Source organism: Streptomyces sp. NPDC055400 (genome assembly GCF_053644375.1).
The window spans coordinates 114,905-171,780 of the sequence record NZ_JBSHLM010000012.1 but is presented as its reverse complement, the minus strand read 5'-3'; the positions used below and the strand labels follow the sequence as shown (position 1 = coordinate 171,780).

The window sequence follows — 56,876 nt, the reverse complement described above, 5'->3', positions numbered from 1 at the left end:
ACGGAATCGACCTGACATCCCTGGAAACCTGGGCGACAACGCTGGCCAAGAAGGTGGAAAACCAACCCCCCACCCTGGACGCAGCAACAAACGCCCCCCGCCTACACCCATAACTGCTCGCCCAGGCCCGCCACGAAGGGGCGCGGGGAACTGCGCACCCAGCCCCACAACCCGCAGCGAAAACCCCACCCCCGCGCCCCCGGACAGCGGGGCGCGGGGTGGCAGCCCCGCAAAACCCCGCCCAGCACAGTCGCACCGCCCGTCACCCATAAAGCTCCGCAGGAGCACGCGCAGAGGCGTGCGCAGTGTGAGGCTGGCCGGGTGAGACCACCACAACGGAGACCGTGCAGCCCCCGGCGCAGCCCCCCGTGCTGGACCGGCGGCGCCGCAACGTCGTCTTCGTGACGATCATGCTGGGCATACTGCTCGCCGCGCTCGACCAGACCATCGTCGGCACGGCGCTGCCCACGATCGTGTCGGATCCGGGCGGTGCCGCGCACATGTCGTGGGTCGTGACGGCTTACCTCCTCGCGGAGACCGTCGCCACCGTGCTGGTCGGCAAGTTCGGTGACCTGTTCGGGCGCAAGGTGGTCTTCCAGGTCTCGGCGATCGTCTTCATCACCGGCTCGTTCCTGTGCGGGCTCGCCACGAACATGACGCTGCTCATCGCGTGGCGCGCGGTTCAGGGCATCGGCGCGGGTGGCCTGATGGTGACGGCGATGGCGCTGATCGCCGATGTCATCCCGCTTCGGGAGCGGGGCAAGTACCTGCCGTCCCGCAGCCGGGACAAGGTCCTGTCCGCGTCGTGACGGCGGCTCAGCGCAGCAGGAGCTGCACCCCGCCGACCACCGTCGCCGCGATCACAAGCCGCTCGAACAGCCGCTGGTTGATGCGGTGCACGCAGGCCTTGCCGATGAACGCGCCGGGTACGACGAACAGGACCAGCGCCGCGTCGAGGAGCAGCGAGCGCCAGTTGATCAGGCCGAGGCCCACGCTGAAGGGCACCTTGGCCGAGTTGACGATGAGGAAGAACCACGCGGAGGTGCCCAGGAAGCCGAGCTTCCGGAAGCCCGCCGAGAGCAGGTACATCGACATGACGGGCCCGCCGGCGTTGGCGACCATGGTGGTGAAGCCGCCGAGCACGCCGTAGGAGCGGGCCTTCGCGCGGCCGGCACGGCTCGCGGTCTCCTCGACGGCCGGAGCGTCCTCCCGGCGCCTGCGCCACACCGTGACGGCGGCCATCAGAAGCAGGATCGCCCCGATCGACGTACGCACCATGGCGTCGTCGGCCCACACCATGAAGAGCGTGCCGAGGACCACTCCCCCGGCCACGGCCGGGAAGAGCCGCCACAGGGTGGGCCAGTGGGCGTGTCTTCGGTAGGTCAGTACGGCGAGGACGTCGCCGGCGATGAGGACGGGCAGCAGGATGCCGGTGGACTCACGGGCGGGCAGGACCGCCGCGAAGATGGCGAGGCTCACCGTGTTGGCGCCGCTGACGGCCGTTTTCGAGAATCCGACGAGCACGGCCGCGGCGGCCAGCGCGGCGAATTCCCAGAGGGTTATGGAGTACATACCGGGGACAGATGCTAAACCCATCTATCTGGTCGGCGTCAGGGGGCGCCGCATGCTGGGACGGCGCCCCCTGCGCGGCGGGGGTTGGCAACTGCACGCGCTGGGCTGCTTTCGAAGGTGTGTGAGTAACGCGGCGCCGATGGCCACGCCCGCCGCTGTGGGGCTGCCGCGATCGCCATCGAGGACCTGGACTTCACCGACGGCAAGTCCCGTGAGAAGCACGGCCGCAACAAGCGCTTCCGCCGTCTCATCGCCCGCTTTCCCACCGCGAAGCTGAAGGCCCGCCCAGTATCCATGGCCGCCGAGCTGGACATCGCCGTCGTCGCGGCGGATCCGGCCTGCACCTCCCGGTGGGGCGCCCAGCATTGGCAACAGCCGCTGACCGCACCCACCCGCAAGACCACGACCCCGCGATCCGACCGGCATCGGGCCTCGACGTCTTGAAGAACATGCCGTCGCGGGTGACGCCCGTGTTGGCCACGAGGAGGTGCAGTCCGCCGAGTTCGTCGTCGATGCATGCGAAGGTGGTCTCGACGATGGCCTCGGCACGCTCTGCCGTGAGGTCCACGACGGCCACGCGGCCGGTGAACCTGCTGCTCATCTTCTTCACGTTCCTTACGTTGTGCGGGGGTTCAGGAGCGCTCGACGAGGACGGCCGAGCCCTGGCCGACGCCGACGCACATGGTGGCGAGGCCACGCGAGCCGCCGGTGCGGCGCATGCGGTGGAGCAGGGTGGTGAGGATGCGGGCGCCGGAGCAGCCGAGCGGGTGGCCGAGCGCGATGGCGCCGCCGGTGGGGTTCACCAGCTCGGGGTCGATGCCGAGCGCATCGACGCAGGCGAGGGCCTGGGCGGCGAAGGCCTCGTTGAACTCGGCCTCTTGGATGTCTTCGACGGACCAGCCGACGCGGGCGAGCGCCTTCTGCGTGGCAGGCACGGGGCCGATGCCCATGACGTCGGGGTGCACTCCGGCGGAAGCACCGGCGACGTACCGGCCGAGGGATTCGAGGCCCAGGTCGTGCAGGGCTTCCTCGCTGACCAGGAGCAGGCCGGCGGCGCCGTCGTTCATGGGCGAGGCGTTGCCCGCGGTGACGGTGCCGCCCTTGCGGAAGACCGGCTTGAGCGTGCCCAGCTTCTCCAGGGACGTGTCGGGGCGGATGCACTCGTCCTGGTCGACGACGACTCCGTCCGGGCGCGTGACGGGGAGGATCTCGGCGTCGAAGAGGCCGTTCTTGCGGGCCTCGGCGGCGTTGTGGTGGCTGCGCAGCGCGAAGGCGTCCTGGCGCTCGCGCGAGACGTCGTAGCGGTCGGCGACCTCCTCGGCTGTCTCCCCCATGGCGAGGACGCCGTGCAGCTCCTTCATCTTCGGGTTGACCAGCCGCCAGCCCAGGCGTGTGTCGTACGTCTCCATCTTGTGCGGGAGCGCCTCGTCGGGGCGCTGGAGCACGAAGGGGGCGCGGCTCATGGACTCGGAGCCGCCCGCGAGGACGACGTCGGCCTCGCCGGAGGCGATGGTGCGGGCGGCGGTGGTGACGGCTTCGAGCCCGGAGGCGCACAGCCGGTTCACGGTCGCGCCGGGTACGGACTCGGGCAGGCCCGCGAGCAGGGCGGCCATGCGCGCGATGTTGCGGTTGTCCTCGCCGGCCTGGTTCGCGGCGCCCCAGTAGACGTCGTCGATCCGGGCCGGGTCGAGCTCCGGGACACCGGCGAGCAGCCCGCGGATGACACCGGCCGCGAGGTCGTCCGGGCGCACGGCGGACAGGGACCCGCGCAGCTTTCCGATCGGGGTGCGGCGGGCGGCGGCGAAGTGGACGGGACGCACGTGCGGCTCCTGGGGGAAGTTAATTAGCACTGCTAGTTTTGGACTATAGACCCGGGCCCCGCACCCTGTGAAGTGCGCACCGCTGGATAGGCTCCCCGCCGTGAGCACTGCGTTCGAGTACGAGAAGTCCGGGGCGGAGATCTACCGCCGGTCCTTCGCCACGATCCGCGCCGAAGCCGATCTCGGCGGGCTGCCCGCGGAGGTGGCCCAGGTCGCGGTCCGGATGATCCACGCGTGCGGGATGGTCGACCTGGCGGGCGACCTCGCGTACTCGCCGGACGTCGCGGTCCGCGCCCGTGAGGCGCTGCGCGGGGGCGCACCCGTCCTGTGCGACGTGTCCATGGTGGCCAGCGGCATCACCCGCAAGCGGCTGCCCGCGGACAACGACGTGGTGTGCACGCTGTCCGACCCGTCGGTTCCGGCGCTCGCCGAGCGGCTCGGCACGACGCGCTCCGCCGCGGCGCTGGAGCTGTGGCGGGAGCGGATGGGCGGGGCGGTGGTCGCTGTGGGCAATGCGCCCACGGCCCTCTTCCGGCTCCTGGAACTGGTGCGGGAGGGGGCGGCGCCGCCCGCCGCGGTGATCGGGGTTCCGGTCGGGTTCGTGGGGGCGGTCGAGTCGAAGGACGCGCTGGTGGAGCATGCGGGGGAACTGGGGCTGGAGTATTTGGTGGTGCGGGGGCGGCGGGGCGGCAGTGCGATGGCCGCGGCGGCGGTCAACGCGGTTGCTTGTGCGGTGGAATAGGTTCGGGCGCACGTCCCGGGGGCGGCGCCCCCGGACCCCCGCTGTCACCCTCCGGGCTCGTCCTCAAACGCCGGACGGGCCGGATCTGCCCGGGCCACCCGCCCATTCCACCGCCTCCGCCACCGATCCCACCACTGTCACTCCCGCCGGCACCTCCGGCCGTCGTACCACCAGGACCGGGATGCGCGCCTCTCGCGCCGCGACGAGCTTCGGGGCCGTCGCCTCTCCCCCGCTGTCCTTCGTCACCAGTACGTCGATGGCGTGAGCCAGGAGCAGCTCCCGTTCTCCTTCCGGCGTGAAAGGGCCCCGGTCCAGTAGGACCTCCGCGTGAGGGGGCAGAGGCGGATCGGGGTGGTCCACCGAGCGGATCAGGAAATGGACGTCGTCGATGGACGCGAAGGGCGGGACGCCCAGGCGGCCCACCGTCAGGAACGCCCGTGTGCCCAGGGACGGCAGTGCCGTCGCCGCCTCCTCCAGGGAGTTCACGTGGTGCCAGTCGTCGTCCGGTGCGGGGACCCAGCCGGGGCGGCGCAGTGCCAGCAGGGGAACATGGACGGTGGCCGCGGCCTGTGCCGCGTGAAAACTGATCGTCCCGGCGAAAGGATGGGTGGCGTCGATGAGCGCGTCCACCTGGAGCTCGCGCAGCGCGCGGGCCAGGCCATCGGCTCCCCCGAAACCACCGGTCCGCACCTCGCCCGCGGGCAGCAGGGGCCGGGCGACCCGGCCGGCCAGCGAGCTCGTCACGCGCCACCCGGGGTGGCCGGCGGTCAGGGCCTGCGCGAGGCGCCGGGCCTCGGTCGTGCCACCGAGGATCAGTACGTGCACGGGTACGGGGTCCCTTCATGAGTGACGCCGGCGGAGCCAAGGGCGGACGCGGCGCCCAACTCAAGCACACCGGGCTGCGGCCCGGCTGGACGACCGGTGCCTGTGCGACGGGTGCGGCCACGGCCGCGTACACCGCGCTTCTGACCGGCGACTTCCCGGACCCGGTGACGATCACGCTGCCGAAGGGGCAGACGCCCGCGTTCGCGCTGGCGGCCGAGGAGCTGACCGGCGAGCACGCCATGGCGGGCATCGTGAAGGACGCGGGCGACGACCCTGACGTCACGCACGGCGCGCTCGTGCGGGCGTCGGTGCGGCTGCTGCCCGCCGGGTCCGGCGTCGCGTTCCGGGCGGGCCCGGGCGTCGGCACCGTGACCCGCCCTGGGCTGCCCCTCGCCGTCGGGGAACCGGCGATCAACCCCGTGCCGCGGCAGATGATGCGGGACCACGTCGCGGCTGTCGCCGAGCGCCACGGCGGGAGCGGTGATGTCGAGATCACCGTGTCCGTCGACCACGGTGAGGAGATCGCCCGGTCGACCTGGAACCCGCGGCTCGGGATCCTCGGCGGGCTGTCCATACTGGGGACGACGGGCATCGTGGTGCCGTACTCCTGCTCCGCGTGGATCGACTCGATCCGGCGGGGTGTGGACGTGGCGCGGGCCGCCGGGCGCACGCATGTGGCGGGCTGCACCGGGTCGACGTCCGAGAAGACCGTCGTCGCCGAGTACGGGCTGCCCGAGGACGCGCTCCTCGACATGGGTGACTTCGCTGGGGCGGTCCTCAAGTACGTGCGGCGTCACCCCGTCGACCGGCTCACGGTCTGCGGCGGGTTCGCCAAGCTGTCGAAGCTCGCGGCCGGGCACCTGGATCTGCACTCGGCGCGCTCGCAGGTCGACAAGTCCTTCCTGGCCGGGCTCGCGGCCGAGGCGGGCGCGGGCGCGGAGGTCGCGGCGGCGGTGGCGGACGCCAACACCGGCCTCGCGGCACTGCAGTTGTGGCCGCCGCTCGGCGACCTGGTGGCCGCGACCGCCCGCGACGAGGCTCTGCGCGTGTTGCGGGGCGCACCCGTCCAAGTCGATGTACTCTGCATCGACCGTGCGGGTGCGGTGGTCGGGCGCTGCGCACCCCGCTGAACTCGCGCTTCGGCCCCCGTGACCGGTTCCGGTAGCAACTACTCCGGATCTCAGGGCTGGCCCTGATGTCCCGGGCCCCCGGGCTGCCTAGAGTTGAGTTCACCGGCACCGCTCCGCAGTCGACGTACGGGGGAGCCACGGGGGCAAATCGGGGGACGACGTCGCCTTCGGAGCGGTCAGCCGGGACCTCTTCACTCTGCTTCACTCCGCGCGAACGGGCGGGGTCAGGCACGCAGGTAGGTCAGCACCGCGCGCACGCGCCGGTGTTCGAGCAGATCCGGTTCGAGGCGCAGCTTGCCGAAGATGTTCCGTACGTGCGTCTCCACCGTTTTTCCGCCGATGACGAGACGCTGGGCTATCGCCTCGTTCGAGTGGCCCTCGGCCATCAGGGCCAGCACGTCCCGCTCTCTGCCGGTGAGGTCGTCGAGAGGGCTCGTGGGGCGGGGGGTGTTCATGAGCCTGGCCACGACGAGCGGGTCGAGGACCGTCTCGCCGGACGCCACGCGCTTGAGTGCTCCGCCGAGTTCGTCGATGTCGGCGACGCGCTCCTTGAGGAGATAGCCGAAGCCCTCGGGCTGCTCCGCCAGGGCCCTGACGGTGTCGGTCGTCTCGACGTACTGGGACAGCAGCAGCACGCCCGTGCCGGGGTGCGCCGCGCGGATCGCGGCCGCCGCGACCAGACCCTCGTCGGTGTGCGTCGGCGGCATGCGGATGTCGAGGAGCACGGCGTCAGGACGGTGCTCGGCGACGAGCGCGAGGAGCGGCACCGTGTCGGAGCACTCCGCGGACACCTCGAATCCCTCGTCCGACAGCAGTCGTACGATCCCCTGCCGCAGCAGCGCCGAGTCCTCGGCAACGATCACCCGCACGGAAGCTCCGCCCTGATTCTGGTCCCGCCACCGGCGGGACTGTGTACATGCAACACTCCGTCGACGGCGGCGAGCCGGTCCGCGAGGCCGCGCAGGCCACTGCCGCGCGCGCTGTCCGCTCCCCCGACTCCGTCGTCGACGGTCTCGATGACGAGCCGGCCGTCGTGGTGCGTCGCGGAGACGCTGACGGCTCGGGCACCGGCGTGCTTGGCCGCGTTGGACAGGGCCTCGCACACCGTGAAGTAGGCGGTCGACTCGACGACCGCGTCATAGCGCCGGGGTTCGGCCGCGACGACGACCGGCAGGGCCGCCTCCCTGGCCAGCGCGGTCAGCGCGGGGCCGAGGCCCTCGCGGGTGAGGACCGCCGGGTGCAGGCCGTGGGCGAGGCCGCGCAGTTCCTCGATGGCGAGCCTGAGGCTGGACGCCGCCTCGGTCACGGATGCGCGCAGCGCGGCGTCGGGATGGTCGGCGAGGCCGCGTTCGACACGTCGCAGCGCCATCAGCGCGAAGACCAGCCTGGCCTGCGCCCCGTCGTGCAGATCCCGCTCCAGGCGCTTGCGTTCGGAGTCGGCCGCCTCCACGATCCGCGTGCTCACGTCCCTGGCGCGGGAGCGCAGCCACACGTTCTCCAGGGCGAGGCGCAGCGCGGCGGCCACCGACGCGAGGAGTTCCGGGTCGTCCATGAGCGCGGGGTCGTGGTGCAGGAGCGCGAGTGGGCGGCCGTCCGCCGCGCCGACGGGGGTGCGGCCGGGGCCGTCCACCGTCACTTCACGGCCGGAGCCGTCGACGTAGGCGCCCCGCTCCTCCCGCCACAGGCCGAGCCTCAGCGTCGGGTCGCCCAGGACGCGGGCCAGCGCCTCGCGCAGCCGGGCCGGGTCGGGGTCGGTGCCGACCTCGATGACGAGGCCGCTGACCTCGGCGCGCTGGAGGTGCATGCGCAGCAGTCCGGCGAGGAACGCGAACGGCACGGCGACCTGCGCGAGGTCGGACAGCAGATAGACGGCCTGTTCAACGGTGTCGTCGGCGTCGCCGAACCACGGCACGACGTAGAAGAGCATGTCCCACATCAGGAACACGACGGCGACGCCGATGCCGATCCACGCCGGGAGCAGCGCCTGCCTGCGGGCGGCGGACGCGTGCCGCCAGCGCTGCACAATGGCGACCGCGGCGCCGGCGGAGATGACCCAGCCGAGCGCGTGGTACACGGTGTCGACGGGGCCGAAGAGGTCGTGGGTGCCGGGAATGAACAGGGCGTTCGGACCGCAGCCCAGGCAGTCGAGGTAGGTCGCGCCGGTGGCCTGTGCCGGGTCGAACAGGAGCGTGCGCAGCAGGCCGCCGACCGCGACGAGCCCGTACGCGAACTGGACCAGACGCCGGGTCAGGACCGTCGTGAGGCGGCCCTCGGGGAAGCACAGGATGAGGTGCAGGAGGATCGCCATGTTCAGCGCCTCCCACCAGGCGCCGAACGCGAACAGGGCGGGTACGGAGGTGCCTTGGAGGTTCCCGAGGAACCAGGTGACGCCCTCGGCGACCATCAGGGGGCCGGTCCGGTTGGCGGGCCTGCGCCGCCAGGCCACGATCCCCGCGGCCGCGTACGCCCAGCCCACGGAGAGGTCTCGCACCACGTCGCCCGCGGACCCACCGGCCCGCAGGTACGCCCACGAACCCGCCGCTCCCGATACGGCGGCGAGTGCCGCGGCCCCGGTCAGGCGCAGCCGAACCGCACGCTTCCCCTGACTGTCCACGGCCCACACGGTAAGCCATTTGGGGGAACGGCGCGCACTCGGTGTCGCACAGCTTACGCACCGTGCTCGATGGACCCCGGCCTCGTGTCCTGGCAGAGTGGCGGCCGTCCGCACATGATCCATGGGGGGTTCGGGTGGGTTCGCGCAGGCTGCTGTCGTTGTCGGACGCGTTGGTGCTGCTCGGCGCCGATCCGCCGCGCCTCGCGGCGCTCGACCGGTCGCTGGGCGGGGTGCTGGCCGTGGCGACGGGCGGCGTGAGCGACGGAATCCTCCGTATCGCGGACGCGCGGGGCCGGATCCTGGGGCTCGGCCGTGACGCGGTGCGCGGGGTGGGGGCGCGGCTCGGAGCGGCGGACGGGCGGGTCGAGCGGGGCGAGGTGCTGCGGGCCGCACACACGGTCGTCGTGGTCCTCGCCTGGTTCGAGGCGCTCGCGGAGCAGGACCTCCCGTTCTCCCTCGACGCGGTGCGCTTGACCCGTGGCGAGCAGTTGTCGCTGGTCGGGGCCGGGGAGGCGGACGCCGGTTTCGCGCGGGCCCTCGCCGCGGTGGACGCGCCGTTCCCTGCGCCGCACCTCGCGCCGGAGGACGTGGCGCGGGAGCTCCGCGACTGGTACGCGGCCCTGTCCGGACGCTTTGTGCGGTTCGTGGCGGGCCTCGCGGTGTGGGACACGCTCACGCCGGCGGGGCGGGACGCGGCGGAGCGGGCCCTGACGGGTGCGCTACCGGGTGCGGCGTGCGTCCACTACGACAGTCTGTACGCCCACCTCGCCCAGCAGGCACCCGAGTTCGGGTTCTGGGCCACGCTGACCGAACACCGGGCGACGCGGGCCGGTGTCCGGCGGGCCCTCGCGGGGATCGAGGCGCTGCTGGCCGGTACGGCGTCGCACGCGCGGCCACCCGTGGATGTCGCGGCCGCCCTGGCCCGTTCCCACGAGGCGGCGCTCTCGCGTCCGGTCCTGGACGCGGCGTCGGCGCCCGACGGCATCCGCGTACCGGCCCTGGAGGAGATGTATCTGGACCCGGACTTCCGGGTGCGGCCGGTGGCCGGGCAGCACGGGCCGGCGGACGAGGCGTGGTGGGAGCGGGCCCCGGTGCGCGAGGACCTGACCCGGTATCTCGCCGGGGCGCTGACCTCGGCGGGGCAGGAGCGGACTCCCCTGCTGGTGCTCGGGCAGCCCGGTGCGGGCAAGTCCGTCCTGACGCGGGTGCTCGCGGCGCGGCTCCCCGCGGCCGGTTTCCTGCCGGTGCGTGTGCCGCTGCGCGACGTACGCGCCGAGGACGATCTCCAGGAGCAGATCGAGCAGGCGGTGCGGGCCGCGACCGGCGAGCGCGTCACGTGGCCCGATCTGGTCCGCTCGGCCCAGGGCGCGGTCCCGGTGCTCCTGCTCGACGGGTTCGACGAGCTGCTGCAGACGACCGGGGTGCACCACAACGACTTCCTGGTCCGGGTGGCCCGCTTCCAGGAGCGCGAGTCGGAACAGGGCCGTCCCCTGCTGGCCCTGGTGACCAGCCGCACGTCCGTCGCCGACCGCGCGCGCTACCCCGACGGCATGGTCGCGCTGCGCCTCGAACCGTTCCGGGCCGCGCAGATCCAGCAGTGGCTCGCGGTATGGAACGACGCCAACGCGGCCGGGTTCGCGGCGAGGGGCCTGCGCCCGCTGTCGTGGGAGGTGGTGTCGCGGCACGCAGCACTCGCGGCGCAGCCGCTGCTCCTGACGATGCTGGCCCTGTACGACGTGGCGGGCAACGGCCTGCAGAGCGACGGCGGGGAACCGCTGGACGAGGCCGATCTGTACGAGGAGCTCCTGTTCTCCTTCGCGCGCCGTGAGGTCGGCAAGACGAGCGGGGACGCCGTGCCCGACGACCTCCTGCGCGAGCGCGCCGAGCTGGAGATGCAGCGCCTGTCCCTGGTCGCGTTCGCCCTGCTCAACCGGCGCCGTCAGTGGGTCTCGGCGGCCGAGCTCGAAGAGGATCTGGCCGCGCTCCTCGGCCGCTCGTCCCCCGGGGCCTCCGGGTTCCGCACGCCGCTCGGCGCGGCCGAGGTCGCGCTCGGCCGGTTCTACTTCGTGCAGCGCGCCCAGTCGGTGCGCGACGGCCACGTCCTCGCGACGTACGAGTTCCTGCACGCCACGTTCGGCGAGTATCTGGCGGTGCGGCTCGCGCTGCACGTGCTGAGCGCGCTCGTGCAGAACCGGCCCGCCCTAGCCCTCGGCGACCAGCGCGTGGACGACGACCTGGCGTACGCGCTGCTCTCGTACGCGCCCCTGTCCGGGCGTCAGATGCTGCGGTTCGCCTGCGCGATGGCGGCGCGGATGGATTCGGCGGAGCGGGACAGGCTCAGCCGGGTCCTGATCCGCGTACTCGACCAGCACGAGACCCGCGCCGGTGACCAGCACCCCGCCTACCGGCCCTCGACGCTCAGGGTCGCGTCGCGGCACGGCATCTACGGCGCCAATCTCGTCCTGGTCATCCTGCTGCTGACGGGCGGCACCACGGCCGCCGAGCTGTTCCCCGGCTCGGCGAACCCGGTCAGTGCCTGGCACCGGCACGCCCTGTTGTGGCGTTCGGCGCTCAACGAGGAGCAGTGGACGGACTTCGCCCTGTCGATGACCCTGCACCGGTCCTGGGACGCCGACGGCCGTCGCACGCTCGAGGTCGCGCCGCGGTACGGCGCGCCCGCGCCGCCGGACCCGGTCGACGCGAACTGGCTCTACCGCTACCCGCGGGGTCACGGCGGGCCCGGCTGGTCCCGGCCCTACTGGGACGAGATCTGGCACAAGATGGAGGTGTCCGGCGGGACGAACGACTCTCTCGTGCGGCACGTCATGGACCCGGTGTTCGCGTGGCTGGGCCCTTCCGTGACCACGTTCGTGGCCACGGAAGGAGAGCCGGCCACCTCGCTCGCGCACGACCTGCTGCATCTTCTGCTCAGCGGCGGCGTTGAACTGACCGACGCCGAGCTGGAGTTGACGTACCGCCGGGTGCTGCGCGGCATGGAGGCCCTGCCGGGCAGCCACGTCCGTCGCGTCACGGCGCTGCTCGCCACCGCCGCGGGGCGGGACGACGCGCGGCTGCCGGCGGACCTGCGGAGCGAGATCTACTCGTTCACGCGGTAGGTCAGCTGCGCGCCCTGCCGTACACCTCGACCTCCGCCATGTTCAGCTCGACGGGCTTCTCGCTGGCCAGCCACACCCGCACATAGCGGCCGTGTGCCGTCACCGGGATCGCCGTCGGGCCGCCGGCCTGCGCGCTCTCGTGGTGGGACCACACGCCGGGCTTGGTCAGCTGGTCGGCGAGGGTGCCGGTGAAGGGCTCGTCGGAGACCAGGACGTAGTAGTCCTTGGTGCGGTCCGCGCAGCAGTCGCTGCGGTTGTAGACGTCGACGCGCTCCAGGTCGGCGACGGAGCCGAGGTCGACCTGCCACCAGGGCTGCGCCTCCTTGCCGCTGGTGGTCGAGAAGTTGAAGCGGTCGCCGTCGGCCGCCTTGGCCGCGCCGAACGGGAACCCGCCGTCCCACGCGTAGTCCGAGCTCTGCTTCGTGTCCTTGTTCAGGGCGAGCTGCCGCAGCGGCTCGAGGCCCTTCGAGGCGTCGTGCAGGTCCTGGACCCGGCTGACGAAGTCGCCGAGGAACGGGTCGGCGATCTTCACGGGTCCTGGCTGGTGGTGCTCGGCCGGGTCGATGGTGATGTGCGAGGCGGCGTCCGCGGCCTTGTCCATCGCGGCGCGCTCGCCGGCCGCCTTGTCCGCGTCATGGGCGTCGATGGCCTTCAGCGCGGCGAGACCGTGCCCGAGGGCCTTGCCCCACAGCGCGGTGGAGTCGAGCCAGGGCCCGGCGTCGTGCAGGAACTGCTGGTCGGGCACGCCGGCGCGGAGGACGGCCGGGGTTCGCCCGATGTTCGCCGCGGTGGGCGTGAAGGAGCGGATCGCGGCCGCCGGGTCGCTCTCGTACGCCTTCCAGAACTTCTCGAGCTGCGCGCTGAGGATCGGCGACTGCGGCTGCCACGGCTTGGCGCCGAACGTCGGTGCCATGTGGTTGAGGTCGACGAAGGTCTGTACGGCGTCGGCGACGCGCGGGTCCCCGCCGGCGAGGTGCAGCGCGGACTGCCGGGCGGAGCGGGCGCGGTCGTAGCCGCGGTCGTTCCACGAGAAGTCGGACATGGTGAAGACGGCGAGCTTGCTGGCCGCCTCCTGGTTCATCGGGTTGGAGACGAGGCCGCTGAGATGCTCGGACAGTCCGGGCTCGCGCTTGTCGTAGGGGGCGAGCAGGAGGCGACCCGAGGTCCGGCCGAAGTCGTTGACCGGGTAGTTGTCCCAGACGAACACCTTGCGCCCGAACAGCTCGGACGCCTTCTGGGCCTGGTCGTTGGTGATCTCCGGCGGGACGACGTCCGTGCCGGTCCACATGACCTCGATGTCCTTGTCGAGGTTCCCGCGGATCTCCTGCTTGTACGCGGTGTCGGTGAGGTCGCCGTACTCGGTGGGCACCATCTGGAGCGGGTTGGCGCCGTCGTGGGTGGCGATGAAGTCCTGCTGGACGGTGTTGAGCAGACCGACCTGGGCCTTCGCGGCGGGGCCGCGCCCGGGGGCGCCGAACTTCTGCTGGTCGGCGTCGCAGTTCCACTTGGTGTAGCTGATGTCGTCGAGCGGCACGGAGAACGAGCGCACGCCCAGGTCGTAGAGCGCCTGGAGCTTCGCGGTGAGGGCCTTCACGTCGGCCGGGTCCGAGTAGCAGACCGAGCCGCCGGGCGACACGGCGAAAGTGAAGCGGACGTGGTTGGCGCGGGCCCGGTCGACGAGCGTGCCGAGCTGGGCGAGCTTGTCCGCCGGGTACGGCTCGCGCCACTTGTCGCGGTGGTACGGGTCGTCCTTGGGCGCGTACACATAGGTGTTGGACTTGACCTCACCGAGGAAGTCCATCTGGTCCAGGCGCTCCGCCTCCGTCCAGGGCGGTCCGTAGAAGCCCTCGATGGAGCCGCGCAGCCGCATGGACGGGAAGTCGGAGACGGACGCCCCCGCGATGTTCCCCTTGGTGACGAGCTGTCCGAACGTCTGGGCCGCGTAGAACTGGCCGGTCGCGTCGGTGCCGCCGAGCGCCACGGTCCGTCCCGCGACGCGTACCGCGTAGCCCTCGTCCTGGGTGGGGACGTCGGTGCCGCGCAGGGCTTTCGCCACGTCGGGGCGGGTGGCCGGGCCGAGGAGCACGGTCAGGGGCGCGTGCCCCGACGCCTTGGTGCGGACGTCGACGTGGCTGACTCCGTGGGCGCGCAGGGTGGCGGTGAGGAGGTCGCGGGCGGGCTGGTCGGTGGTGTCGTCCACGACGAGTTCGGCGCGCGAAGCGAGGGAGATGTCGGCTCCGGCGCGGGTCATGTGCTGCGGGGTCGGCGAGACGACGGGCAGGGGCCGGTCCGTCGTGTGCGCCGATACGGGCGGGACGGCCGCGGCGGACGCGGCGACGAACAGGGTGGCGACGGAACAGGCGTGCAGGGCTCTTCGGGCTGCCATGGGGCTCTGCCTCCGAGATCGGTGTCTGTGTCGGTCGGTCGAGGGGGGTGGAGTGCGGGTGCGTCAGTCGCGGGTGTGTTCGCGGTACAGGTCGAGTTCGCCGTCGAGTTCGAGGGCGACGACCGTGCACAGGGGGTCGAGCTGGTCGTCGGTGACGTACAGGTACTCCCAGCCGGGCACCTCGCCGAGCCCGCCGACACGCTCGTGGCGGACGTCCGTGCCGGACCCGAGGACCCGCGCCGAGCGAACGGCGTTGCGGACACCGCGCAGCACGACGTACTCGTTGGGCCGGTCGAAGAGGAACAGGTACAGGGTGCGGCGGTCGGCGGAGAGGGTGGAGGGGCCGTAGAAGTGGCCGTGGGGCAGGCCGCGCACGGCGCTGCGGACGGCGGGCCGGTGTTCGGCGATCCACTCGCCGAGCGCTTCGAGGCGCTCGGCCTGCTCGGGCGGGATCGTGCCGTCGGCCTTCGGGCCCACGGCGAGCAGAAGGTTGCCTCCCCCGCCGACGGTCTCGGCGAAGACGCGGACCAGCTGACGGGGCGACTTGTGGTGGTCGTCCTGCGGCTGGTACCCCCACGAGTCGTTGACGGTGAGGCAGAGCTCCCAGGGGCCCTTCGGCGGTTCGACGGGCACACCCTGTTCGGGAGTCGCGTAGTCACCGTGTCCGGTGAGGCGCCCGTTGACGACGGTGTGCGGGCTCAACTCCTTGATGAGTTCGGCGAGTTCGGCCATGCGCCACTGCTCTGGGCTGCGCTCCCATTCGCCGTCGAACCAGAGCAGGTCCGGCTGGAAGAGCCCGAGGAGCTCGCGGACCTGGGCGCGGTGGAAGGCGAGGAAGGCGTCCCAGCGCTCGGGTGACTCGTCACCGACGGCGGGCATCGAGTACGGGTTGCCGCGGTCGTCCGCTTCCTGCCTGTCCGGCCCGTCCGGCCGGACCGTGGCGTAGTCCGGGTGGGACCAGTCGAGGTGCGAGTAGTAGAGGCCGACCTTGAGGCCGCGGCGGCGCAGCGCGTCCACGTAGGGGGTGATGAGGTCGCGGGCGGCCGGGGTGCGCCTGACGACGGACAGGTCGTTCGCCCGGGTGTCCCACAGGGCGACTCCGTCGTGGTGCTTGGCGGTGAGGACCGCGTACGCGGCGCCCGCCTCGACGAACAGGTCGGCCCAGGCGTCCGGGTCCCACTTCTGCGCTTCGAACCCGTCGAGCTGCGCCATGTAGGTGTCGTACGGGACCTGCCCGTTGAAGAAGGACCAGGACTCGGCGACGCCGTCGACGCTGTAGATCCCCCAGTGCAGGAAGATGCCGAGCTTTCCGTCCGTGAACCAGGGCTGCATCATCGGTAGTTCTCCTCGTCGTAGCTCCAGCAGTGCACCCACTGTCCGTCGTCGAACCGTGTGCGCGGCGGGAACGCCGTGGCGCACACGGGTTTCGCGAGCGGGCAGCGCGGGTGGAAGCGGCAGCCCGTGGGCGGGTCGACGAGGCTCGGGGGTTCGCCGAGGGTCTCCTCGTCGTCGACGACCTCGGCCTCGTCGAGGAGCCCGCCGTCGCGGTCGGGGTCGGGTGCGGACTCCAGGAGGAGCCGGGTGTACGGGTGCCTGGGCTGTTCCACGACGCCGTCTGCGGGGCCCGACTCCACGAGCTGGCCCGCATACAGGACCTTGATCTCGTCGGCGAAGTAGCGGGCGCCCGCGATGTCGTGGGTGATGTAGAGGATCGCGAGGCCCTCGTCGTCGCGGAGCGTGCCGAGGAGGTTCAGGATGTCGAGGCGGATCGACACGTCGAGCATCGAGACGGGTTCGTCGCCGAGGAGGACCTTGGGGCGGGCGGCCAGGGCGCGGGCGATGGCGACGCGCTGGCGCTGGCCGCCGGAGAGCTCGTGCGGGAACTTGTCGATGAACTGGTCGGCGGGGGTGAGGTTGACCCGGTCGAGGAGGTCGAGGATCTGCCGTTCGAGATCCGCGCGCCCGGAGGCGTGGCCGTGCAGCTGGAGGGGCCGGCTGAGGATGTAGCGCAGGCGGTGCACGGGGCTGAGCGAGGAGAACGGGTCCTGGAAGACCATCTGGACCTGGCGGTAGTAGGCGCGTTTGCCTCGTGCCGTGCGGGCCTTCTTGACGGGGGCGCCGTCGAGACGGATCTCGCCCTCGGTGGGCGGGTAGGCGAGGGCGAGCATGCGGGCGAGCGTGGACTTGCCGCTGCCGCTCTCGCCGACGAGCGCGGTGATGCGGCCTGCGTGCAGGGCGAGGCTGGTCGGCTCGACCGCGTGCACCTCCTTGCCGTGTCGGCCCGGGCCGTGCAGCGGGAACCTCTTGACGACGTCGCGTGCTTCGAGGACGGGTTCAGCGGGTGCGGGCATGGTGGTCCTCCTCGCCGCGTACGGACTGGTGCAGATGGCAGGCGGCCTCGCCGGCGCCGAGGGCGAGGAGCGGCGGCGTCGTGTTGTCGCAGGGTGCGAAGCGGCGGGCGCAGCGCGGGTGGAAGGCGCATCCTGCGGGCAGGGTGCGCAGTCCGGGCGGGGAGCCGGGGATGCCGGTGATCTCGCGGCGCGGCCCGTGCAGCGGCGGGAAGGCGCCGCGCAGCGCCTCGGTGTACGGGTGCCGCGGGTCGGTGTAGAGCTGTCGTGCGGGTCCCGTCTCGACGACCTTGCCCGCGTACATGACGGCGATCCGGTCGGCGATCTCGATGAGCAGGGACAGGTCGTGCGTGATGAAGATGACCGAGAACCCCAGCTCCCGCTTGAGGCGGGCGACCTGGCGCAGGATCTGGCGCTGCATGACGACATCGACGGCGGTCGTCGGCTCGTCCATGACGACGAGGTCGGGCTCGCAGGCGAGGGCGAGGGCGATCGTGGCGCGCTGCCGCATGCCGCCGGACAGCTCATGGGCGTACGAGCGCAGCCGGTCGGCGGGGATGCCGACCATGCCGAGAAGTTCTCCTGCCCGCTCCCAGGCCTCGCGCTTGGACAGGCCGTGGTGGCGGCGCAGGACGTCGGCGAACTGGTTCCCGAGGCGCAGGACGGGGTTGAGGGCGTTCATCGCGCTCTGGAAGACGATCGCGATGTTCTCCCAGCGCAGATGTGCCAGTTGACGTTCGGTCAGGCGCAGGATGTCGGTGCTCTCGGTGCCGTCGTGGCCGTGGAAGACGACCGATCCTGCGGTCGTGACGGCCGGGGGCCGCTCGAGCCGGGTCATGGCGGTGACCAGGGTGGACTTGCCGCAGCCGCTCTCGCCGACGATGCCGAGGGTTTCGCCGCGGCGCAGAGTGAGGTCGACGCCGCGTACGGCGTGAACGGGGTCCTCCTTGTCGAAGTAGTCGACGTGGAGGCCTCGGACGGTGAGCAGGGGTGCGCGGTGCTCACTTCGGTGATCGGTGCTCTGCTCCGGGAGCGGTGACTGCGGCGTGGTGCTGCTGCTCATGACGCGGCCTCCTGAACGGGCGCGGGCTTACCGGCCGTGGGCCTGGCTCCGCCGGTCTCGTCGGACCCGCCGCCGGCGGCCGCGTGCAGCCGGGCGGCACCGGCACGGGCGCGTACCGCCTTGGAGGGCTTGCGGAGCCGGGGATTGGACACTTCGTCGATTCCGAAGTTGATCAGGCCCGCGGCGACCCCGATCAGGGCGATGCACGCACCCGGTGGCACGAACCACCACCAGGCGCCCCGGGTCAGGGCAGCACCGTTCTGCGCCCAGTAGAGCATCGAGCCCCAGCTCGTGATGTTGATGTTGCCGAGCCCCATGAAGGAGAGACCGGCGTCCGCGAACATCGAGCCGACGACCGCGCCCAGGAAGCTCACGGAGATGATCGGCGCGAGCGACGGGATCAGCTCGCGGGTGATGACGCCCCACCTGCTCTCCCCCGTCATCTCGGCCGCGGACACGAAGTCCCGGTGGCGGAGCGACAGTGTCTGCGCCCGCTTCTGCCGCGCACCCCACGGCCAGGCCGTGAGCCCGATGACCAGGGCCACGGTGAGCCAGCCGCCGCGCCCCTGCACATAGCTCGCCACGATGATCAGCAGCGGCATGCCGGGGATGACGAGGCAGACGTTGGTGGCGGCGGTCAGGAAGGAGTCGGCGCGCCCGCCCAGATAGCCGCCCGCGACCCCGACGAGGACGGAGAGCGTGGTGGTGATGACGCCCGCCACGAGCCCGACGAGCAACGAGATCCTGCTGCCGACGACGAGCTGGGCGAAGACGTCCTCTCCGGTGGCCGTGGTCCCCAACAGGTGCTTTGCGGAAGGGGGTTCCATGGCCTGCGAGGTGTCGACATCGCTGGGCGAGAGCCCCATCACGTGCTGTACGACGAACGGGCCGAGCAGGGCGAGGAGCGCGAAGAAGACGAAGATCGCGACGCCGATGCGGACCTTGGGGTTCGCGGGCAGCTTCAGGCGGCGCAGGCTGTGCTTTGTACGGACCGATGCGCTCATGAGCGGGCCTCCCTCGCACGCGGGTCGATGAGCCCGTACACGGAGTCCGCGATGAAGTTCGCGGCGAGCACGGAGAGCGACACGATCAGGAACAGGGCCTGCATCAGCGGGTAGTCGACGCTGGAGACGGCCTGGTAGAGGAGGTATCCGACGCCCGGATAGGCGAAGACGATCTCCACGAGGAGCTGCCCGCTGACGACGGTCCCGATGGTGAGCGCGAATCCGGCGACGCTCGGCAGGACGGCGTTGCGGGCGGCGTACTGGAACATCACGCGCGCCTTGGAAAGGCCCTTGGCGCGGGCGAGCAGCACATAGTCCTCGGAGACGGTCGTGACCATCATGTTCCGCATGCCGACCAGCCAGCCCCCCACCGACGCCGTCACCATCGTGAGCGCGGGAAGGATGCCGTGCTGCAGGACGCTCGTCAGGAACGGCCCGTTGAAGGCGGGCCGTATGTCGCCGTCGTACCCGCCGCCGGTCGGCAGCCAGCTGAGCTGCACCCCGAAGACGAGGACGAGGATGAGGGCGACCCAGAAGAACGGCAGCGACCCCATGAACATGGACGCGGGCGTCATGAACGAGTCGAAACGCGATCCCACGCGGGAGCCTGACACGACGCCGGCCGCGGTGCCGAGGACGAAGGACACGACCGAGGTGAGGCCCACCAGGCCGACCGTCCAGGGCAGCCCGGTGCGGATCACTTCCCACACGGGGGTGGGGTAATAGGCCACGGATATACCGAAGTTGAAGTGCAGGACCTGATTCAGATACGTGACGTACTGGTCCCAGAGCGGCTCCCCCGGCATCCCGAACAGCCGGTAGATGGCGTGCACCTGGTCACCGGAGAGCGTCTGCTTCTGCTGCATCTGCGCGATGAGCGCGGAGGCGGGGTCGCCCGGCATCAGGCGCGGGATGAGGAAGTTGAGGGTGATGGCGAGGGCTGCGGCCACGGCGTAGAAGGCCAGGCGCCGCAGGAAGTAGCGAGCGGCGCCGAACCTGGCGCTCCTGGGGCGGCGGACGGGCCTGGGCGCGACGGCTGTGGCGTCCACCGGGCCGAGGGCGGGAACGGTCATGGCGTCATCAGCCCTTCGCGGGGCGCAGGTTGAGCAGGATGCTCATGGAGTCGATCCCGCCGGCCCAGGGCGCGGGCTGCGCGTACGGGTCCTCCGCGGTCGGCCAGCCGGTCCAGTTCTTGCTGTTGTACTCGCTGGAGACGCCGATGGTGATCAGTGGTGCGGCGGGCACGTCGTCGACCATCATGCCCTCGAGCTCGCCGGAGATCTTCTTGATCTCGGCCTGGTCGCCGGTCTCCCCCAGCTCCTTGATGAGCGCGTCGGCCTTCTTGCTCTTGTAGTGGCCGTAGTTGGTCCACACGCCCGCGTTTCCGCTCCAGAGCATGTCCTTGAAGTAGTTGTACGGGGTGGAGTAGAAGACCGCGCCTCCGATCAGGACGTCGAAGTCGCCCTTCTTGCGCTTGACGTCCATCTGCGAAGCATCGGTCGGCTTGACCGACACGTTCACACCTGCCTTCTTCAGCTGGCTGGCCACGACCTTGTCGAACTGGACGGCGTCGCCCCAGGTGGAGACCTCGATGATGCTGAAGCTGAGCTGCTTGCCGCTGCTGTCGACCAGCTTGCCGTTCTTCCTCGTGTAACCGGCCCTCTTGAACTCGGCCAGCGACTTGGAGAGTTCAGCCTTCGGCTGCTCGGCGTCCGTGTACTTGGCGTCGATCCACTTGCCCTGGGTCTTGGAGTCGAGCCCGGTCAGGTTGAGCGTGTTGAACATGCCCGGGTTGGAGATGTCGAGCAGCTGGGTGCGGTCGACGGCCAGGGAGAGGCCGCGGCGTACATGCACATCGGTGAACGGCTTCTTCTGGTGATTGAAGAACATGTACTGCCCGCCGTAGGTGGGGTACCAGGCGTGGTGGTTCTTCGGGTCCTTGGAGATGTACTGCTTCTTCACGTCGGGCACGACCCCGCCGCTCCACTCCACCTCCCCGCTCAGCAGTTTGGGCACCTCGGAGGCCTGGGTGACGACGGGTGCCTTGACCGTCTTGACCGGGATGTTCTTCTGCTTCCAGTAGTTGCCGCGGGCCTGGAAGGTGAGCTGCTGGGCGCTGTACTGCTTGAGCTTGTAGGGGCCCGAGCCGACCGGGTTCGGGTTGGTGTACGTCTTGCCGTTCCGGCCCTGCCACTCCTTCTTCGGTACGGGGGTGATCCCGCCGATGGAGTCGAGTTTCGAGTAGGCGGGCTTGTCGAAGGTGATCTCGAGCGTGTGGTCGTCGGCCGCCGTCGCCTTCTTGTAGTCGAAGGCCCAGCTCGGGGGCAGCTTGTTGTCCCGCACGTAGTCCATGGTGAAGACCACGTCGGCGGCGGTGAGCGGGGAGCCGTCCGACCAGTTGGCGCGCTTGTCGAGGTCGATGGTGATCTTCTTGCCGCCGTCGGACCACGTGTACTTGGTGCCGAGCCACGGCTTGAACTCGCCGCCCTTGAGGATGTTGAAGTCGAAGAGCGCCTCGTACTGGAAGCCGAAGGTGCCCTGCGTCGCCGTCAGGGAGAAGGGGTTGAAGTTCCGGGTGATGGTGGTGCCCGAGAAGCCCAGGTTCGCGGTGAGGGACGAGGCGCCCGCCCCGCCGGTGGCCGTGGGCGTGGCCGAGCAGCCGGTGGCGGCGAGTGCGAGGGCGACCGCTGCGAGGGTGCCGGTTCTGAGTGCGTGGGTGCGGGACCGGGTCGTGGGGGTGGTGGCGTTCGTGCGGCGGATGGCCTTTGTGGGGTTCATGGGGACCTGAAACCTCCGGGACGAGGGGTCGACATCGTTGTCCGAGCGCGGTGCGTGTGGGGGGCGGCGCAGGCGGTGGGTCCGGTTCAGGGCGCGGCGGCGGTGCTGCCGCGCTGTTCGAGATGGGGCAGTTCGTCTTCCACGCGCAGGGCCGGTCCGCCGTCGAGCAGGGCGAGCAGCTCCTGCGCGGCCCGCCGGCCGAACGCTGTCGTGTCGCGGACGAGCGCGGTCAGCGAGGGGTGCGCGGTGCGGCACAGGACGGAGTCGTCCCAGGCCACGATGGAGAGCCGGTCCGGCACGGGGATGCCGCGGCCCGCGGCGACGGCGAGCCCGGCGACGGCCAGGACGTCGTTGTCGTAGACGATGGCCGTCGGCGGGGCGTCGGACGCGAGGACGCGGCGCGTGACCTCGGCGCCCTCGCTGTCCGAGTAGTCCGTGGTGATCGACCGGACGTCGGTGAGGCCGCGGCGCTCCGCCTCGGTGCGCAGCGACTGGATGCGGCGCCGCGTGTGGGCGAGGTCGGGCAGGCCGGCGATGTGCACGATCCTGCGGTGTCCCAGGCCGTGCAGATGACTCACGATGGACGCCATCGCGCGGGCGTCGTCGGCCCACAGGTTGGAGATGCCGGGGTGTCCGGTGCCGTCGTCGCCGGGCGGCAGGGAGCCGATGACGACGGCCGGCAGGCCGAGTTCGTCGAGGAACGGCGGCCGGGGGTCGTCGGCCCGCGGGTCGACGACGAGGACACCGTCCACCCGGCGCTCGGCCCACCAGCGCCGGTAGGCGTCGCACTCCGCGGACAGGTCCTCGACGACCTGGAAGAGCAGGCCGAGGCGGCGCCCGGCGAGCACCTCCTGGATGCCGGAGACGAGCTGGAGGAAGAACGACTCGACACCGAGCGTGCTCGCCGGGCGGGCCAGCACGAGGCCGACCGTGGCCGCGCCCTCGCCCGACAGGGCGCGCGCCGCCGCGCTCGGCCGCCAGCCGAGCTGGTCGGCGACGCGGCGGACCCGGTCCCGGGTGGCTTCCGAGACACCGGGCCTGCCGTTGAGCGCGAAGGAGACGGCGCTCTCGGACACGCCCGTGCGCAGCGCGATGTCCTTGATGGTGGGGCGTCTGGCGGGGGTACGCCGCATGGCTTGGCTCCTGGATCCGCTTCGCCGGACGGTTCGCACGGCTGGCTAAAGCGCTTGAGTGCGGTGGAGACTAAAGCGCTAAAGCCGCCTCGGCAAGAGGGCCCGTAAAAATCTTCGGGAACTGCGCAAAGGGTGGATGCGAGCGAGGAGTTGAGGGCAGACTGCCCGGGATTCGATTCCGATAGCCGGGAGTCCGCGATGCGTTTCGGCGCCAACTACACGCCCAGCCAGGGGTGGTTCCACCACTGGCTCGACTTCGACCTCGACGCCGTGCGCGCCGACCTGGACGCGATCGCCGCGCTGGGCCTCGACCATGTGCGCGTGTTCCCGCTGTGGCCCGTCTTCCAGCCCAATCGCTCCCTGATCAGACCGCGGGCGGTCGAGCAGCTGGTGGCGCTCGCGGACGCGGCGGGCGAGCGCGGCCTCGACGTCAACGTGGACGGGCTCCAGGGGCATCTGTCGAGTTTCGACTTCCTGCCCGCGTGGACGCGGACCTGGCACCGCCGCAATATCTTCACCGACCCCGACGTCGTCTCGGCGCAGGAGGACTATCTCCGTACACTCGCCTCCGCGCTCGCGGACCGGCCGAACTTCCTGGGAATGACGATCGGCAACGAGATCGCTCAGTTCGCGGCGGGCCCTCCCCATCCGGACCCGGACCGCATCACCCCCGAGCAGGCGGGCAGTTGGCTGGAGCGGGTCCTCGCCGCGTGCGAGGAGGGGGCGCCGGGGCTGCCGCATCTGCACGCCGAGTACGACGCCTCCTGGTACCAGGACGACCAGCCGTTCACCCCGGCGCACGCGGCGCGGCTCGGCGCGATGACGGCGGTGCACTCCTGGGTGTTCAACGGCACGGCGCAGCGCCACGGCCGCAGCGGCCCGGCGACCTCCGGGCATGCCGCGTATCTGGTCGAGCTGTCGAAGGCGTGGGCGCTCGACCCGCGGCGTCCTGTGTGGCTCCAGGAGGTGGGCGCGCCGCAGCCGCTGATCCCGGCCGAGTACGCGGCCGCGTTCACGGAGGCCACCGTCGAGGCCGCCCTGGACTGCCCGGATCTGTGGGGCGTCACGTGGTGGTGCTCGCACGACGTCAGCCGCGACCTCGCCGACTTCCCCGAACTCGAGTACTCCCTTGGTCTGTTGACGAACGACGGCGAGGTGAAACCGGCCGGCAAGTCCGTGTCCGCGATCGCCGCGCAGTGGCGGGGGCGCGAGCACGCGCCGGCTCCGCGTACGACGGCCCTGATCGTGGACGCGGGCGACGAGGACCGGGCACCGCACCGCTCGGCGTGCGCACCGGGCGGTCCTGTCTTCGAGGCGTTCACGCGTCTGACGGCGGACGGGGCGCGTCCGACGACGGTCCTGGCGGGCCTCGCGGACGACGCGGGGCACCTCGCGGCGCGCGGGATCACCGAGGTCGTGACGGTTGACAACGTTGCCTGACCCCCGCCTCCGCCCCTGAACCCGTCCCCGCCGCCTCACCGGAGTTGCCCATGGATGACGACCGCTCCCCCGTGCGCCCGTACATGCACGGCTACGACGCCGCCGCGCTCAAGAGCTGGAGCCCCGGGACCGACCGCTGGGCGCGCCATTTCCGCTCCCGGGTTCCGCTCGCGCCGCGCATCGCCCCGTTCCCCGCCACGCAGGCGCACCCGGACCTGGCGACGGGCCCGCGGCTCATGAATCTGACCTACGACTACGACGACGCCTTCTTCACGGCCCGCAAGTACGGCGACGCTTTCGCGCGCCGCCTGCTGCGCTTTTGGCAGTACTCCGACCTCTACGGCTCCTGGCACGGCCTGCCCGTCGACGGCTCGCCCGCGGACGACCCCGCGCACGGCCTGGTCAACCTGCCCAACCCCGCCTACACGGACGCGGCCCATCGCAACGGCGTGCGCAGCCTGGGCTGCTGGTTCTGGCCGCGCTCCGGCGACTTCGAGGAGTATCTGGAGCAGCGCGCCGACGGCTCGTTCCCCGTCGCGGACAAGCTGATCGAGATGGCCGCGTACTTCGGGTTCGACGGCTACTTCATCAACCACGAGGCCGAGACGCCGCCCGGCCAGGCGTCACGGCTCCACGCCCTGCTGCGCTCACTGCGGGAGCGTGCCCCGGAGGGTTTCCATGTCCAGTGGTACGACACGATCACGCCGGACGGTCACCTCGACTACCTCAACCACCTCAACGCGGACAACGCCCCGTGGCTCGACGTGGCCGACAGCTTCTTCGCGAACTACTGGATGACCCCTGAGGGCGTCGAGACGTCGCGTGCGACGGCCCTGAAGCTGGGCCGCGACCCCTACGCGACGGTCTTCCACGGCACGGAGAACGAGCAGTTCGGATTCGACCCCGAGTACGACCCGCGGCTGCTGTTCCCGCCGGGGGAAGCGGCGCGCACGAGCTGGGCCCTGTTCGGTTCGCACTTCGTGAAGGAGCTGGCCCCTCACCACGACGACCCGGACGCCGAACAAGAGGTGTTCCGGCGCGAGCGCCGCTACTGGTCGGGGCCGCACCAGGATCCCACCCGCAGCGGCCGCCTCCTCCCCCACGACCGGGAGACCCTCAACGACCGGGAGACGCCGCGCGACCGGGACGACCACCGGGCATGGGACGGCGTGGCACACCACATCACGGAACGGTCGGTCATCGGCTCGTTCCCGTTCGTCACCCGCTTCAACACCGGTCACGGGCGCGCCTTCTTCCTCGACGGACGGCGGGCCTCGGACGGCGACTGGCACAACGCCTCCGTCCAGGACGTGCTGCCGACCTGGCAGTTCTGGACGCGGTCGGAAGGTACGGGTGCAGAAGGTACGAGCGCCGGGGGCACGGGTCCAGAGGGTGCGGGCGCCCCTCTGTCGGTCGACTTCGACCATGAGCTCGCGTACGACGGTGGGTCCTCGCTGCTGGTGTCGGGTCCGCTCGGGCCGGGCGGCGCGACGACGGTGCGCCTCTACAAGACGGCGCTGACCGTCACCGGGCCCGAGCGCCTCGCCGTGACCGCGCACGGCACGGACGGCGCGGACCTTGAAGTGGGGCTGCTGTTCCAGGACGCGCCCGGCACCTTCGTCTGGCTCGCGGCGGGGTCGGCGGCCGGCTGGCACACGGCGACGCACGGGCTCGGCCCCTTCCAGGGACGGACGATCGCGGCCGTCGGCCTGCGCGTGTCGTCCCGGCCCCCGACCCGGTGCGCGATCCGGGTCGGTGAACTCGCCCTGCTCGGAGCCGAGTTCGCACCACCCGCCCCGCCCGAGGACTTCACGGTCGACGAGGTGCTCACGGACGGAGAAACGGCCCACGCCTTCCTGTCCTGGCGCCTCGCCGGGCACAGCGTCGTCCACCACTACGACCTGCTGCGCGACGACGACGGGAGCTGGCTCGGCCGGATCTACGACGACGTGTACTGCCTGAGCCTTCCCGCGCCGCCCGCCACGTCGGAGACCGTCACACGGCTGCGGCTCGTGGCGGTCGCGCCGGACGGGTCCCGGAGTGTGCCCGCGACGGCGGAGGCCCACTGGTCCCCTAGCGCGCATTGAGCTGCTGACTGATGCGCCAGTCAGCAGCTCAATACATAGACTGATCTGTATCTATGTGCGGTCACGTGTTGAGATCTGCTCAACACACGGTTAGGGTCGTCGACCGTGGAGCACAGTGACGAGAACCGAGACGAGGTCGCCGCCCGGGTGCGGGAGGTGATCACCGCCGCCGGGGTGAGCCAGCGCGAGTTCGCCCGGCGGATCGTCATGGACCCCTCCAAGCTGTCCCGGTCCCTGAGCGGCACGCGCCGCTTCACGGCGGCCGAGCTGGCCCGGATCGCCGACGAGGGGCAGGTGGACGCGGGCCGGCTGCTCGGCGCGCGGCACCGGCCCCCGGCCCGCCCGGCGGGCGGCGCCGTCCCCGTCGAGGGCGGCCGCCCCTCGCAGATCGTGCGCGAGACGGTGCGCCTGATCGCCGAGCGCGGCTTCCACGCCGTACGGGTCTCCGACATCGCCGAGGCCTGCGCGACCAGCACGGCCGCCATCCACTACCACTTCCCCGGCCGCGCGGAACTCCTCGAGGCGGCCGTGCGGTGGTGCATGGACGAGGACACCGCCCACCGGGCGGCGCGCACCGCCGACGCGGCGGACCCGGCCGATGAGCTTCGCCAGCTCATCGCGCTCCAGACGCCGCGCACCGCGCAGCAGCGCAGGCAGTGGGCGGTGTGGCTGGACCTGTGGGCCGAGGCGGCCCGCTCCACGGCGGTCGGCGACCTGCACGCCGAGTACTACCGGCAGTGGCGCGAGACCGTCGCCGACGTGGTGCGGCGCGGTGTCGCCCGGGGTTCGTTCAGACCCGTCGACCCGGAGGCGGCGGCGCTCGCGCTGACCGCCCTGATCGACGGCCTGGCCACCCAGGTGCTCGCCACTGCTCCCGGCACCGACGCCGAAGCGATGCACACGGCTCTGCTCGCGTACGTCGACAGCACCCTGACCGCGCCCGCCCCGCCCATGAACTGACTCACCCTCACATCCCCTTCCCCCCAACGGCCTTCGGGTCCAAGGAGCGATGTCCGCATGCCCATGAACCAGGACGTCATCATCACGGCCGCCCTCACCGGCGCCGGCGACACCGTCCGCAAGAGCCCCCACGTGCCGGTGACCCCCGAGCAGATAGCCCGCTCCGCGGTGGAGGCAGCCGACGCGGGCGCCGCCGAGGTCCACATCCACGTACGCGACCCCGAGACCGGAGCGCCCTCGCGCGACCCGCGGCTGTACCGCGAGGTCGTCGAGCGGATCAGGGAGACCGGCACCGACGTCGTCATCAACCTCACCGCCGGAATGGGCGGTGACCTGGTCATCGACCCGGACGAGCCGCTCAAGCAGCTGCCCGGGACCGACCTCGTCGGCGGCCTCGAACGGCTCCCGCACGTCGAGGACCTGCTCCCCGACATCTGCACCCTGGACTGCGGCTCCCTCAACTTCGGCGACGGCAGCAACCTCTACGTCTCCACGCCGGACATGCTCCGCGCGGGTGCCCGGCGCATCCAGGAGCTGGGCGTGCGGCCCGAGCTGGAGATCTTCGACACGGGGCACCTCTGGTTCGCCAAGCAGCTGCTCGCCGAGGGCCTGCTCGACGACCCGACCGTCTTCCAGCTCTGCATGGGCATCCCGTGGGGCGCTCCGGCCGACCCGGGCGTTCTCCAGTCGATGGTCAACATGCTGCCGGAGGGCGCCCAGTGGGCGAGCTTCGCGCTCGGCCGGATGCAGATGCCATGGGTCGCGCAGTCCGTCGTGCTCGGCGGGCACGTCCGCGTCGGCCTGGAGGACAACCTCTATCTCGGCAAGGGCGTCAAGGCCACCAACGCGCAGCTCGTCGAGCGCGCCGTGACGATCGTCGAGGCGATGGGCGCCCGCGTCGCCACCCCGGACGAGGCCCGCCAGAAACTCGGCCTCAAGCCCCGCACCCCGTCCGCCGCCCAGGAAGGAACCGCCTGATCATGATGTCGACCGAACCCGAGAACGTACGCCGTGTCGCCTGTGTGGGCGCCGGTGTGATCGGCGGCGGCTGGGTCGCCCACTTCCTGGCCCGTGGCTACGACGTCACGGCCTGGGACCCGGCGCCCGACGCGGAGGTGCGGCTGCGCCGCCTCGTCGACGCCGCGTGGCCCGCGCTCACCCAGCTGGGCCTCGCGGACGGGGCGTCCACGGACCGACTCACGGTGACCGCCACCCTCGAAGAGGCCGTGGCGGACGCCGAGTTCGTCCAGGAGAGCGCCCCGGAGAAGCTGGACCTCAAGCGCGATCTGCTGGCCCGTCTGGACGCCGCGACGCCGCCCGGGGTCGTCGTCGCCTCGTCCACGTCGGGCTATCCGATGACGGACATGCAGACGGACGCGGAGGGTGCGGGCCGCCTCGTCGTGGGGCACCCGTTCAACCCGCCGTATCTGATTCCGCTGGTCGAGGTGGTCGGCGGCGAGCGGACCTCGGCCGAGGCGGTGGCGTGGGCCTCCCGCTTCTACGAGGTGGCGGGCAAGTCCGTCATCACGATGGACCGCGAGGTGCCCGGCTTCATCGCCAACCGCCTCCAGGAAGCCCTGTGGCGCGAGGCCCTGCACATGGTCGCCAACGGCGAGGCCACGGTGAAGGAGATCGACGACTCCATCACCGAAGGCCCTGGCCTGCGCTGGGCGTTCATGGGCCCGATGCTGACGTTCGCGCTCGCGGGCGGCGAGGGCGGCATGGCGCACATGCTGGACCACTTCGGCCCCTCGCTGAAGTCGCCGTGGACCCGGCTCGAAGCCCCTGAGCTCGACAAGGCGCTGTACGACTCAGTGGTCGCGGGCTGCGACGACGCGGCGGCCGGGCGGACCATCGCCGACCTCGTGGCCGAGCGCGACCAGGGCGTCATCGACGTACTGCGCGCGACGGGCCGCCTGCCCCGCGCCCGGAAGGAGGCCGGACAGTGACCTCGCTGCCGCTGCATCACTGCACCGTGCGCGCCGAGTGGATCGACTACAACGGCCATATGAGCGAGGCGTTCTACGTTCTCGTCTTCGGGCACGCCACCGACGCGCTGATGATCGAGACGGGCCTGCACTCCGGGTACCGCGAGTCCACCGGCTGTTCCCTGTACACGGTCGAGTCGCACCTGCGCTATCTGCGCGACGTCCCGGAGGGGGCGGCCCTCGCCGTCCGAACCCGGGTCCTGGGCGCGGCAGCCAAGAAGGCCCGCTTCACCCACGAGTTGTACGTCGTCACGGCCCCGGGCACCGCGCCGGCCGAGGACGCGCGGCCGGTCGCCACGACGGAGCTGCTCGCCGTGCACGTCGACCAGAAGGCGGGGCGCGCGGCGCCGTTCCCCGACGAGGTCCGCGAGCGCTTCACCGAGCTGACCGAACCGGCCCCGGACTGGGCGGGACGGTCCATCGCGGAGGTGTAGACGCACGATGACGACCCGCGCCCCGGCCCGTGGGCGCGGGTCGTCGGGACACCGGCGTCGGCCTGTTACGTGTAAAGATCAGCCAACTCCGCGGGAAACCTGAATACTTGACGTCACGGAGTGCCTCCTGTGGCATTCTCGCTGCACTGATGCCCTGCAGATCACCGAGATACGAGGGAGCAGGGGCCGTGACGGAGCACTCGGCAGTCACCGGCGTGCGAGGGCGCGGTGGCATCGTCTCGCTCGTGGAGTCGACGCTCGCGCTCGACCGCGACGCGGAGCGTCCGCTGACCATGCTGCTCGGGCCACGCGGCAGCGGCACCAGCGAGCTGCTGTGCGTTCTGATGGAGCAGTTCGGGACCCAATACCCCTTCGGATACGTCAAGTTCACCTCGGGCCAGGAGCTGCTGCCGCGCTACGCGCTCGGCCTGCTCGCCCGGCAGCTGGCCCGGAATCTGCCGAACTACCGGCACACGGCGTTCCCGCGCCTCGCCCTCGGGCTGCTCGCCTCCGACCAGGACCTCCCGCACCAGGCCCTCACCGGCGGGCAGCGCGGCATCAGGGGCGCCCTCGCGGACCTGGAGAAGAAGGCCAAACAGCAGCACGGCGACTATCTGGCCGCCTATCTGACGGTCGCTCAGGCCTCGATAGACGCACCCGAAGGGGCGAGCCGCAGCGCACGTACGCTGCTGGCCGCGGCGACCGACACCTCCGCGCGGTCCTGGGCCGGGCGCTGGGATCACTCGACCGCAGCCTGGTTCGGACAGCACCGCCTCACCCACAGCTCCGACCCGTGGGAGTCCTTGCTCGAACTCAACCGCTGGCGCCACCAGGGCGACGAGCGCGACAAGCTCCGGCTCGACCAACTCCTGTGCTCCGCCTTCCTGGAGGACCTGCGCACCTGCGTCAAGGGGCTCTTCCGGCCGCGCTCGTACCTTCTGCTGCTCGACGAGACGCACACCGACCACGGCCGTGAGTTCCTCGATCTGCTGCTCCAGGCGCGGCACGACGACACCGTCCTCGGCCGCCGGCCGTGCGACCCGCTGTCCGTCGTCGCGGGCTGCAACCGGTGGCTGCCCCGCTGGGGCCCGGCGACCGGCGAGGAGTGGCCCTGGCGGCCGCGCGAGCCCGACCGGGCCTCGCTCGCCGACTGGCACGAGCACCGCCCCTCCGGGGACGCCCAGGACACCTGGTGGTATCCGCTGCGCATGCGCGACCTCGACCGCGACGAGGTGCGCATCCACGTGGAGCAGCAGCTCAACACGCACCCCGAGCTCACGCCGTTCACCACGCTCGCGCCGTTCGTCCACCGGCTCACCGGGGGTCTTCCCAAGGCCGTCCAGCAGGTCTTCGAAGTGCTCGGCGGGCCGAACGTGCCCCAGGTGCCCGGCCCGCAGCAGAACCTCTGGCTGCGCGACCTGCCGCACCGCACCGTGTCGGCCGGGGGACGCAAGCCGCTCCTCGTGGACGCCGCGCTCGACGACCTGCTCGCCGACTTCGACGCCGCGGACCGGGACCGCCTCGCCCAATGCGCCGCCGCCGACGACCTGTTCGTGGGCGCGCAACTGCTCGGCCGCGGCGCGGAGCTGTTCACCGACATCCGCAGCCGCTGGCTGCTGAGCGCTCCCGGCACCCTGTCCCTCCATCCCTGGCTCCGGCGGATGCTGCTGTGGCACCTGGCCGGGCGGGCCGGCGCCTGGGACACCGCGCACGAGGTCCTCGCAGAGCATTACGCGAGCGGGGAACAGCGCGTTCAGGAGCTCTACCACCTTCTCGCGCTGGAAAGGGTCGACGAGGTCGCCGAGTACCTCGTGACCCTGCGCAACACGGCACAGACCGAGGAGTGGCTCAGCGCCTTCCACACCATCACCGCGGCCCCCAACCGGCTTGCCCACCCCGGCGGCCCGCTGGAGCTGCGGGCGCGGCTCGCGCCGTCCGACCCCGGCGACCAGGTGACCGTCCCCGCCGTGATCCGGGACCTGGTGGTGGCGCGCTGGCTGTGGAGCGATCCGCTCACGGATCCCGGCAGGCAGCTCAGCCCGGTCCTCGCCGACGGCTTCGTGCACCTGTCCCGACTGTGGAGGAACTACAACGTGGCTCTGGTCAACGAGGCGGAGCGCTACCGGCTCACGACACCCACCCGTACGTCGCCGATGCTCGGGAGCGGGACATGAGCCCGCTGACCCTGCCGCGGTGGCGCGAGTGGTCGTGGCGGACGGTGAAGCTGGTCGCGGCCGGCCTGGCGCTCGCCGTGGTGCTCTCCGTCGCCGGATTCGTGATCGTCGACAAGGTCGCGGACGCCCGCGCCCGCTGCGCCGACGGCGTGACGCATCTGGACCCGGACCGGGAGTGCGTCGGAGTCACCGACGGCTCGTACGCGTTCGCCGGACATCTCGAGCGGGTCGAGAAGAAGATCGAGGAGGAGAACAAGCGGGTCTACGACCACCGCGGCACGGACCCGTACGTCACCGTCGCCTACCTCACCTCCTTCACCGTCACCGACGACGACAGCAACTCGGAGGACTCCGTACGGCACGAGCTCGAAGGCGCCTATCTCGCGCAGATCCGGCACAACACGGGCGACCTCGCCGCGTCCCCGAAGATCCGGCTGCTCGTCGCCAACACCGGCAGCAACGCGCGTCATTGGGAGCACACGGTCGACCTGCTGATCGCCCGCAAGAGCGCTCCCGACCGGCTCGTCGCCGTGGCGGGCCTCGGCCCGAGCACCGGCCCGAACGTCGAGGCGCTGCGCACACTGTCGGCGAACGGCATCGCGACGGTCTCCAGCATCATGACGGCGACCGACATCAAGGGCATACAGGGTTTTGTGCGGGTCGCGCCGACCAACGCGGACGAGGCGCGGGCGGGCGCCGCTTACCTCAAACGGCAGAAGAACAAGTACCGCACCGCCGTCGTCATCCAGGACGCCGACAAGGACAACCTCTACGCGTCGACCCTCGGTGACGCGTTCAGCACGGAGTATCCGGACAAGGACCACCGCCTCGTCGCGGACCGGATCACCTACGACTCCTCGGTGTCGTCGGCCTGGCCCAACGAACTCCACTACACCGCGGAGCAGTTGTGCGGCGAGCGGCCCGAGGTGGTCTATTTCGCGGGGCGCGGACGTCATCTGTCGCACTTCCTGAACGCGCTCGCCAACCGGACCTGCCAGTCGCGGGACTTCACGGTGCTCACCGGTGACGACACGACGAACCTGACGCCCAAGGAACTCGGCGCCGCCGCGCGCACCGGCGTGACCATGCTCTACACGGGCCTGGCCCACGCGGACATGTGGCGCAACGACCCGGGCGCGGTGTCGGGCCCGTCGGCCGGCAGCTTCCAGCCGGGCGGCACCCTCGACAAGTGGTTCCCCGGCGACGCCCGTTACGACGGCCAGGACATCATGGGCCACGACGCCGTGCTCACCGTGGCGCAGGCCGTCCGGATGGCGTCCAACTGGCAGGGAGAGGTGACGGGGCGCTCGGTCGGCCGGATGTTCCTCCAGCTCGACGGGGACCGCAAGGTGCCCGGGGCGAGCGGCTTCCTGTCGTTCAAGGACAATGGGGACCCGCGCGACAAGGCGGTCCCGATCCTGCGGCTCACACCGAAGGGCGAGTCGGAACTGGTCGACGTGTCGGCGCCGGGCGGCAAGCCGGCCACGGGAGGGTAGGTTTCCACCGCAGTCAACCCGGCTTATTCTCAAGGGTGTTGAACAGGCCGACCCCGGAGCCCAGTTTGCGAGGGCGTGTGGATCCATCAGCTTTCTTCTACACGAGCTGCACCCGTGGCGACGGCTGGCCCGCGCTCACCCGCTTCCACGCCGATCTGGAGTACCGGCTGCGGGCGCAGGAGGGGTACGGCATCAGCGGCGCGCTCGGCGCGGCGATGAACCCCGGCACGGTGCCGAGCAGCGCCGTCACCGAGGCCGGCGTGATGGTCGCGCTCTACTCCCCCCGATATTTCCTGGACCGCGGCTGCGGACTCGAATGGGCCGTCATCCAGTCCCGGATGCGCCGCCGCGCGAACACCGAGGGCGTCCAGGCCCCCGCCTGTCTCTTACCGGTCTGCTGGAAACCCGTGGCCGAGCGCCGGATCCCGCAGGAGGTGCGCCGCTCCGAGTCGTTCCCCGGGCCCGGCGCCTTCGACTGGCTCAGGGAACGGGGCCTGGAGGCCCTGGTGTCGTCGTCGGACCCGGGCGCCGACGAGCGGTACTACGTGTTCGTCGAGCAGCTGGCCAAGAGCATCCTGGAGGCCGGGCGCGCCGGGCTCGAACCGCTCGGGGCCGGCGAAGCGCGCGACATGCTCCCCGCGTTCGGCTCCGCGCAGGGCGCGACCGGCCCGGGCCGGCCCCACTTCAGGGTCCCCGAGCAGCCCCGTCCCCGGCCCGGGAGCGCCGCCGGTGAGCCCCGGTCGGTCGCGATCAGCTATGTCGGCGCCGACCAGGCCTGGGCCGACTGGATGGACGACGTGCTCCGCGAGGAGGGCCACACCGTGCGGCAGCGGCGCTGGCGGGTCGGGCTCGAGACCCTGTCGCAGACCGTGGAGCGCGCCCGCGACGGCGCCGACCGGGTCGTGGTCGTCTTCTCCCGCAGCTACTTCGACGCCGGGAACACCTCCCCCACCGACTGGGAGGCCGCCTTCACTCCGCCCGCTTCCGACCCGTCCTGGCTCGTCGCCGTACAGATCGACGCGGCGCCCCGGCCCCTTCTCGTCCGCGGTGTCCAGGTCCTCGCCCTGGAGGGTTCCGGACCCGACCAGGCCGAACGGCTCCGCGAAGGGGTCATGGACACGGTGGGTGCGCCCCGTGACCCCGCGGGAGGAGCCCGTTGACCGGGCCGAGACGTTCCGCCACCGATCCGCCGCCGGTATCGAACCTGCCGGTCCAGGCGACCTCGTTCGTCGGCCGTGACGAAGAGATCCCCGCCATCCACGGCCTGTTCGAGGAGCACCGCGCGGTCCTCCTCCACGACCCGGCCGACCGGCAGCACGGGTACGGCAAGTCGGAGACGGCCATCACGTACTGCCACCGCTACCGCATGCGCTACCGCGTGGCCTGGTGGTTCAACTGCTCCCACGAGAGCGATCCCTCCCGGCTGCGGCGGCTGATCCAGCGCGGCACCGACGAGCTGCACGCCCGGTACCGCGAGGTCCTGCGCGTCGTGGAGATCCCCGAGCGCCCCGACGACAAGTGGCTGCTCCTGTACGACAACGTGGCCGATCCCGACCGTATCCAGGATCTCTTCCCGCCCGGCGACGCCCGGATCCTGGTCACCTCCCGGCCGCGGGGTACCGCCTGGGACGAGGCCGCCCGGCTGCCCGTCGGCGACCTCGCCCCGTCCGAAGCGGCCGGCCTCTTCCGCCAGCTGGCCGAGATCCGGCAGCCCGTGGCCGAGGATCTCGCCCGGACGTTCGCGGGGCATCCGCAGCAGATCATCGCGGTGGCCGAGCAGATCCGCAGGGGCACCCCGCCCGCCACGTGCGTCGCGCTCGCCGACGCCGTACGGCTCGCGCCCGCGCCCGCGCGGCCCGCACCCTCACAGCCGCCGGGCCATGTGCGGATGAGCGCCCAGGACCGGGAGACCCTCATCGACACTCTGCTGTCCTCGCCGGTCTGCCGGGACCTGCCCAGCTACCGTGCCTGGATCAAGGCCATCGACCGGCGGACGGCGGTGTCGTCCAGCCTGCCGTCACCGACGGAGACCATCCGCACGCGCGTCGTCGGGCTGGTCTCGATCGCCCTCAGCCGCGACGCGCCCGACGTCCTGCTGGCCCTCGCCGAAGCCTTCGAGGACAAGGCCGGCCGGCCCGAGGCGCAGCTCGTCCGGGCGCTGATCGGCCCGGCGGCGGCGAACTGGAACGCGAACAAGGAGCCGATACGCGCAGTGCTGCCCCCACGCCCCGCAGATGCCCCGTTCTTCTTCACCAGCTACGCGAACCGGGAGGACGACCAGGACCACGTGGCCGAGTTCCACGAGCAGCTCGAACACGAGCTGCGCATCAAGCGCGGCCGCAACTTGACGAGTACGGGTTTCCTGGACCGCCACAGTCTCCAACTCGGCCTCACCTGGCGGGAACCGATGGTCGAGGCGATCCGCTCGACGCGGCTGCTGGTCGCGCTGATCACCGCCGACTACTTCGAGAGCGAGTGGTGCCGACGGGAGTGGGCCGTGATGATGGAGCGCGCCCGCCGGGCCGGGCGTTCGCCGGGTGACGAGCCGGTCGCCATCCTGCCGCTGTTCTGGGTCAAGCCCCGCGGCGCGCTGCCCCAGGATCTGGCGTCCATGCAGTACAACTCGCCCGCACTGTTCGGCGGGAGCAAGGCCCCGGACAATCTGATCGACCTGCTGCGGGAGGACAGGGAGAAGGGCGCGGCCTTCATCCGCAGGCTCGCCGACACCATGATCAAAGCGGCGGACCGTGATCTTCCGGTGCTCGACGCGGACGCCGTACGGGACATTCCGCTCGCGTTCAGTGAGTGGGGCACGGCGGACACGTCGCTGCCGGGCTCCACCACGGGCTCAGGCTCAGGTCCCGGTACGGGCGGTGCCCAGTCGCATCCCGATCCGGATCGGCAGCCGGCGCCTGAGCCCGAACCGGAACCGGAACCGGCGCCCTCCGAGCGTGAGGCCCCGCCCCCCGTGTCTTCCCCCGTGCCGGACCCCCGCGTCTCTCCCGACCAGCCCGTGACTCCGTCACGCCCCACCGAACCCGCTTCCCCGGCCGCCCCCGCTCCCCCGGCGGCCTCCGACAAGACCCGGCTCATCGAGGCCCTGGCCACCGGCCCGCTGCGCGAGTCCACGCGGTACACCTCCTGGGTCGAGGCCGTGCTCCGGGACGTCGACCAGGAGCACCATCCCGCGGTCACGCAGTTCGTCGACCCGCTCAGAAGACGGGTGCACCTGCTGGTGAACTTCGCCTACGGCCAGTCCACCCCTGACCTGTTCCGCGCCATGGCCCAGGCCCTCACACTGGTCGACCCCGGCGGCGGGGACGCCCCCGACGAGACCGTGACCGCGGTGCAGGACCTGGTGGACCATATTGTCGCGGCATGGCCTCAGCACACGTGACCTTGAACCGAAGACCGGCGCGCGACTGCCCGTTCTGCCGCATCGCCGCGGGTACGGGACCGGCCCGCCTGGTCAGCGCGGAGCCTGAAGTCATCGCCTTCCTGCCGCTGCGCCCGGTCCATCCCGGTCATGTCCTCGTCGTGCCGCGGCGCCATCTGGAGGACATCTGGGAGCTGGACGAGGACACGGCAACGGCCTTGAGCAGGACGGTGCTTCGGGTCGCGCACGCCGTGCGTGCGGTGTTCCGGCCGGACGGGCTCAACGTCATCCAGTCGTCCGGGGCGGCCGCGACCCAGACCGTGCCGCACCTGCACGTCCATGTGGTCCCGCGGTTCGCGGACGACCGGATGGGCCCCATCTGGCCGGCCCCCGCCGACGAGCCGCCGGCCGTCCTGGACGACGCGGCGAACCGGTTGTCCAAGGCCCTACAACAGGACGACCAGGGCGATGAGTTGGGCCAGGGCGAGGCCGCCGTAGAAGAGCGCGACCGTCAGGGAACCCGCGGCCCGTAGCGTGCCGGCCCGCTCCGCGCCGGCGCTCGCGTCGAGGCTGAACGGCTCTATGCCGCCGCCCGGCCGCCGCACCTTGTCGTAGAGCCGCCTGAACAGCCGCTCCTTGTAAAGGAAGTACCCGTCGAGCAGCCAGAACGCCACGATGGGGACGAAGCCGGTGGCCGCCACCGTCCGGCTCCCGTTCCCGGCGGCGAAGGCGAGCAGCGCACCCATCAGGGTCAGCGCCCAGCCCTTGATCAGGAACGAGTTGTTGCCCAGGCGTGCGACGACGGCCTGGATCAGTTCGAGGTGCCTGATCTGCCCGTCGTCCAGAACGGTCCGGCTCGCAGGTTCCCCTGTCACGGCATTCCCCCTTCAGGCGGAACCCTACCCAGGGGCGCGCGTCGCCGTTACCCCCGTCACTTGCCGGTGGGCACTGGCCGAAATAAGCAACTGCTTAGTACGCTGAGGGGGCGGAGCCGGCCGGCCCCGTGGTTCGGTACCGTCCGTCACCATCAGTGCGCCTGGAGTAAACGCATGGCATCCCTGCTGCTGTCCCGCCGCGATCTCGAGTTCCTGCTGTACGAGTGGCTCGACGTCTGCGCGCTCACCTCCCGGGAGCGGTACGCGGACCACTCCCGCGAGACCTTCGACGCGGCGCTGGAGCTCAGCGAGCAGATCGCGACGCGGCACTTCGCCCCGCACAACAAGAAGAACGACGCGCAGGAGCCCACCTTCGACGGGGAGCGGGTGCACATCATCCCCGAGGTGAAGGAGGCACTCCGGGTGTTCGGCGAGTCGGGGCTCATCGCGGGCGCCATGGACTACGAGGTGGGCGGCGGGCAGCTGCCCTCGGTGGTCGCCGACGCGTGCTTCGCCTGGTTCCAGGCCGCGAACGTCGGCACGTCCGCGTACCCGTTCCTCACGATCGGCAACGCCAACCTCGTCCTGGCACACGGCTCGAAGGAGCAGATCGACACCTTCGTACGCCCCATGGTGGAGGGGCGGTTCCTGGGCACGATGTGCCTCTCGGAGCCGCAGGCCGGATCGTCGCTCGCCGATGTGCGCACGCGGGCCGAGCGGCAGGAGGACGGGACGTACCGCCTCTTCGGGAACAAGATGTGGATCTCCGGCGGCGAGCACGAGCTGTCGGAGAACATCGTGCACCTCGTGCTCGCCAGGACCCCGGACGGGCCGGCCGGCGTGAAGGGCCTGTCGCTGTTCATCGTCCCCAAGGTCCTTGTGGGCGAGGACGGTTCACTGGGTGAGCGCAACGACGTGGTCCTTGCGGGCCTCAACCACAAGATGGGCTACCGGGGCACGACGAACACCCTGCTCAACTTCGGTGAGGGCGCCCACCGGCCGGGCGGCGCGCCGGGCGCGGTCGGGTACCTCGTCGGCGAGGAGAACCGCGGGCTCGCCTACATGTTCCACATGATGAACGAGGCCCGGATCGGTGTCGGCCTCGGCGCCACCGCCCTCGGCTACACCGGCTATCTGCATGCCCTCGACTACGCCCGCACGCGCCCGCAGGGCCGCCCTCTCGCGGGCAAGGACCCGGCCGCCCCGCAGGTCCCGATCGTCGCGCACGCCGACGTGCGCAGGATGCTCCTGGCCCAGAAGGCTTACGTGGAGGGCGCGTTGGCGCTCACTCTGTACTGCGGCCGGCTCCTCGACGAGCAGCACACCGGGGCCACGCCCGAGGCGCGCGCCGAGGCCCGGCTGCTGCTCGACGTGCTCACCCCGATCGCCAAGAGCTGGCCTTCGCAGTGGTGCCTGGAGGCCAACAGCCTCGCGATCCAGGTGCACGGGGGCTACGGCTACACGCGCGAGTACAACGTCGAGCAGTTCTACCGCGACAACCGGCTCAACCCCATCCACGAGGGCACGCACGGCATCCACGGTCTCGACCTGCTCGGCCGCAAGGTCGTCATGGACGGCGGAGCCGGTCTGCGCCTGCTCGTGGAGCGCGTCACGGCGACGACCGCCCGCGCGGCCGAGGCCGGCGGGGAGGCGGCCGAGTACGGCGCCCTGCTCGACGCCGCCGCAGGCCGTGCGGTCACCGTGACCCAGCGCCTGTGGTCGACCGGCGACCCGGAGACCGCCCTGGCCAACGCGAGCGTCTACCTCGAAGCCGTCGGGCACGTCGTCGTCGCCTGGATGTGGCTGGAGCAGCTGCTCGCGGCGGCGCCCGGCACGGAGGCGGTCCACGAGGGCAAGCGCGGCGCGTGCCGCTTCTTCTTCCGGCACGAACTGCCCAAGACCCAGGCGCAGTTCAGCCTGCTCGAGTCTCTGGACCGGACGGCTGTCGACCTTCCGGAGGACGCCTTCTGACCGGCTGATCGGTGCTCCGGCCCGTCCACCACAGGAGGGTGACGGAACAGACGGCAGCGAACGCGCACCACGTGGAGACGAACTCCCACCTCCACAGCGCGACACACACCGCCGCGCCGGCCGCGACCAGCACACCGAGCAGCACGAGGCCGCGGTCGGCGGACAGGAGCAGCGAGCCGGCCGTGGCCAGGAGGTACCCGGCGACCAGGAGCCCGGCGTGCGGGAGACCGAGGGCGTACCCGACGGTGTGACCGCGGATCTCGGCCGTGACCGTGCGGGTCGCCAGCCCGTGCGCGAGCCCCGCCGCGGTCACGGCTCCGGCCGCGAGCGGGATCAGCAGCCGCCCGCGGGCCCGCCGGGGCGCCGCGCACACCACCCCGGCGGGCACACACAGCGCAAGGACCGGGAGCGCGATCACGGCCCAGGCGACGGTGGCGGGACCCGTCCCGCCACCGGACCGCCACAGCACGGACTCGACGATCTGATGGGCGCCGAGCAGCAGCGGCAGCGCGGCGAGCGGCAGGTCGCGGGGCCGTCGCGCGCGGGCGGTCCGGGCCACGCAGACGGTTCCCACGGCGCAGATCGCGGTGCCCGCCACGAGGTCGGCCGTCGCGCTCCAGCACATGCCGCATCACCACGGTTCCGGGTCGTGCGCGCCGGCGCCCGCCGCCGTCCGCAGTGCGGCCACGCTACGACGCCACGGGCCGCCGCCCGCCGCGCCGACACGGGAACGCCGGCGGCTCACCTCGCCCAGAGTCCGCGTACGTGCCCGAGGTGGCGGGTCATGACGGCGCGCACCGCGTCCTCGTCACGGGCCACGAGTGCGTCCAGGATCTCCGGGTGCTCCTCGGCCGACGCCTCGAGACGGCCCGCCTCGACCAGCGCGTTCAGCCCGTAGAGCCGGGAACGCTTGCGCAGGTCGCCGACCACCTCGACCAGGTGCTCGTTGCCGGAGAGGGCGAGCAGCCCCAGGTGGAAACGGATGTCCGCCTCGACGTACGCGATGAGGTCGCCGGCCACCGCCGCGTCGACGATCTCCCGCGCGACCGGGCGCAGCGCCTCCACCGCCGCGAGGTCGGCGGTGGAGGCGAGTTCCGCCGTGGTCGGGATCTCGATCAGCGAGCGGATGTGCTTGTACTCGTCGAGCTGCTTCTCGGAGACGGCCGTGACCCGGAAGCCCTTGTTCGGCACCGCGTCGACGAGCCCCTCCTTCGCGAGGTCGAGCATGGCCTCGCGCACCGGCGTCGCGGACACCCCGAAGCGGACTGCGAGGGTCGGCGCCGAGTACACCTCGCCCGCCCGCAGTTCACCCGCGATCAGCGCGGCGCGCAGCGCGTCGGCGACCCGCTCGCGGTAGCTGCTGCGCGTCCCGCCGAGGCTGGGCAGGGCGGGAGCGGCGGACGGGGCGCTGCGCCGGTCGGCCATGGGGTGGTCCTCCTGGGTGACATGTCACGTTCCACAAGTATCCCGTGGCAGGTGGAGTGCTGCGGGGCCGGTGTTCAAGGCCTGGTGCCGCTACAGGCCTGGCGTCACAGGACGAAGCCCGCCGGAAAGGGGTCGTCCGGATCGAGCAGGTACTGGGCCGTGCCGGTCACCCACGCGCGGCCGGTGAAGCTGGGCAGCACGGCCGGGGTCCCGGCCACGTCGGTGGTGCCGAGCAGCCGGCCGGTGAACCGGGTGCCGATGAACGACTCGTTCACGAACTCCGTGTGCAGCGGCAGTTCACCGCGCGCGTGCAGCTGGGCCATGCGCGCGCTCGTTCCCGTGCCGCAGGGCGAGCGGTCGAACCAGCCGGGGTGGATCGCCATCGCGTGCCGGGAGTACCGGGCGGTCGACTCCGGCGCGTACAGATGGACGTGATGGCAGCCGCGGATGGACGGGTCCTCGGGGTGTACGGGCTCGTCCTTGGCGTTGATCGCGTCCATCAGCGCGAGGCCGGCCGCGAGAATGTCGTCCTTGCGTTCGCGCTCGAAGGGCAGACCGAACCGGTCGAGGGGCAGAATCGCGTAGAAGTTGCCGCCGTAGGCCAGGTCGTACGTGACCGTGCGTCCGTCGGCGAGCGTGATCTCGCGGTCGAGGGCCACGGAGAAGGACGGCACGTTCCGCAGCGTGACGGACTTCGCCGCGCCGTTCTCCACGGCGACCTCGGCGACGACGAGCCCGGCGGGGGTGTCGAGGCGGATGGTGGTGACCGGTTCGACGACCTCGACCATGCCCGTCTCCACCAGGACGGTGGCGACGCCGATCGTGCCGTGCCCGCACATCGGGAGGTATCCGGAGACCTCGATGTAGATGACGCCGTAGTCGCAGTCGGGCCTGGTCGGCGGCTGGAGGATCGCGCCGCTCATCGCGGCGTGCCCGCGCGGCTCGTTCATCAGGAGCTGCTTGATGTCGTCGCGGTGCTCACGGAAGTACAGCCGGCGCTCGTTCATCGTGGCGCCGGGGACGGTGCCGATGCCGCCGGTGATCACCCGTGTCGGCATGCCCTCGGTGTGCGAGTCGACCGCGTGCAGGACGAGTTTGCTGCGCATGTCGGAAGCTGCTCCCTTGGCGTGGATGCGGTGGGGGTGGGTGGCGTCCTGGGTCAGACGAGGCCGGCGGCGACCGCCTGTTCGGTGGCGGCGCGCACCGCCTTCTCCTGGTCCGGCAGAAGGGGCATGCGCGGCGGGCGGCAGGGGCCTCCGTGGCGGCCGATGATGTCCATGGACAGCTTGATGGCCTGGACGAACTCGGGCCGGGAGTCCCAGCGCAGGAGCGGGTGGAGCTGCCGGTAGAGGGCGGTCGCGGTGGCGAGGTCGCCGGACACGGCGGCGCGGTACAGCTCGACGGACGCGGCGGGCACCATGTTCGGGTAGCCGGCGATCCAGCCCTTGGCACCGGCCAGGGCCAGTTCGAGCAGGACGTCGTCGGCGCCGACCAACAGGTCGAGCTCCGGGGCGAGTTCGGCGATGCGGTAGGCCCGCCGCACATCGCCGGAGAACTCCTTGACCCCGCGGACGAACCCCTCGCGGTGCAGCTGCGCGAGGAGCTCCGGCACGAGGTCGACCTTGGTGTCGATGGGGTTGTTGTACGCGACGACGGGGAGGCCCACCGCGGCGACCGCTTCGTAGTGGGCGAGGACGGAACGCTCGTCTGCGCGGTACGCGTTGGGCGGGAGCAGCATCACGGAGGCGCAGCCGGCGTCCTTGGCCTGCTCGGCCCAGCGGCGGGCCTCGCCGGAGCCGTAGGCGGCGACTCCGGGCATCACACGCCGCCCGCCCACCGCGGCGACGGCGGTCTCGACGACCTTCGCGCGCTCCTCCGGTGTGAGCACCTGATACTCGCCGAGCGAGCCGTTCGGAACGACGCCGTCGCAGCCGTTCTCCACGAGCCAGGCGCAATGCTCCCCGAATTTGGTGTAGTTGACGGAGAGGTCGTCGTTCAGCGGGAGCGGCGTGGCTACGAGAACGCCGTGCCAGGGGCTTCGCTCGGACGTGGTCATGGTCTGGGTCTCCTCTGTGTCTATGGCATGTGACATTGCACTTATGGCTACGGTCTGACGGCTGCGGTCTGATGTGAACGATCTGATGGACACGGCCGTTGGGAGGGGTGCCCGGGTCACTCGTCGGGCAGGTCCTCCCCCGCCCGGGCGAGCACCCCCAGCGGGACGGGACGGGCGAACGGCCTTCTGGTGGGGAGCAGTTCGCATCCCGCGAGCCCGGCGACGGCCGGTCCAGGGTCCTGCAGGTTCCCCTCGCCGGCGCCGGTGGTTCCCCCGGCCACGGGGCCGCGGTCCACCACGACGACGGAATGCCCTGCCCGCGCCGCGTAGAGGGCACAGGCGGCGCCCACCATTCCGGCGCCGACCACTACAGCATCGCAGGTCAGCCGCGTAGTCACGGCTGTACTATGTCACATGTTCCCAAGCGCGCCAAGGGCTACTAGGCTGACGGGCAGCTCAGCCGAAACCACTGCGGACCCCACCGAAAACAGCTGGAACACACCGGAACACAGCAGAAGGGTGCACCGTGTCCTCCTCCGAGCCCAGGCCACAGCCCACGACTCAGGCGACGTCACAGCCCACGAAGCAGCCCGACCAACCCCGGGCCAAGGGACGCAAGAACGGCCTCTACGCGGGCCTCTCCGACGAGCTCTCCGCCCTGATGAGGACGGGCTGGGCCGACACCGAGCAGCGCGACCTGCGGCCGGACGAGCAGGCGCCGCACGCCGCCCGTCGCCGTGCCGCCCTGTCCGCGCGGTTCCCGGGCGAGCGGCTGGTGATCCCCTCCGGCAAGCTCAAGATCCGCTCGAACGACAGCCACTACCCCTTCCGTCCGTACTCGGCGTATGTGCATCTGACGGGAGATCAGGCACGGGACAGTGCCCTCGTGTTCGAGCCGCGGGCCGAAGGCGGGCACGACACGCACCTCTATCTGCTCCCCCGCGACAGCCGGGACACCGACGAGTTCTGGACCGGCATGACGTCCGAGCTGTGGATGGGCCGCCGCCGCGGCCTCGCCGAGTCCGAACTGGTCCTCGGCCTGCCCTGCCGCGACATCCGCGACGCCGCCGCCGAGCTTTCGGCCGCGCCCGAGGCGCCGACCCGCATCGTCCGCGGCCATGACCCGGCACTCGAGGCCGCCGTGACGACGGATGCCGAGCGCGACGCCGGGCTGGAGGAGGCGCTGTCCGAGCTGCGGCTGGTCAAGGACGCGTGGGAGATCGGCGAGCTGCGCAAGGCCGTCGACTCCACGGTGCACGGATTCACCGACGTCGTACGGGAGCTGGCGACGGCGATCGCGACCTCGGAGCGCTGGATCGAGGGCACCTTCTTCCGCCGCGCCCGCCTGGAGGGCAACGCCGTCGGCTACGGCTCGATCTGCGCGGCCGGCGAGCACGCCACGATCATGCACTGGGAGCAGAACGACGGCCCGGTGCGCCCCGGTGAACTCCTGCTTCTCGACGCGGGCGTGGAGACCCACACGCTGTACACCGCGGACGTGACGCGCACGCTCCCGATCAGCGGCACGTTCACGCCACTCCAGCGCAAGATCTACGACGCGGTGTACGAGGCTCAGGAGGCGGGCATCGCGGCCGTGAAGCCGGGTGCGGCCTACCGCGACTTCCACGACGCGGCCCAGCGCTACATGGCGGGCAAGCTCGTCGAGTGGGGCCTGCTGGAGGGTGACCCGGAGCGGGTCTTCGCGCTCGGTCTCCAGCGGCGCTTCACCATGGCGGGCACGGGCCACATGCTCGGCCTCGACGTCCACGACTGCGCCGTCGCGCGCACGGAGTCGTATGTGGGCGGCCCGCTGGAGCCCGGCATGGTGCTGACGGTCGAACCCGGCCTGTACTTCCAGCCGGACGACCTGACCGTGCCGCAGGAGTACCGCGGCATCGGCGTGCGGATCGAGGACGACATCCTGGTGACGGCCGACGGCACGGAGAACCTGTCGGCGGGCCTGCCGCGGTCGGCGGACGAGGTCGAGGCGTGGATGCGCACGCTCGCGGGCGACCGGTAGAGATCACGCACGTGCGACAACGGCCCGAGGGGGCCCGGCCGTCGGAACGGCCGGGCCCCCTCGGGCTGTCAGGGCTTACGCCGTCGGGACCGGGTACGTCGGGTACTCGACCCCGGAGACGTGCTGGACGACGCGGATGACCTGGCACGAGTAGCCGAACTCGTTGTCGTACCAGAGGTAGAGGATCGCGTTGTCGCCGTCGACCTTCGTGGCACCGGCGTCCACGATGGAGGCGTGGCGCGAGCCGACGAAGTCCATGGAGACCGCGTCGGGAGCGGTGGTGAAGTCGATCTGGCGCTTGAGCGGCGAGTTCAGCGAGACGTCGCGGAGGTAGTCGAGGACTTCCTCGCGGGTGGTCTCGCGGCCCAGGCGCAGGCTGAGGATCGCGATCGAGACGTCCGGGACCGGGACGCGGATCGAGCTGCCGGTGATCGGCGCCTTCAGGTCGGGCAGCGCCTTGGCGACGGCGGAGGCGGCGCCGGTCTCGGTGATGACCATGTTGAGCGGCGCGGAGCGGCCGCGACGGTCGGCCTTGTGGTAGTTGTCCAGCAGGTTCTGGTCGTTGGTGAACGAGTGGACGGTCTCCACGTGACCGCGCAGCACCCCGTACTCGTCGTCCATCGCCTTCAGCGGCGGGACGATCGCGTTGGTGGTGCAGGACGCGCAGGACAGGATCTGCTCGTCCGGCTTGATCATGTCGTGGTTGACGCCGTGCACGATGTTCGGGACGTCGCCCTTGCCCGGAGCGGTCAGGACGACCTTCTCGATGCCGGGGCGGAGGTGCTTCGAAAGCCCCTCGCGGTCGCGCCACTTGCCGGTGTTGTCGATCAGGATGGCGTCGTTGATGCCGTACGCCGTGTAGTCGACCTCGGACGGGTCGTTGGCGTAGATGACCTTGATCTCGTTGCCGTTGGCGACGATCGTGCTGTTCGCCTCGTCCACCGTGATCGTGCCGTTGAACTGGCCGTGGATGGAGTCGCGGCGCAGCAGCGAGGCACGCTTGACGAGATCCTGGTCGCCACCACCGCGGACGACGATGGCGCGCAGGCGCAGACCGTTGCCGGAGCCGGCCTTCTCGATGAGGAGGCGGGCCACGAGGCGGCCGATGCGGCCGAAGCCGTAGAGGACGACGTCACGCGCCTGGCGGCGCTCGATCTTGTTCTCACCCGTGGCGCCGGAGACGGCCTCGGCGGTGAACTCCTCCACCGAGAGACCGCGGTCGTCGGCCCGGTGCGACTCGGCGAGCAGGCCGATGTCGATCTGCGACGGGCCGAGGTCGAGCGCGGCGAGCGCCTGCAGGAACGGCATCGTCTCGGTGACCGACAGTTCCTCGCCGGCGATCTGACGGGCGAACCGGTGGGTCTTGAGGATGCTCACCACCGACTTGTTCACCAGGGAGCGGCTGTGGAGCAGGACGGTGACGTCCCGCTCCCTGTGCATCTTCCCGATGATCGGGATCATCGACTCCGCGATCTCCTCGCGGTTCTTCCAGTTGGTGAACGAGTCGTCTTTGACAGTCACAGGTTTATCTTTCGAGCTAGGCGGCGCTCATATGCTAACCCGCTCCTGTTTTTGATCGTTCAGACGGTCCCCCTGAGCGAAACCTCCCGCTCTCCTCGGCGTCGCTCAGCCGTCGAGCAGCGCGCGCAGCCGGGCGGCGTTACCCCTTATGTCGTTCCCGATACTGACGGTGAAGGCGCCGGCGGCAAGCCACTCGGCCGTGTTGTCCACGGTGATTCCGCCGGTCGCCATGATCCGCGCGCCGGGCAGTACGGCGAGCAGCGACTTGAGGTAGGCGACACCCCCGATGTGCGCCGGGAAGAGCTTGGCCACGCCGCGTTCGGCTGCGGTACGCAGCTCGGAGGGGGTCAGTCCGCCCTCGACCAGCAGCCGGCCGGCGGCATCCGCGACGGGCCGTACTTCGGGCACCTGGAACGGGCTGACCAGGAACTGGGCGCCGGCGGCCAGCGCCTGCTCGGCGATCCGGGGTGACGTCACCGTGCCGAGTCCGAACACCGCCCGCGGGAATTCCTGGTGCCAGCTCTTGACCAGGCCCTCCCAGCCAGGGGTGGTGGCCGTGAATTCGAAGGTGGTGAAACCGGCGTCGAGCAGCTCGCGGGCCTGTGCATAGGCGGTGTCGGCGTCGGCGGCCCGTACGGTCGGCACGGCGCGCGCCTGCTGCAGGTGGTCGACGACGCTCTGGACGGCGGGGGTGAGAGACATGGCGGGGAGGTCCTTCGGTGGGCGGGGCGGCGTCAGGAGGATTCGGGTGCGGCGATGGCGGCCAGCGCGGCGAGCGCCTCGGCCGCCCCTTCGCCCTGCGCGCTGAGCACGATCTCCTCGCCGGAGCGGATGTTGAGCGACATCAGGGACAGGACGCTGCGGGCCGGGACCTCGCGGGTGTCGGCCGGGGAACTGCCGTCGGTACCGGCCCGGCGTACCGTCACGGCTGCCGTACTGCGGCCTGCCGCCTGGGCGAAGGCCGCTGCCGGCCGGGCGTGCAGCCCTGCCGCCTCGGTCACCACCAGGCGACGCTCCAGGGGCGCCGCCGACGTCGTGCCGTCCGCGTCCGCCGCCCGCTCGGGCGTGGTCCCGGCTGCCGGTCGACTGGTCACTTGCTCCTCCTGCTTGTGTGGTGCCTTGTCCGGTCCCGGCGTCCGACCGGTCTCCGTCGTCTCCTCGTGGCCGCGGGGCCCGGCGGTCACGACGCGGCGCCCAGGATCACGGTGAGCCGGGCCACGATCTGTTCTTCCTCGTGCGGAGTCAGTGGCCGGGGGTCGACGGCCAGCCTGCCGGTGGCGGCGTGGTGGTCGCGCAGGAACACGGGCGGTTGCCCCTGTGCCAGCTCCGCGGCGAGCTCGGTCGCGTTCCGGCCCGCCTCCTTCGGGTCGACGGTGAGTTCGGTCCGGTGGATGAGCCGGCCGGCCTCGTCGCGGACGACGCGCGCGGAGAGTCCCGGCAACCCGTCGAGCCGTTCGGCGAGCCGTGTCATACGGGCGCGCTGCTGTTCCGGGTCGACGGCGCCGGCCGAGGTTCCGTAGTCGCGCACCGCCTGTACGAGGCCGAGGACGGTTTCCTTGCCGACCTTCATCGGCCGCCCGATGCCGCCGTACTGTGCGCGGCAGGCGGCGATCAGGCCGGCCGGTCCGCAGATCAGTCCGGAGGTGGGGCCGCCGATGGCCTTGCCCCCGCTGTAGACGACGAGGTCGGCGCCGGTGGCCGGCCAGCGGCGCAGGTCGTCCTCGGCCGCCGCGTCCACGATGACCGGGATGCCGTGCTCGCGTCCGATGGCCACCACCGTCTCCAGCGGGACCTGGCCCTTCTGTACGGCGTGGTGAGACTGGACGTACAGGAGGGCCGCGGTGCGGTCGGTGATCGCGGCGGTGAAGTGCTCGGGGCGCGCCTTGTTGACGGCGCCGACCTCGACGGGCCGGCCGCCGCCGACGGCGATCATCTGGCACACGGAGGCGCCGAAGTGGACGGCGTGCCCCTTCTGCAGCACCACCTCGTCGGGCGCGCCACCGGCGTCGGGCAGTCGCTCAATGCGGGCCGGGTCGGTGCCGGCGATGAGGGCGGCGACCGCGATGGCGACGCCGGCCGCGGCGCCGGTGGTGGGGCAGGCGTCCTCGGTCCCGGTGGCACGGGCGAGTTCCCGCCCCGCGGCGACGAGCAGGTCGTCCATCACCACGTGGCCGTTGGCCGCCTCGCCCATGGCGGCGATCACCCGGTCGTCGAGCCGGCTGCCGCCGAGCGCGGTCATCTTGCCGCTGGCGTTGATTGCGGGGGCGAGGCCGAGGTCCTCGTAGAGCGTGTTCATGGTGCCTTTCATGGAGAGCCGATCGATGCGGGGGGGCCGACTTCTTTGAGGCGCGCCGGGAGGGCCTAGGCCGCCGGTGATGGGAAGGCTTCTTCGGGGCGCGCCGAGAGGTCTAGGTGCCGGTGATCGGGAAGAAGAGCCCGAAGAGCATCGCGCCGAGGATGGCGCCGCCGGTCAGCGGCTTCTTCCACCAGTAGAAGAGCGCGGCGCCGAGGGTGGAGCCGAGTCCCACGGGGAGGGAGGCCGTGGCCGCTGCGATGATCACCAAGGGGCCCAGATAGCGGCCGGCGGAGTTTCCGGCGCCCATCATCACGTCCGCGCCGAAGGTGGAGGTGCCGCCCGCCGAGTTCACCGTCGCCCGCCGGATGGCCAGGATCAGGGCGCCGATCAGCGCGCCCAGCAGGGCGCCGGTGGGCAGGGCCAGCCAGAAGTGCTCCAGCGGGGCGGTGATCCCGGCGGCGAGCAGCATCGCGGGGATGCCGATGCCGACGCCGGTCTGCAGCGAGCCGCCGATGTCGAGGATGCCGACCATCGGCCCCTCGATGATCCGGGCGAACAGGAAGCCGGCGCCGAAGGCCGCCGCCGCCCCGTAACTCCCGCTGTCCATGCCGCCCTTGAGCATGGCGGTGACGGCGACGTCGCTGAAGGTGCCGGTGCGGTAGACGTAGTACAGGTGCGTGCCGGCGAAGATGCCGGCCGCCAGGGCCGACACGAAGAGCGGGAAGGCCCATTCCGAGAGCCAGAAGCTGCCCTCGCCGGGCACTTTGCCGCGGGTCCTGCCCGCGGGTGTCGCGGCTCCCGCGGTGGTGGTGGCGTCGTTCGTGGTCATCGCGGTGCCTCGCTCACTTGGTCGGGGTGGTGCCGGTCGCGTCGTGGAGCCCGGTCAGCCAGTGCGGCACGTCCGCCTTCATCTGCTGAAGGAGCTGGATGTCCACACCGCGCAGGAAGGCGCTGCCGGCGAACAGCAGCACGACCGCGCCGGCGAGCGCCTTGGTGACCCTGGTCCAGCCCAGGTCGTCGATGCCCTTGCCGACCACGATGCCGAGCACGATGCCGGGAACCGCGTTGCCCATCACGACGTGCGCCAGACCGCCGAGTACGGTGCCCCAGCCTCCGCTGCGCCGCCCCGCGTCGACCGCCGCCATCCAGAAGACGATCGGCATGACGGGGTTGATCAGCCACTCCGAGGCGGGGCCGAGCACATCGGCCGCGACGTTCTGGAGCGAGTGCGGAATGGACGCGGCGGTGGTGTTCAGAACCGTCACCAGGACCAGGCCGACGCCCGCCCCGTAGGCCGCCATCCGGCGCGGGTTGTGCAGCGTCTCGTCGAGGTTGCGGTTCTTGGTCATCGACAGCGCGGCGGCCCAGTGCGGCACGATGCGGTGGTCGACGTCCGAGGTCAGTGCTCCGGTGCCGACCGCGCTGGCCCAGGCGTTGAAGAAGAAGCCGAGGCCGAAGGAGAAGTGCGCGACCGGGTCGTTCTCGCAGGCGTTGAGCTCGCCCAGGGTGCGGAAGGCACCCATGCCCTGCACCTTCGGCGCGTGGAACATGCGGGCCACGCCCGCGCTCGCCCCGAAACCGATCAGGGCGCCGATGACCATCGACTCCAGCGCGATGGTGAGCGTCTCGTTCATGCGGGTGTCCTCACCTCATGTGGAGCGCGTGCTGGAGCGGCGACAGCCGCTCCTCGCGTACCGGGAATTCGATGGCGTCCAGATCGAGCGCGGCGGTGCGCACCTCGATCCGCAGGGTCAGCTCGTAGCGGCGGCGCTCGCGAGCGAAGAGAAGGCCCAGGAACCGTTCTGTCCAGCGGTGTTCGACCGCGGACGCGACCTCTACGGCGAGCGGCTCGACCCGGAAGCAGACGCCGTCCGTCAGCTTGCCGACGGCGCCTGAGACCTGCTGCATGGCGGCGGCGAACGCCTTCTCGCGGGTGGGCCCGGTGCCGCTGACCCGGACCGTGTGCCGGTCCTCGATCACGCCGACTCCCCGAGCTTCTTCAGCAGCGCCTCGGTCACCTTGAAGCCGAGTTCCTCGCTGTCCAGGAAGCCGAAGCCCAGCACCGTCTTGCCCTGCTGCACGGCGGTGATCCCGGCCTGCGGGGAGCGCATGCCGAATTCGATGTCATGGCCGTACTTGGCCTTGGCGGTGACCGCGCCCGCGCCGCCGCTGCCGCAGAACGAGATGCCGAGCGCCGCGCCTTCGGCGGCCATCACGTCGCCGACCTTCATGTCCGCGCCGGGGCCCGGGATGAGGATGGGTTCGCCGCCCGCTGCCCGTATGCCGTCTGCGACTGCCTGGCCCTTGCCGAGCCGGTGTCCGATCACGATCTTGACTGCCATGGTGCGCTCCCTTTGTCGTGCGGTGATGTGCCTGGCCCGCTGGTGTGCGGTCCGGTCATGCCTGTGTGCTGGGTGCTGCCGGTGAGCTCTCCTGGAGCTGCCGCGCCGTCTCGAAGTGCAGGGCGAGCAGCACGACTTCGGTGTCCCGGGCGGCGTGGCCCAGGGGTGTGCCGTACGCGTCGATCAGCTCGCGGGCGGCGGCCAGCGGGCCCGGCGTGATCTCGTCGGCCACGGCGGGATCCAGCGCGTCGAGGTGTTCGCCGGCGTGTACCCGGCGGACGAAGCCGAGGGCGTGGACGGCGAGTGCGAGGCGGCGGTCCTCGTCGAAGGAGATCCGCTCGGCGGCGGCGCGTTCCTCGATCAGCGGGAGCAGCCGGGCCAGGGCGTGGCGGTCTTCGTCGCGCACGGGTTCTGCGGTGTCCGCCACGGCGCCGGTGAGCGCCTCGATCAAGGGGTCGTCAGACATGCGGTGGCCTTTCGTATCGGCATCGTGCGCCCGGCACGGACGGTCGCGACGGGCGCGAGCCAGGGTCCTGCCGGGCGGGTGACTCCCTGGGAGTCGGTGAGCCGGTCCGGCGCGCCGCGGTCCTCGAGCAGGCTCAGGTCGCCCGCGGCGCCGGGCCGCAGCGAGCCCAACTCGCCTGCCATGCCCAGGACTTCGGCGGGGCGCGTGGTGGCGCACCGGATGACCTCCGGCAGCAGCATGCCCAGGGCGAGCAGCTTGGACAGGGTGCGGGAGAGGTCGTGCACCGGTCCGTTCATGTTGCGCGCGTGCAGGTCGGTGCTGATGGTGTACGGACGGATCCCGGCCTCCAGAGCCCGTTCCGCGGTGTCGAACGCGAAGCTGGCGCTGCCGTGTCCCACGTCGAAGCGGACGCCGCGCTCCAGGGCCGCCCGGGCCTGCGGCAGCGGTGCGGTTCCGCCGCCGAACAGCCCGCCGGGCTTGCCGTGGAAGGCGTGGGTGACGACGTCGCCCGGTCCGAGCAGGTCCAGGACGTCCGCCAGGGCCGGCGGTGCGTTGCCGACGTGGACCATGACCGGCAGCGCGTGCGCCGCGGCGAGTTCCCTGGCCGCGCGCAGCGGCGCCAGGCCGCTGTCGCCGAGGACCGACCGGCTCATGCGGACCTTGAGGCCCCGCACCACCGCCGGGTGCTCGGTGAGGATCCGGTCGGTGGCCTTGACATCGATGTCGGTCGCGCCGCCCACGAGCTCCTCGGTGCCGTGCACGAGGCCGTGCCGGGAGATGTTGAGCCAGCTCAGCACGCGGGTGGCGGCCGGGGCGACGACTGAGGAGGCGAAGTGCGGCCAGTCGTCGCTGCCGCAGCTGCCCGCGTCCACGACCGTCGTCACCCCCTGCCGCACACCGGCCAGATCGGCCGGGACACCGAGGCCGGTGGCACCGTCGTAGATGTGCGTGTGCAGGTCGATCAGACCGGGGGTGACCAGCAGGCCCGCCGCGTCGTACACCTCGGCGCCGGCCGTGTCGAGCGTCCCGGCCGGGCCGACCGCCGCGATCCGGTCGCCGGCGAGCGCGACATCGCCGGGCTCGGCGGTGTCCCGCTCGGGGTCGACCACGAGACCACCGCGAATCACAAGATCGAAACGGTTGACGACGGATGCCTGCACAGCCATGGACGGCGGCCTTCCACTGAGCATGAGATAGGGCGCGGAGGGACAACTGCGGAGCACCGGGGCGTTCCGTAGGGTAGATTCGCGTTCCGTAGAACGGATTGACTGCACGCTAGCCGGATGCCTTCGGAGGGTCAATGGATCGCGAAGAGTCGCTGAAATCGACGGGCGCCCCGACCAACGCCTCGTCAGCCACGCGCAAACCGACCCCGCCGAAGCTCCAACCGGAGGGCCCGCACGAGGCCGCCCCGGGACAGTCCGAAACCTCGGGCCCGGTCAACTCCGTCGCCAAGGCGCTGCGCGTCCTGCACGCCCTCGCCCATCCCGACGCCCCCCACAGGCTGGGCGAGATCGCCGAGCGCTCCGGCGTCCCCAAGGCCAGCACCCACCGCATCCTCGCGACCCTGATCGAGGAGGGCTACGCCGTCCCGGACGGCGAGGGGCGCTACGGCATCGGCACCCAACTGCGCGCGCTGGCCGCCCAAGTGCTCTCGGACGACACCGTCGGCATCGACGCGGTCCTGCGGGCCCTCCAGCAACGCCTGGGCCAGGCAGTCCACTTGGCGGTCCTCAGCGGCGACCACGCCACGTACACCCACAAGGTCGACCCCGGATACGCCTACCGCATCGCCACCGAGGTGGGCACCCGCCTCCCTCTGCACGCCTCGGCCGCCGGCAAGGTGCTGCTGGCCCACCTGCCCGAGGCGGAGACGAAGGCGCTGCTCGACCGGACCGGCCTGACGGCCCGCACCTCTCACACCGTCACCGACCGCACCACGCTGCTGAGCCAGTTGGAAACGGTCCGGCACACCGGCTTCGCCACGGATTACGAGGAAGCGGACGCCGCGATCTGCTCCCTCGCCGCTCCGGTCCTCGACACCGACGGGTACCCCGTCGGCGCGGTCTCCGTGTCCTCCCTGGCCGCCCTCGTCACCGAGGACCAGCTCACCGCGTTCGCCCCGGCGGTCCGGCAGGCGGCCCAGGAAGTCTCCCGCCGGCTGTGACACGCGCCCCCGCCCCCGCCCACGGGACACGCAAGACGTGCGTGCCACGCGTGGGTACGCGTTGTCGCCCGCCCCCTGTACGGGCGACAACCGCGGGCGTGCGCAGCCGCGTTCAGTCGGTGTAGACCTCCGCCCGGTCGACGCTCACGAACGAGGCGGTGGACTGCGCGTTGTGCTCACCCGTGACCCGCACACGCAGCGTGTGCTGCCCGGGCGGGAGCTTCGGGCTCAGGTACTGGACCGTCTCCCCGGTGCGGACGGCGCCGTAGAAGTCCACGCGCTGCTCCGGCCCGCCGTCGATGCTCAGGCCCGCGTAGCCGTTCCCCACGTCACGTACGGACAGCAGGGCGATGCGGGTGCCGTTGAAGGTGAACATGGCCGAGGCGTCGGCGCGGTCGCTCCAGTGGTCGTCGCTCCAGAAGCACTGGGCCGCACAGCCGGTGCCCGAGTTCCACGTGCCGCTGTAGGTGACGGTCCCGCCGCCGTCGGAACGCCCGTCGTCGTTGATCCAGTAGTTGCCGGCCCCGGGGTCCCCCGACGGCAGGTCCTGCGTGGCGCCCATGGCGAGCGGCCGGCCGAAGTCCGGGCTGCCGTCCGCGTTCCAGCCGAACCTCTGCGCGCGCGTGGTGCGGTTGCTGTACGTGGAGGCGCTCGTCGTCTTGGCGTGGTAGACGATCCAGTCCTCGCTGCCGTCGGGCGACTTGAACAACGCGTGGTGTCCCGGCCCGAAGACCCCGTGGTCGTCGGCGCGGGAGAACACCGCACCCTGATGCTGCGTCCAGTTGCCCGGCACCAGCGGATCGGCCGTGTCCGGGAGCGACATCATCCAGATCTGGTAGTCCGGCTTGCCCGTGTCGCACGTCGAGTACGTCATCCACGTACGGCCGTTGCGATGCAGGAACTCCGGTCCCTCACGGACCTCCGGGCAGCCTCCCGCGGCGTTGATGGCCACCGCGTCGCCCGAGACCGTGTAGGGGCTGGAGAGCGGCGCGATGTTGAGGCCGTTGTGCTGGTACGGGTTGATGCCGCTGTAGGCGAGGTAGAGCCGCCCGTTGTGCTGCAGGATGCCCGCGTCGATGGCGAAGTCGTTCGCGTGGTTGGGCGGCGCGAGCTTGGCCTTGAAGTGGTAGGGGCCCGCCGGATCGTCCCGGTCCGACTCCAGGACGTAGAGGCGGTGGTGGTCGTCCACGCCGTCGTCAGCGGTGTAGTACATGTACCAGCGGTCACCGAACCGGTAGAACTCCGGCGCCCAGATGTCCCGGTTGCGCGAGCTGTCCGTGTCGGTCCACACCGTGACCGGATCGGCCGTCAGCAGGGTGCTCAGGGACGGGGACCGCCACATTCTGATGCTGTCACCCTGCGTGGTCGTGAGGTAGTAGTTGCCGTTCCAGTACGTCATGTACGGATCGGGGCCGCTGTTCAGCGGATTTCGGAATCCGCCCGAAGCGGCGGCGACAACCGTGCGCGGCGCGCCGGGCGACGGATCGGCCACGGCCGGAAGGACACCGCCGACGAGCGCCAGGAGCGCACCGAACGACACGACCGCCCGGCGGATGGCACGGAGAGTGCTCGACAGGGACATGGGCAGCCCTTCGGAGGCGACTCCCTGAAGGGAGACGGGCACGGGAGCGCGACGTCGTTACATCGATGTAAATCTGTGACGACACCGTAGGGACGGCTGCGACAGCTGTCAATCACCCAGCAATGTCAAGGGACTTCGGGTCATGCACCGGCCGGGCGTCGTCGGACTACGGTGCGGGGGCGGTGAGCAGAGCGCGTACGTCGGCGCAGCCGTCGCCGGTGTCGGCGGACCGGGTGTCGAAGACCCTGGTGACCGGGGCGCTGGAGGTCCAGGGCTTCCATCCCGGCCTGCCGTCGCGGATGAACGCGACCGCCGCGCCGTGGATATCCGCGGCAAGTGCCTCGGGCGGCTCGGCACCGGCTACGGCGATGACCCCTTCGGCGTCGAGGCAGTCGAGGTGGAACGGCACGTCGAGGCAGTGCGTGGCCAGGCCGAGGACGGGCGAGCGCCAGGCGAAGCGGTACAGCCAGGTCGGAGCGGCGGCACGGGCCCGGGCGACCCGGGGTACCGCGCTCCGGAAGACGTGGTCCGTGACGTACTGGCCGACGAGGTCGGCCGTGTCGAGGCCGGGGTGATCGGCTGCATACGCGGCTGCGACGCTCGCGTCCACGCCGCACGCGGTGAGGATCCGGGCCGGTGCCGCCGTGGCAAGTCGGTCCCGCACGGAGTGCAGCGCCATGGTGAACTCGTGGTCGGTGGCCCCGAGTACGAGTTCCTTGCCGGCTCCCACGCCCGCGGCGAGGGCGTCCAGAATGGGCCGTGGGATCAAGTCGCCGTCGGCCATGGGGGCACAGGGCAGGTTCTTGGCGATCAGGCTGGTGATTCCGGCCAGAGTGTCTTCCGGGTCCGCGCCGCTCTCGGTGTGCACGTCCGTATCGGGGTCCGCTGCCCGGGAGGACGCCTGCTTCTGCAGATCGAGGATCTGTTCCTCGCCCAGCCCGTGCCAGCCGGTTCGGGTCGGCGGCACGCCGCCCAGCTCGGCCAGTCCGCGGCCAGACGTTCCGCCTCGGCCATCGGCACGTGCGAAACCGGGCCGGACAGGCAGTGCACGCGGTGGAACAGGTACGCAGACCATGTCGGGCCCGGCTCCCCAGCCCGGCCCTTCGCTCAGGCTGTCGGGACTGCCTCCCCTGCCGGGCCGCCGTCCTGCGGTGAGCTTCCTTCCGGCCCGAGCGGCCGGCCTTCCCACAGAAGTGTCTGCCAGCCCCGGTCGGGCGAGCCGGACAGGACGACGACGCCTGTGTTGCCCAGCGCGTGGCTCGACGCGTACGCCACGTCCACGTTGGCCGCCCGCGCGGTCACCCACATCCGGATCGCGGCACCGTGACTGACCATCGCCACCGTCTCCGCCCCCGACCTGGCGGCCTCCGCAACCACGGAATCGAAGCGCCCCAGGGCCTCCACGCCGTTTTCGCCTCCGGGCATCCGGCGTTCCACGTCGCCTGTGGACCAGGCGAACGCGGTGGAGAGGTACAGGGCGGCGGCCTCGTCGTCGCCGCGCATCTCCAGCTCTCCGGCAACCAGCTCCCGGATACCGTCCCGAACCCGGACCTCCAGCCCCGTCGCGGCGGCCAGAGGGGCGGCTGTCAGCTGGGTGCGCAGCAGCGTGGACACGTACAGGGCATCGATCGTCTCCCCCGCCAACGCCTGCGGCAGTGCGGCCGCCTGG

The 56,876-nt window shown here is 71.5% G+C and carries 49 protein-coding genes and 3 pseudogenes (2 of these 52 running past the window's edge); 20 read left to right on the top strand and 32 right to left on the bottom strand.

Translation table 11 applies throughout. From position 1 onward, the window contains the following. Window positions 1-113: the end of a DUF309 domain-containing protein gene (locus ACWIGU_RS29410; RefSeq protein WP_454404718.1), read on the top strand. It extends 394 nt beyond the left edge of the window; the window shows 113 of its 507 coding nt (coding positions 395-507); its start codon lies beyond the left edge, outside the window; the stop codon is at window positions 111-113. Between the two features lie 231 nt (window positions 114-344). After that, a pseudogene (locus ACWIGU_RS29405) lies at window positions 345-767 on the top strand (MFS transporter); the annotation flags it as partial. 49 nt (window positions 768-816) lie between these two features. Here the strand turns inward: ACWIGU_RS29405 and ACWIGU_RS29400 are convergent. Continuing rightward, the gene (locus tag ACWIGU_RS29400) at window positions 817-1,572 is read right to left on the bottom strand and encodes a sulfite exporter TauE/SafE family protein (protein WP_454404717.1); all 756 of its coding nucleotides are present in this window, start codon (window positions 1,570-1,572) and stop codon (window positions 817-819) included. A 144-nt stretch (window positions 1,573-1,716) separates the two neighbouring features. Between ACWIGU_RS29400 and ACWIGU_RS29395 the strand changes: the two are divergent. Beyond that, window positions 1,717-1,977: pseudogene (locus ACWIGU_RS29395) on the top strand (IS200/IS605 family accessory protein TnpB-related protein); the annotation flags it as partial. 227 nt (window positions 1,978-2,204) lie between these two features. On the opposite strand, the gene ACWIGU_RS29390 reads toward ACWIGU_RS29395, so the two are convergent. Continuing rightward, window positions 2,205-3,392: a thiolase family protein gene (locus ACWIGU_RS29390; protein WP_454404716.1), complete on the bottom strand. Its 1,188-nt coding sequence runs from the start codon at window positions 3,390-3,392 to the stop codon at window positions 2,205-2,207. Window positions 3,393-3,492: 100 nt separating this feature from the next. On the opposite strand from ACWIGU_RS29390, the gene ACWIGU_RS29385 reads away from it, so the two are divergent. Beyond that, on the top strand, window positions 3,493-4,134 hold the full coding sequence (locus ACWIGU_RS29385) for a precorrin-8X methylmutase (RefSeq protein ID WP_100592895.1): 642 nt from the start codon (window positions 3,493-3,495) through the stop codon (window positions 4,132-4,134). 63 nt (window positions 4,135-4,197) lie between these two features. Here ACWIGU_RS29385 and ACWIGU_RS29380 read toward each other — a convergent pair whose 3' ends face one another. Continuing rightward, on the bottom strand, window positions 4,198-4,959 hold the full coding sequence (locus tag ACWIGU_RS29380) for a cobalt-precorrin-6A reductase (RefSeq protein WP_454404715.1): 762 nt from the start codon (window positions 4,957-4,959) through the stop codon (window positions 4,198-4,200). Window positions 4,960-4,976: 17 nt separating this feature from the next. Here ACWIGU_RS29380 and ACWIGU_RS29375 point away from each other — a divergent pair, with 17 nt between their 5' ends. Then, entirely contained in the window at window positions 4,977-6,089 is a 1,113-nt protein-coding gene (locus ACWIGU_RS29375) for a cobalt-precorrin-5B (C(1))-methyltransferase (RefSeq protein ID WP_454404714.1), read from the top strand. Window positions 6,090-6,313: 224 nt separating this feature from the next. Here ACWIGU_RS29375 and ACWIGU_RS29370 read toward each other — a convergent pair whose 3' ends face one another. Continuing rightward, window positions 6,314-6,952, bottom strand: coding sequence for a response regulator (locus ACWIGU_RS29370; RefSeq protein WP_454404863.1), 639 nt, complete (start codon window positions 6,950-6,952; stop codon window positions 6,314-6,316). Further along, window positions 6,949-8,703: a histidine kinase gene (locus tag ACWIGU_RS29365; protein ID WP_454404713.1), complete on the bottom strand. Its 1,755-nt coding sequence runs from the start codon at window positions 8,701-8,703 to the stop codon at window positions 6,949-6,951. The genes ACWIGU_RS29370 and ACWIGU_RS29365 overlap by 4 nt, the downstream gene beginning before the upstream one ends. 134 nt (window positions 8,704-8,837) lie before the next feature. Here ACWIGU_RS29365 and ACWIGU_RS29360 point away from each other — a divergent pair, with 134 nt between their 5' ends. Further along, window positions 8,838-11,819, top strand: a complete 2,982-nt coding sequence (locus ACWIGU_RS29360; protein ID WP_454404712.1) for an NACHT N-terminal helical domain 7-containing protein — start codon at window positions 8,838-8,840, stop codon at window positions 11,817-11,819. 1 nt (window position 11,820) lies between these two features. Here the strand turns inward: ACWIGU_RS29360 and ACWIGU_RS29355 are convergent, their stop codons facing one another. The 8 genes from ACWIGU_RS29355 to ACWIGU_RS29320 form a co-directional block, all read right to left on the bottom strand. Next, window positions 11,821-14,205: a beta-N-acetylglucosaminidase domain-containing protein gene (locus tag ACWIGU_RS29355; RefSeq protein ID WP_454404711.1), complete on the bottom strand. Its 2,385-nt coding sequence runs from the start codon at window positions 14,203-14,205 to the stop codon at window positions 11,821-11,823. Between the two features lie 63 nt (window positions 14,206-14,268). Further along, complete coding sequence (locus tag ACWIGU_RS29350; protein WP_454404862.1) at window positions 14,269-15,537, bottom strand: alpha-L-fucosidase; 1,269 nt, start codon at window positions 15,535-15,537, stop codon at window positions 14,269-14,271. Next, entirely contained in the window at window positions 15,537-16,556 is a 1,020-nt protein-coding gene (locus tag ACWIGU_RS29345; RefSeq protein ID WP_454404710.1) for an ABC transporter ATP-binding protein, read from the bottom strand. The genes ACWIGU_RS29350 and ACWIGU_RS29345 overlap by 1 nt, the downstream gene beginning before the upstream one ends. Then, window positions 16,540-17,616 carry an ABC transporter ATP-binding protein gene (locus ACWIGU_RS29340; protein ID WP_454404709.1) on the bottom strand — a complete coding sequence of 359 codons (1,077 nt, stop codon included), beginning with the start codon at window positions 17,614-17,616 and terminating at the stop codon, window positions 16,540-16,542. Before ACWIGU_RS29340 ends, ACWIGU_RS29345 begins: the two co-directional genes overlap by 17 nt. Next, on the bottom strand, window positions 17,613-18,620 hold the full coding sequence (locus ACWIGU_RS29335; RefSeq protein ID WP_454404708.1) for an ABC transporter permease: 1,008 nt from the start codon (window positions 18,618-18,620) through the stop codon (window positions 17,613-17,615). Before ACWIGU_RS29335 ends, ACWIGU_RS29340 begins: the two co-directional genes overlap by 4 nt. After that, on the bottom strand, window positions 18,617-19,693 hold the full coding sequence (locus ACWIGU_RS29330) for an ABC transporter permease (protein ID WP_454404707.1): 1,077 nt from the start codon (window positions 19,691-19,693) through the stop codon (window positions 18,617-18,619). The genes ACWIGU_RS29335 and ACWIGU_RS29330 overlap by 4 nt, the downstream gene beginning before the upstream one ends. Before the next feature lie 7 nt (window positions 19,694-19,700). Next, complete coding sequence (locus ACWIGU_RS29325; RefSeq protein WP_454404706.1) at window positions 19,701-21,398, bottom strand: ABC transporter substrate-binding protein; 1,698 nt, start codon at window positions 21,396-21,398, stop codon at window positions 19,701-19,703. 86 nt (window positions 21,399-21,484) lie between these two features. Beyond that, complete coding sequence (locus ACWIGU_RS29320) at window positions 21,485-22,531, bottom strand: LacI family DNA-binding transcriptional regulator (protein ID WP_454404705.1); 1,047 nt, start codon at window positions 22,529-22,531, stop codon at window positions 21,485-21,487. A gap of 198 nt (window positions 22,532-22,729) precedes the next feature. Between ACWIGU_RS29320 and ACWIGU_RS29315 the strand changes: the two genes are divergently transcribed. The 11 genes from ACWIGU_RS29315 to ACWIGU_RS29265 all read left to right on the top strand — a co-directional run bounded on the left by ACWIGU_RS29315 (window position 22,730) and on the right by ACWIGU_RS29265 (window position 37,019). After that, complete coding sequence (locus ACWIGU_RS29315) at window positions 22,730-23,971, top strand: glycoside hydrolase 5 family protein (protein ID WP_454404704.1); 1,242 nt, start codon at window positions 22,730-22,732, stop codon at window positions 23,969-23,971. 50 nt (window positions 23,972-24,021) lie between these two features. Then, window positions 24,022-26,058 carry an endo-beta-N-acetylglucosaminidase gene (locus ACWIGU_RS29310; protein WP_454404703.1) on the top strand — a complete coding sequence of 679 codons (2,037 nt, stop codon included), beginning with the start codon at window positions 24,022-24,024 and terminating at the stop codon, window positions 26,056-26,058. Between the two features lie 105 nt (window positions 26,059-26,163). Next, complete coding sequence (locus ACWIGU_RS29305; RefSeq protein ID WP_454404702.1) at window positions 26,164-27,018, top strand: TetR family transcriptional regulator C-terminal domain-containing protein; 855 nt, start codon at window positions 26,164-26,166, stop codon at window positions 27,016-27,018. A 57-nt stretch (window positions 27,019-27,075) separates the two neighbouring features. Then, a complete protein-coding gene (locus tag ACWIGU_RS29300) occupies window positions 27,076-27,996 on the top strand; it encodes a 3-keto-5-aminohexanoate cleavage protein (RefSeq protein ID WP_454404701.1) in 921 nt (306 codons plus the stop codon). A 2-nt stretch (window positions 27,997-27,998) separates the two neighbouring features. Further along, window positions 27,999-28,967: a 3-hydroxyacyl-CoA dehydrogenase NAD-binding domain-containing protein gene (locus tag ACWIGU_RS29295; protein WP_454404700.1), complete on the top strand. Its 969-nt coding sequence runs from the start codon at window positions 27,999-28,001 to the stop codon at window positions 28,965-28,967. Further along, complete coding sequence (locus ACWIGU_RS29290) at window positions 28,964-29,440, top strand: thioesterase family protein (RefSeq protein ID WP_454404699.1); 477 nt, start codon at window positions 28,964-28,966, stop codon at window positions 29,438-29,440. Before ACWIGU_RS29295 ends, ACWIGU_RS29290 begins: the two co-directional genes overlap by 4 nt. 188 nt (window positions 29,441-29,628) lie before the next feature. After that, a complete protein-coding gene (locus tag ACWIGU_RS29285) occupies window positions 29,629-31,614 on the top strand; it encodes a hypothetical protein (protein WP_454404698.1) in 1,986 nt (661 codons plus the stop codon). Beyond that, on the top strand, window positions 31,611-33,110 hold the full coding sequence (locus ACWIGU_RS29280) for a branched-chain amino acid ABC transporter substrate-binding protein (protein WP_454404697.1): 1,500 nt from the start codon (window positions 31,611-31,613) through the stop codon (window positions 33,108-33,110). The genes ACWIGU_RS29285 and ACWIGU_RS29280 overlap by 4 nt, the downstream gene beginning before the upstream one ends. Before the next feature lie 77 nt (window positions 33,111-33,187). Next, the gene (locus ACWIGU_RS29275) at window positions 33,188-34,270 is read left to right on the top strand and encodes a TIR domain-containing protein (protein WP_454404696.1); all 1,083 of its coding nucleotides are present in this window, start codon (window positions 33,188-33,190) and stop codon (window positions 34,268-34,270) included. Beyond that, complete coding sequence (locus ACWIGU_RS29270) at window positions 34,267-36,507, top strand: TIR domain-containing protein (protein ID WP_454404695.1); 2,241 nt, start codon at window positions 34,267-34,269, stop codon at window positions 36,505-36,507. Before ACWIGU_RS29275 ends, ACWIGU_RS29270 begins: the two co-directional genes overlap by 4 nt. After that, window positions 36,489-37,019 (top strand): HIT family protein, encoded by a 531-nt coding sequence (locus ACWIGU_RS29265; protein ID WP_454404694.1) that lies wholly within the window; start codon window positions 36,489-36,491, stop codon window positions 37,017-37,019. Before ACWIGU_RS29270 ends, ACWIGU_RS29265 begins: the two co-directional genes overlap by 19 nt. Here the strand turns inward: ACWIGU_RS29265 and ACWIGU_RS29260 are convergent. Next, window positions 36,933-37,361 carry a hypothetical protein gene (locus tag ACWIGU_RS29260; RefSeq protein ID WP_454404693.1) on the bottom strand — a complete coding sequence of 143 codons (429 nt, stop codon included), beginning with the start codon at window positions 37,359-37,361 and terminating at the stop codon, window positions 36,933-36,935. The two genes, ACWIGU_RS29265 and ACWIGU_RS29260, sit on opposite strands and share 87 nt — an antisense overlap. A 174-nt stretch (window positions 37,362-37,535) precedes the next feature. Here ACWIGU_RS29260 and ACWIGU_RS29255 point away from each other — a divergent pair, with 174 nt between their 5' ends. After that, the gene (locus ACWIGU_RS29255) at window positions 37,536-39,332 is read left to right on the top strand and encodes an acyl-CoA dehydrogenase (protein WP_454404692.1); all 1,797 of its coding nucleotides are present in this window, start codon (window positions 37,536-37,538) and stop codon (window positions 39,330-39,332) included. Here ACWIGU_RS29255 and ACWIGU_RS29250 read toward each other — a convergent pair. The 5 genes and pseudogenes from ACWIGU_RS29250 to ACWIGU_RS29230 form a co-directional block, all read right to left on the bottom strand. Continuing rightward, a complete protein-coding gene (locus ACWIGU_RS29250) occupies window positions 39,274-39,957 on the bottom strand; it encodes a DUF6629 family protein (RefSeq protein WP_454404691.1) in 684 nt (227 codons plus the stop codon). The genes ACWIGU_RS29255 and ACWIGU_RS29250 overlap by 59 nt on opposite strands. 116 nt (window positions 39,958-40,073) lie before the next feature. Then, window positions 40,074-40,757: a GntR family transcriptional regulator gene (locus ACWIGU_RS29245; protein WP_454404690.1), complete on the bottom strand. Its 684-nt coding sequence runs from the start codon at window positions 40,755-40,757 to the stop codon at window positions 40,074-40,076. 104 nt (window positions 40,758-40,861) lie between these two features. Continuing rightward, window positions 40,862-41,863 (bottom strand): proline racemase family protein, encoded by a 1,002-nt coding sequence (locus tag ACWIGU_RS29240; RefSeq protein WP_454404689.1) that lies wholly within the window; start codon window positions 41,861-41,863, stop codon window positions 40,862-40,864. 53 nt (window positions 41,864-41,916) lie between these two features. Beyond that, window positions 41,917-42,813, bottom strand: coding sequence for a dihydrodipicolinate synthase family protein (locus ACWIGU_RS29235; RefSeq protein WP_454404688.1), 897 nt, complete (start codon window positions 42,811-42,813; stop codon window positions 41,917-41,919). 227 nt (window positions 42,814-43,040) lie between these two features. After that, window positions 43,041-43,211, bottom strand: a pseudogene (locus tag ACWIGU_RS29230) (FAD-dependent oxidoreductase); the annotation flags it as partial. 263 nt (window positions 43,212-43,474) lie between these two features. Here ACWIGU_RS29230 and ACWIGU_RS29225 point away from each other — a divergent pair. Next, window positions 43,475-44,833: an aminopeptidase P family protein gene (locus ACWIGU_RS29225; RefSeq protein WP_454404861.1), complete on the top strand. Its 1,359-nt coding sequence runs from the start codon at window positions 43,475-43,477 to the stop codon at window positions 44,831-44,833. A 75-nt stretch (window positions 44,834-44,908) separates the two neighbouring features. On the opposite strand, the gene ACWIGU_RS29220 is transcribed toward ACWIGU_RS29225, so the two are convergent. The 10 genes from ACWIGU_RS29220 to ACWIGU_RS29175 form a co-directional block, all read right to left on the bottom strand. Next, a complete protein-coding gene (locus ACWIGU_RS29220; RefSeq protein ID WP_356281234.1) occupies window positions 44,909-46,354 on the bottom strand; it encodes a glyceraldehyde-3-phosphate dehydrogenase in 1,446 nt (481 codons plus the stop codon). 105 nt (window positions 46,355-46,459) lie between these two features. Further along, window positions 46,460-47,056, bottom strand: coding sequence for a bifunctional 4-hydroxy-2-oxoglutarate aldolase/2-dehydro-3-deoxy-phosphogluconate aldolase (locus tag ACWIGU_RS29215; protein ID WP_454404687.1), 597 nt, complete (start codon window positions 47,054-47,056; stop codon window positions 46,460-46,462). A 32-nt stretch (window positions 47,057-47,088) separates the two neighbouring features. Then, window positions 47,089-47,448, bottom strand: a complete 360-nt coding sequence (locus ACWIGU_RS29210) for an HPr family phosphocarrier protein (RefSeq protein ID WP_454404686.1) — start codon at window positions 47,446-47,448, stop codon at window positions 47,089-47,091. A gap of 86 nt (window positions 47,449-47,534) precedes the next feature. Next, complete coding sequence (locus tag ACWIGU_RS29205) at window positions 47,535-48,650, bottom strand: DgaE family pyridoxal phosphate-dependent ammonia lyase (RefSeq protein ID WP_454404685.1); 1,116 nt, start codon at window positions 48,648-48,650, stop codon at window positions 47,535-47,537. Between the two features lie 112 nt (window positions 48,651-48,762). Continuing rightward, the gene (locus tag ACWIGU_RS29200; protein WP_454404684.1) at window positions 48,763-49,479 is read right to left on the bottom strand and encodes a DUF4310 family protein; all 717 of its coding nucleotides are present in this window, start codon (window positions 49,477-49,479) and stop codon (window positions 48,763-48,765) included. Between the two features lie 13 nt (window positions 49,480-49,492). Further along, complete coding sequence (locus tag ACWIGU_RS29195) at window positions 49,493-50,284, bottom strand: DUF4311 domain-containing protein (protein WP_454404683.1); 792 nt, start codon at window positions 50,282-50,284, stop codon at window positions 49,493-49,495. 10 nt (window positions 50,285-50,294) lie between these two features. Next, complete coding sequence (locus ACWIGU_RS29190; protein ID WP_454404682.1) at window positions 50,295-50,630, bottom strand: DUF4312 family protein; 336 nt, start codon at window positions 50,628-50,630, stop codon at window positions 50,295-50,297. Further along, window positions 50,627-50,992: an SFCGS family glycine-rich protein gene (locus tag ACWIGU_RS29185; protein WP_100592857.1), complete on the bottom strand. Its 366-nt coding sequence runs from the start codon at window positions 50,990-50,992 to the stop codon at window positions 50,627-50,629. Before ACWIGU_RS29185 ends, ACWIGU_RS29190 begins: the two co-directional genes overlap by 4 nt. Before the next feature lie 55 nt (window positions 50,993-51,047). Next, window positions 51,048-51,458, bottom strand: coding sequence for a hypothetical protein (locus tag ACWIGU_RS29180; RefSeq protein WP_454404681.1), 411 nt, complete (start codon window positions 51,456-51,458; stop codon window positions 51,048-51,050). Beyond that, entirely contained in the window at window positions 51,440-52,624 is a 1,185-nt protein-coding gene (locus ACWIGU_RS29175) for an amidohydrolase/deacetylase family metallohydrolase (RefSeq protein ID WP_454404680.1), read from the bottom strand. The genes ACWIGU_RS29180 and ACWIGU_RS29175 overlap by 19 nt, the downstream gene beginning before the upstream one ends. 134 nt (window positions 52,625-52,758) lie before the next feature. On the opposite strand from ACWIGU_RS29175, the gene ACWIGU_RS29170 reads away from it, so the two are divergent. Then, window positions 52,759-53,625 carry an IclR family transcriptional regulator gene (locus ACWIGU_RS29170; RefSeq protein WP_454404679.1) on the top strand — a complete coding sequence of 289 codons (867 nt, stop codon included), beginning with the start codon at window positions 52,759-52,761 and terminating at the stop codon, window positions 53,623-53,625. A 112-nt stretch (window positions 53,626-53,737) separates the two neighbouring features. On the opposite strand, the gene ACWIGU_RS29165 is transcribed toward ACWIGU_RS29170, so the two are convergent. From ACWIGU_RS29165 to ACWIGU_RS29155, 3 genes are all read right to left on the bottom strand, one after another. After that, window positions 53,738-55,207 (bottom strand): family 43 glycosylhydrolase, encoded by a 1,470-nt coding sequence (locus tag ACWIGU_RS29165; RefSeq protein ID WP_454404678.1) that lies wholly within the window; start codon window positions 55,205-55,207, stop codon window positions 53,738-53,740. 166 nt (window positions 55,208-55,373) lie between these two features. Then, window positions 55,374-56,174 (bottom strand): hypothetical protein, encoded by an 801-nt coding sequence (locus ACWIGU_RS29160; RefSeq protein WP_454404677.1) that lies wholly within the window; start codon window positions 56,172-56,174, stop codon window positions 55,374-55,376. A gap of 140 nt (window positions 56,175-56,314) precedes the next feature. Next, window positions 56,315-56,876: the 3' portion of a histidine phosphatase family protein gene (locus ACWIGU_RS29155; protein WP_454404676.1), read on the bottom strand. Its footprint extends 101 nt past the window's final position; the window shows 562 of its 663 coding nt (coding positions 102-663); its start codon lies beyond the right edge, outside the window; its stop codon occupies window positions 56,315-56,317.

What these genes read in the sequence shown, in the direction of transcription:
- ACWIGU_RS29400 (WP_454404717.1), bottom strand. Translation starts at nt 1,572, where the DNA reads ATGTACTCCATAACCCTCTGGGAATTCGCCGCGCTGGCCGCCGCGGCC.
- ACWIGU_RS29375 (WP_454404714.1), top strand. Translation starts at nt 4,977, where the DNA reads ATGAGTGACGCCGGCGGAGCCAAGGGCGGACGCGGCGCCCAACTCAAG.
- ACWIGU_RS29355 (WP_454404711.1), bottom strand. Translation starts at nt 14,205, where the DNA reads ATGGCAGCCCGAAGAGCCCTGCACGCCTGTTCCGTCGCCACCCTGTTC.
- ACWIGU_RS29350 (WP_454404862.1), bottom strand. Translation starts at nt 15,537, where the DNA reads ATGCAGCCCTGGTTCACGGACGGAAAGCTCGGCATCTTCCTGCACTGG.
- ACWIGU_RS29345 (WP_454404710.1), bottom strand. Translation starts at nt 16,556, where the DNA reads ATGCCCGCACCCGCTGAACCCGTCCTCGAAGCACGCGACGTCGTCAAG.
- ACWIGU_RS29340 (WP_454404709.1), bottom strand. Translation starts at nt 17,616, where the DNA reads ATGAGCAGCAGCACCACGCCGCAGTCACCGCTCCCGGAGCAGAGCACC.
- ACWIGU_RS29335 (WP_454404708.1), bottom strand. Translation starts at nt 18,620, where the DNA reads ATGAGCGCATCGGTCCGTACAAAGCACAGCCTGCGCCGCCTGAAGCTG.
- ACWIGU_RS29330 (WP_454404707.1), bottom strand. Translation starts at nt 19,693, where the DNA reads ATGACCGTTCCCGCCCTCGGCCCGGTGGACGCCACAGCCGTCGCGCCC.
- ACWIGU_RS29325 (WP_454404706.1), bottom strand. Translation starts at nt 21,398, where the DNA reads ATGAACCCCACAAAGGCCATCCGCCGCACGAACGCCACCACCCCCACG.
- ACWIGU_RS29320 (WP_454404705.1), bottom strand. Translation starts at nt 22,531, where the DNA reads ATGCGGCGTACCCCCGCCAGACGCCCCACCATCAAGGACATCGCGCTG.
- ACWIGU_RS29315 (WP_454404704.1), top strand. Translation starts at nt 22,730, where the DNA reads ATGCGTTTCGGCGCCAACTACACGCCCAGCCAGGGGTGGTTCCACCAC.
- ACWIGU_RS29310 (WP_454404703.1), top strand. Translation starts at nt 24,022, where the DNA reads ATGGATGACGACCGCTCCCCCGTGCGCCCGTACATGCACGGCTACGAC.
- ACWIGU_RS29300 (WP_454404701.1), top strand. Translation starts at nt 27,076, where the DNA reads ATGCCCATGAACCAGGACGTCATCATCACGGCCGCCCTCACCGGCGCC.
- ACWIGU_RS29295 (WP_454404700.1), top strand. Translation starts at nt 27,999, where the DNA reads ATGATGTCGACCGAACCCGAGAACGTACGCCGTGTCGCCTGTGTGGGC.
- ACWIGU_RS29280 (WP_454404697.1), top strand. Translation starts at nt 31,611, where the DNA reads ATGAGCCCGCTGACCCTGCCGCGGTGGCGCGAGTGGTCGTGGCGGACG.
- ACWIGU_RS29265 (WP_454404694.1), top strand. Translation starts at nt 36,489, where the DNA reads ATGGCCTCAGCACACGTGACCTTGAACCGAAGACCGGCGCGCGACTGC.
- ACWIGU_RS29255 (WP_454404692.1), top strand. Translation starts at nt 37,536, where the DNA reads ATGGCATCCCTGCTGCTGTCCCGCCGCGATCTCGAGTTCCTGCTGTAC.
- ACWIGU_RS29250 (WP_454404691.1), bottom strand. Translation starts at nt 39,957, where the DNA reads ATGTGCTGGAGCGCGACGGCCGACCTCGTGGCGGGCACCGCGATCTGC.
- ACWIGU_RS29245 (WP_454404690.1), bottom strand. Translation starts at nt 40,757, where the DNA reads ATGGCCGACCGGCGCAGCGCCCCGTCCGCCGCTCCCGCCCTGCCCAGC.
- ACWIGU_RS29240 (WP_454404689.1), bottom strand. Translation starts at nt 41,863, where the DNA reads ATGCGCAGCAAACTCGTCCTGCACGCGGTCGACTCGCACACCGAGGGC.
- ACWIGU_RS29235 (WP_454404688.1), bottom strand. Translation starts at nt 42,813, where the DNA reads ATGACCACGTCCGAGCGAAGCCCCTGGCACGGCGTTCTCGTAGCCACG.
- ACWIGU_RS29225 (WP_454404861.1), top strand. Translation starts at nt 43,475, where the DNA reads ATGAGGACGGGCTGGGCCGACACCGAGCAGCGCGACCTGCGGCCGGAC.
- ACWIGU_RS29215 (WP_454404687.1), bottom strand. Translation starts at nt 47,056, where the DNA reads ATGTCTCTCACCCCCGCCGTCCAGAGCGTCGTCGACCACCTGCAGCAG.
- ACWIGU_RS29205 (WP_454404685.1), bottom strand. Translation starts at nt 48,650, where the DNA reads ATGAACACGCTCTACGAGGACCTCGGCCTCGCCCCCGCAATCAACGCC.
- ACWIGU_RS29200 (WP_454404684.1), bottom strand. Translation starts at nt 49,479, where the DNA reads ATGACCACGAACGACGCCACCACCACCGCGGGAGCCGCGACACCCGCG.
- ACWIGU_RS29195 (WP_454404683.1), bottom strand. Translation starts at nt 50,284, where the DNA reads ATGAACGAGACGCTCACCATCGCGCTGGAGTCGATGGTCATCGGCGCC.
- ACWIGU_RS29185 (WP_100592857.1), bottom strand. Translation starts at nt 50,992, where the DNA reads ATGGCAGTCAAGATCGTGATCGGACACCGGCTCGGCAAGGGCCAGGCA.
- ACWIGU_RS29180 (WP_454404681.1), bottom strand. Translation starts at nt 51,458, where the DNA reads ATGTCTGACGACCCCTTGATCGAGGCGCTCACCGGCGCCGTGGCGGAC.
- ACWIGU_RS29175 (WP_454404680.1), bottom strand. Translation starts at nt 52,624, where the DNA reads ATGGCTGTGCAGGCATCCGTCGTCAACCGTTTCGATCTTGTGATTCGC.
- ACWIGU_RS29170 (WP_454404679.1), top strand. Translation starts at nt 52,759, where the DNA reads ATGGATCGCGAAGAGTCGCTGAAATCGACGGGCGCCCCGACCAACGCC.
- ACWIGU_RS29165 (WP_454404678.1), bottom strand. Translation starts at nt 55,207, where the DNA reads ATGTCCCTGTCGAGCACTCTCCGTGCCATCCGCCGGGCGGTCGTGTCG.